This window comes from Kitasatospora sp. GP30, assembly GCF_029892145.1.
Taxonomy (GTDB): Bacteria; Actinomycetota; Actinomycetes; order Streptomycetales; family Streptomycetaceae; genus Kitasatospora; species Kitasatospora acidiphila.
Window position 1 is genome coordinate 285,952 of the sequence record NZ_JARZAH010000005.1, and the last position, 57,671, is coordinate 343,622.

37 protein-coding genes and 1 pseudogene (1 of these 38 running past the window's edge) are annotated in these 57,671 nt (G+C 72.4%); 17 read left to right on the forward strand and 21 right to left on the reverse strand.

Annotated elements, in window-relative coordinates; translation table 11 throughout:
* Positions 1-316 precede the first annotated feature (316 nt).
* The 4 genes from P3T35_RS11130 (at position 317) to P3T35_RS11145 (ending at position 6,786) form a co-directional block, all read left to right on the forward strand.
* Complete coding sequence (locus P3T35_RS11130; RefSeq protein ID WP_180356822.1) at positions 317-496, forward strand: hypothetical protein; 180 nt, start codon at positions 317-319, stop codon at positions 494-496.
* 115 nt (positions 497-611) lie between these two features.
* Positions 612-3,884, forward strand: a complete 3,273-nt coding sequence (locus P3T35_RS11135) for a type 2 lanthipeptide synthetase LanM family protein (protein WP_180356823.1) — start codon at positions 612-614, stop codon at positions 3,882-3,884.
* A gap of 102 nt (positions 3,885-3,986) precedes the next feature.
* Positions 3,987-5,294 (forward strand): cytochrome P450, encoded by a 1,308-nt coding sequence (locus P3T35_RS11140; RefSeq protein WP_280705628.1) that lies wholly within the window; start codon positions 3,987-3,989, stop codon positions 5,292-5,294.
* 385 nt (positions 5,295-5,679) lie between these two features.
* Positions 5,680-6,786, forward strand: coding sequence for a hypothetical protein (locus P3T35_RS11145; RefSeq protein ID WP_180356824.1), 1,107 nt, complete (start codon positions 5,680-5,682; stop codon positions 6,784-6,786).
* Positions 6,787-6,880: 94 nt separating this feature from the next.
* On the opposite strand, the gene cynR is transcribed toward P3T35_RS11145, so the two are convergent.
* Positions 6,881-7,789, reverse strand: a complete 909-nt coding sequence (cynR, locus tag P3T35_RS11150) for a transcriptional regulator CynR (RefSeq protein WP_101384557.1) — start codon at positions 7,787-7,789, stop codon at positions 6,881-6,883.
* A gap of 125 nt (positions 7,790-7,914) precedes the next feature.
* On the opposite strand from cynR, the gene P3T35_RS11155 reads away from it, so the two are divergent.
* The 3 genes from P3T35_RS11155 (at position 7,915) to P3T35_RS11165 (ending at position 9,712) form a co-directional block, all read left to right on the forward strand.
* Complete coding sequence (locus P3T35_RS11155) at positions 7,915-8,562, forward strand: carbonic anhydrase (RefSeq protein WP_101384558.1); 648 nt, start codon at positions 7,915-7,917, stop codon at positions 8,560-8,562.
* Between the two features lie 113 nt (positions 8,563-8,675).
* Positions 8,676-9,143, forward strand: a complete 468-nt coding sequence (cynS, locus tag P3T35_RS11160) for a cyanase (protein ID WP_101384559.1) — start codon at positions 8,676-8,678, stop codon at positions 9,141-9,143.
* Positions 9,144-9,211: 68 nt separating this feature from the next.
* Positions 9,212-9,712 (forward strand): nucleoside deaminase, encoded by a 501-nt coding sequence (locus tag P3T35_RS11165; RefSeq protein ID WP_101384560.1) that lies wholly within the window; start codon positions 9,212-9,214, stop codon positions 9,710-9,712.
* A gap of 18 nt (positions 9,713-9,730) precedes the next feature.
* Here P3T35_RS11165 and P3T35_RS11170 read toward each other — a convergent pair whose 3' ends face one another.
* The 3 genes from P3T35_RS11170 to P3T35_RS11180 all read right to left on the reverse strand — a co-directional run bounded on the left by P3T35_RS11170 (position 9,731) and on the right by P3T35_RS11180 (position 12,375).
* Complete coding sequence (locus P3T35_RS11170) at positions 9,731-10,864, reverse strand: site-2 protease family protein (protein WP_101385578.1); 1,134 nt, start codon at positions 10,862-10,864, stop codon at positions 9,731-9,733.
* A gap of 98 nt (positions 10,865-10,962) precedes the next feature.
* Positions 10,963-11,805, reverse strand: coding sequence for an SAM-dependent methyltransferase (locus P3T35_RS11175; protein ID WP_101384561.1), 843 nt, complete (start codon positions 11,803-11,805; stop codon positions 10,963-10,965).
* Positions 11,806-11,907: 102 nt separating this feature from the next.
* Complete coding sequence (locus P3T35_RS11180) at positions 11,908-12,375, reverse strand: helix-turn-helix domain-containing protein (protein ID WP_101384562.1); 468 nt, start codon at positions 12,373-12,375, stop codon at positions 11,908-11,910.
* 86 nt (positions 12,376-12,461) lie between these two features.
* On the opposite strand from P3T35_RS11180, the gene P3T35_RS11185 reads away from it, so the two are divergent.
* Positions 12,462-12,956: a PaaI family thioesterase gene (locus tag P3T35_RS11185; protein ID WP_101384563.1), complete on the forward strand. Its 495-nt coding sequence runs from the start codon at positions 12,462-12,464 to the stop codon at positions 12,954-12,956.
* A gap of 129 nt (positions 12,957-13,085) precedes the next feature.
* Positions 13,086-15,155: an NB-ARC domain-containing protein gene (locus P3T35_RS11190; RefSeq protein ID WP_180356825.1), complete on the forward strand. Its 2,070-nt coding sequence runs from the start codon at positions 13,086-13,088 to the stop codon at positions 15,153-15,155.
* A gap of 69 nt (positions 15,156-15,224) precedes the next feature.
* On the opposite strand, the gene P3T35_RS11195 is transcribed toward P3T35_RS11190, so the two are convergent.
* The 5 genes from P3T35_RS11195 to P3T35_RS11215 all read right to left on the reverse strand — a co-directional run bounded on the left by P3T35_RS11195 (position 15,225) and on the right by P3T35_RS11215 (position 25,515).
* Complete coding sequence (locus tag P3T35_RS11195) at positions 15,225-16,859, reverse strand: translation initiation factor 2 (protein WP_280705638.1); 1,635 nt, start codon at positions 16,857-16,859, stop codon at positions 15,225-15,227.
* A gap of 252 nt (positions 16,860-17,111) precedes the next feature.
* Positions 17,112-18,758: a S53 family peptidase gene (locus P3T35_RS11200; RefSeq protein ID WP_280705640.1), complete on the reverse strand. Its 1,647-nt coding sequence runs from the start codon at positions 18,756-18,758 to the stop codon at positions 17,112-17,114.
* A gap of 205 nt (positions 18,759-18,963) precedes the next feature.
* Positions 18,964-21,828: a LuxR family transcriptional regulator gene (locus tag P3T35_RS11205; RefSeq protein ID WP_180356826.1), complete on the reverse strand. Its 2,865-nt coding sequence runs from the start codon at positions 21,826-21,828 to the stop codon at positions 18,964-18,966.
* A 251-nt stretch (positions 21,829-22,079) separates the two neighbouring features.
* Positions 22,080-23,159: an aminopeptidase P family protein gene (locus tag P3T35_RS11210; RefSeq protein WP_101385580.1), complete on the reverse strand. Its 1,080-nt coding sequence runs from the start codon at positions 23,157-23,159 to the stop codon at positions 22,080-22,082.
* A 166-nt stretch (positions 23,160-23,325) separates the two neighbouring features.
* Complete coding sequence (locus P3T35_RS11215) at positions 23,326-25,515, reverse strand: MMPL family transporter (protein WP_101384567.1); 2,190 nt, start codon at positions 25,513-25,515, stop codon at positions 23,326-23,328.
* A 177-nt stretch (positions 25,516-25,692) separates the two neighbouring features.
* On the opposite strand from P3T35_RS11215, the gene P3T35_RS11220 reads away from it, so the two are divergent.
* Positions 25,693-26,319 (forward strand): TetR/AcrR family transcriptional regulator, encoded by a 627-nt coding sequence (locus P3T35_RS11220; protein WP_101384568.1) that lies wholly within the window; start codon positions 25,693-25,695, stop codon positions 26,317-26,319.
* 63 nt (positions 26,320-26,382) lie between these two features.
* Here the strand turns inward: P3T35_RS11220 and P3T35_RS11225 are convergent, their stop codons facing one another.
* Both P3T35_RS11225 and P3T35_RS11230 read right to left on the reverse strand, forming a co-directional pair.
* The gene (locus P3T35_RS11225) at positions 26,383-27,534 is read right to left on the reverse strand and encodes a DUF5954 family protein (RefSeq protein WP_101384569.1); all 1,152 of its coding nucleotides are present in this window, start codon (positions 27,532-27,534) and stop codon (positions 26,383-26,385) included.
* 93 nt (positions 27,535-27,627) lie between these two features.
* A complete protein-coding gene (locus tag P3T35_RS11230) occupies positions 27,628-28,533 on the reverse strand; it encodes a DedA family protein (protein ID WP_101384570.1) in 906 nt (301 codons plus the stop codon).
* A 302-nt stretch (positions 28,534-28,835) separates the two neighbouring features.
* Between P3T35_RS11230 and P3T35_RS11235 the strand changes: the two genes are divergently transcribed.
* Together P3T35_RS11235 and P3T35_RS11240 are read left to right on the forward strand one after the other, a co-directional pair.
* Positions 28,836-30,338, forward strand: coding sequence for an MFS transporter (locus tag P3T35_RS11235; protein WP_101384571.1), 1,503 nt, complete (start codon positions 28,836-28,838; stop codon positions 30,336-30,338).
* Positions 30,335-30,958 carry a TetR/AcrR family transcriptional regulator gene (locus P3T35_RS11240; protein ID WP_280705647.1) on the forward strand — a complete coding sequence of 208 codons (624 nt, stop codon included), beginning with the start codon at positions 30,335-30,337 and terminating at the stop codon, positions 30,956-30,958. The genes P3T35_RS11235 and P3T35_RS11240 overlap by 4 nt, the downstream gene beginning before the upstream one ends.
* Positions 30,959-31,053: 95 nt before the next feature.
* Here P3T35_RS11240 and P3T35_RS11245 read toward each other — a convergent pair whose 3' ends face one another.
* The 4 genes and pseudogenes from P3T35_RS11245 to P3T35_RS11260 all read right to left on the reverse strand — a co-directional run.
* Positions 31,054-31,635: a DUF308 domain-containing protein gene (locus P3T35_RS11245; protein WP_101384572.1), complete on the reverse strand. Its 582-nt coding sequence runs from the start codon at positions 31,633-31,635 to the stop codon at positions 31,054-31,056.
* 159 nt (positions 31,636-31,794) lie between these two features.
* On the reverse strand, positions 31,795-32,079 hold the full coding sequence (locus tag P3T35_RS11250; RefSeq protein WP_101384573.1) for a hypothetical protein: 285 nt from the start codon (positions 32,077-32,079) through the stop codon (positions 31,795-31,797).
* A gap of 519 nt (positions 32,080-32,598) precedes the next feature.
* The gene (locus tag P3T35_RS11255; RefSeq protein ID WP_280705725.1) at positions 32,599-32,991 is read right to left on the reverse strand and encodes an alpha/beta hydrolase; all 393 of its coding nucleotides are present in this window, start codon (positions 32,989-32,991) and stop codon (positions 32,599-32,601) included.
* An 88-nt stretch (positions 32,992-33,079) separates the two neighbouring features.
* Positions 33,080-33,559: pseudogene (locus P3T35_RS11260) on the reverse strand (alpha/beta fold hydrolase); the annotation flags it as partial.
* Here P3T35_RS11260 and P3T35_RS11265 point away from each other — a divergent pair.
* On the forward strand, positions 33,549-34,400 hold the full coding sequence (locus tag P3T35_RS11265; RefSeq protein ID WP_218976845.1) for a helix-turn-helix transcriptional regulator: 852 nt from the start codon (positions 33,549-33,551) through the stop codon (positions 34,398-34,400). The pseudogene P3T35_RS11260 and the gene P3T35_RS11265 overlap by 11 nt on opposite strands.
* Here the strand turns inward: P3T35_RS11265 and P3T35_RS11270 are convergent.
* Both P3T35_RS11270 and P3T35_RS11275 read right to left on the reverse strand, forming a co-directional pair.
* Positions 34,381-34,821, reverse strand: a complete 441-nt coding sequence (locus tag P3T35_RS11270) for a GNAT family N-acetyltransferase (protein WP_101384574.1) — start codon at positions 34,819-34,821, stop codon at positions 34,381-34,383. The two genes, P3T35_RS11265 and P3T35_RS11270, sit on opposite strands and share 20 nt — an antisense overlap.
* A gap of 32 nt (positions 34,822-34,853) precedes the next feature.
* Positions 34,854-35,408, reverse strand: coding sequence for a helix-turn-helix domain-containing protein (locus tag P3T35_RS11275; RefSeq protein ID WP_101384575.1), 555 nt, complete (start codon positions 35,406-35,408; stop codon positions 34,854-34,856).
* Positions 35,409-35,444: 36 nt separating this feature from the next.
* On the opposite strand from P3T35_RS11275, the gene P3T35_RS11280 reads away from it, so the two are divergent.
* Positions 35,445-36,707 carry an alpha/beta hydrolase gene (locus tag P3T35_RS11280; RefSeq protein WP_101384576.1) on the forward strand — a complete coding sequence of 421 codons (1,263 nt, stop codon included), beginning with the start codon at positions 35,445-35,447 and terminating at the stop codon, positions 36,705-36,707.
* Here the strand turns inward: P3T35_RS11280 and P3T35_RS11285 are convergent.
* The 3 genes from P3T35_RS11285 to P3T35_RS11295 all read right to left on the reverse strand — a co-directional run bounded on the left by P3T35_RS11285 (position 36,704) and on the right by P3T35_RS11295 (position 53,708).
* Entirely contained in the window at positions 36,704-37,243 is a 540-nt protein-coding gene (locus P3T35_RS11285) for a hypothetical protein (RefSeq protein WP_101384577.1), read from the reverse strand. The genes P3T35_RS11280 and P3T35_RS11285 overlap by 4 nt on opposite strands.
* Before the next feature lie 12 nt (positions 37,244-37,255).
* Positions 37,256-37,795, reverse strand: coding sequence for an AAA family ATPase (locus P3T35_RS11290; RefSeq protein ID WP_101385583.1), 540 nt, complete (start codon positions 37,793-37,795; stop codon positions 37,256-37,258).
* A gap of 61 nt (positions 37,796-37,856) precedes the next feature.
* Positions 37,857-53,708 (reverse strand): non-ribosomal peptide synthetase, encoded by a 15,852-nt coding sequence (locus P3T35_RS11295; protein WP_101384578.1) that lies wholly within the window; start codon positions 53,706-53,708, stop codon positions 37,857-37,859.
* Positions 53,709-54,283: 575 nt separating this feature from the next.
* Here P3T35_RS11295 and P3T35_RS11300 point away from each other — a divergent pair.
* Positions 54,284-55,081: a HEAT repeat domain-containing protein gene (locus tag P3T35_RS11300; protein ID WP_180356827.1), complete on the forward strand. Its 798-nt coding sequence runs from the start codon at positions 54,284-54,286 to the stop codon at positions 55,079-55,081.
* Positions 55,082-55,114: 33 nt separating this feature from the next.
* On the opposite strand, the gene P3T35_RS11305 is transcribed toward P3T35_RS11300, so the two are convergent.
* On the reverse strand, positions 55,115-56,059 hold the full coding sequence (locus P3T35_RS11305) for a beta-ketoacyl-ACP synthase III (RefSeq protein WP_101384579.1): 945 nt from the start codon (positions 56,057-56,059) through the stop codon (positions 55,115-55,117).
* A 193-nt stretch (positions 56,060-56,252) separates the two neighbouring features.
* On the opposite strand from P3T35_RS11305, the gene P3T35_RS11310 reads away from it, so the two are divergent.
* Positions 56,253-56,861 carry a TetR/AcrR family transcriptional regulator gene (locus tag P3T35_RS11310; protein WP_101385585.1) on the forward strand — a complete coding sequence of 203 codons (609 nt, stop codon included), beginning with the start codon at positions 56,253-56,255 and terminating at the stop codon, positions 56,859-56,861.
* 213 nt (positions 56,862-57,074) lie between these two features.
* Positions 57,075-57,671, forward strand: partial view of a class I SAM-dependent methyltransferase gene (locus P3T35_RS11315; protein ID WP_280705655.1) — the 5' portion only. Its footprint extends 321 nt past the window's final position; only the first 597 of its 918 coding nucleotides appear in the window; the start codon lies at positions 57,075-57,077; the stop codon falls past the right edge of the window.

Consider the following 57,671-nt stretch of genomic DNA (forward strand, 5'->3'; position numbering starts at 1 on the left):
CTGGCCCGGCACGAAGCGGGCCACCATTCCCCCGGACCGGGTCGCTCAAGCGCACCCTGCTGTTCAACCGGTCGGCACCGACGGTTTCTGGTCACGATGTGCGGCGGTCCGGTTGGTGGGCATGCGACCGTCCGGGGGCTCCCAGCAGCGCGGCGGCCCCGCACGCGGCGTCGGCCGAGCAGCCGGCCAGTCCGGCCGAATCCGGTCCGGCCCGGTTGCACGGGGCTGGTGTGACTGGTGGGTCGCTGCGAGGATCCCGGGTCAGCACAGTAGTGCCGCAAGTCCGTACTGAGTTCGAACCCAACTTGGAGGCAACATGCTGCCCACCGCCGAGCAGGTCCGCGCGCTCAAGGACGAGGACTTCCGTCTGGGCCTCGGCCAGGGGTACACGCTCCACCCGGCCGGCAACCCGGCGGACGAGGTGTACGTCTCGGCCGCGCTCACCAACAGCACCTGTGACGGGTACTCCAGCTGCGGCCGCGTCTGCAGCTACTGATCGAACCGGCGGGCACGACGCCCGCCGACCGGTGGCTTCACCGCCGCCGTGTGCCCCCGGGACCGGTCCGTACGGTCCCGGGGGCACGTCCGGGCACACCGAAGGGGAGACGGGCGTGGTGGACGCATCCGAACTGCGGCGGGCCGCGGCCCGCGCCGTGCCGCTGGACCGGCGAGGGCAGGGCTCCGAGCCGCACGCCGCCGGCACCCATGGCGAAGGCGCCGGGGCGGCCGAACGCCTGGCACGCGCCGAGCGCCGGCTGGCGCGCTGGCAGGCCCAGCCGCCGTTCGACCACGACGACTGGTTCGACCGGCGGCTGGCCGCCGACCAGTTGGACACCGACCGGCTGCGCGCCCTGCTCGCCGAGAGCCCCGAGGCGCTCGCCGACCGCCTCGCCGACCGCCTGGACGATTCCGAGCCGTGGCTCCGCGACCTGATCGCCGCCTTCGAGGGCGCGCCCGCCGCACACCTCGCCGACCGGAGCGCACCGATCGACGACGAGTACCCCTTCGCCGCGCTGGTCGCCCCACTGCTGACCGCAGCACACGAACAACTGCGTTCCGGTGTCGCCGAGTTGGGACCGATGCCGATCGGCACCCCGGAGCAGTTGAGCGAGCTGCTCGCCCCCGCCCTCACCGCAACCGCGCACGCGATGGCCGCCCGCACGGTCATCGTGGAGCTGCACGTCGCCAAGCTCACCGGCGGGCTGACCGGCGACACCCCGCAGGAGCGCTACCGGGAGTTCGTCCAGCGGCTCACCGAACCCGCGCGGGCCGTCGAACTGCTGGCGGAGTACCCGGTGCTGGCCCGCCGCCTGACCACCTCCGCCAGGCAGTGGGTCGCGACCGGCCTCGCCCTGCTGCGCCGCCTCGCCGCCGACCTGCCGGCCCTGTCGCAGACCTTCGCCGACGGCCGACCGCTCGGCCGGCTCACCGAAGTGACCACCGGCCTGGGCGACTTCCATCGCGGCGGCGCCAGCGTCTGCGGCCTGCGGTTCGAGAACGGTCTGCGACTGGTCTACAAGCCGCGCCCGCTGGACGCCGAGACGCACTTCCAGCAGCTGCTGCGCTGGATCAATCCGCGCCTGCGCCTGCCGCTGCTCGACGTGCCCCACCTGCCCCGCGACGGCTACGGCTGGATGGCCCACGTCACCGCGGAACCGGCCTGCGGTGAAACCGAGTTGCGCGACTTCCACCACCGCGCCGGCAGTCTGGCCGCACTGCTCTACCTGCTGGACGCGGTCGACTGCCACGCCCAGAACCTGCTCGCCGTGCGCGACCAACCGGTGCTGATCGACCTTGAGGCGCTGCTCCACCCCGACCTGCGCGAGCCCGGCAAGGACCTCTCCGAGTCCGAACGCCTCGCCCGGCACGACGCGTTGCACTCGGTGCTCCGCTCCGGCCTGCTGCCCGAGCGACTGTGGGACGAGGACGGAAACGGCGGCGCCGACCTCTCCGCACTCGGCTGGGACCCGGCCAAGCTGCCGCCGCGCCCGATGCCCGAACTCGTCGGCCTGGGCACCGACGAGCTGCGCATCGAGTACCGCCGCGTGCCCCTGGAAGCCACCGGAAGCCGGCCGGTGCCGCCGGGCGTCCCGCTGCGACTGGCTGACTACGCCGCCGAGGTGGAGGCCGGTTTCACCGAGGCGTACCAGGTGCTGGCCGCCGACAAACCGCGGGTGCGCGAGCTCGTGAAGGCGTTCGCCGCGGACGAGACCAGGCTGCTGCGCCGCGACACACTGGAGTACCGCAGCCTGCTCGCCACCGCGTGCCACCCCGACCTGCTGCGCGACGCACTCGACCAGGACCGCCACCTGGACCGACTGTGGGCCATCGCCGCCTGGGAGGAGAGCGCGCTCGCCTTCGTCGCCCACGAGCGGGCGGACTTGTGGCGCGGCGACGTACCGGTGTTCACCGTACGCCCGGACGGTGTCGACGCCCGCGCAGCGAGCGGCGCCGTCATCCCCGCGGTCACCGACCGGCCCGCACTGGAACTGGCGCTGGAGAAACTGGACCGGCTCGGCCCCGCCGACCTGGCACGGCAGTGCCGGCTGCTACGGCTGTCGATCACCACGGCGGACGGTGCCGGCGAGCCGCACACCACCACTGCCACTGCCCGCGTCAACGCGCCCGACTCCCTCGCGTCGCCCGCGCTGCCCGACCCGGCGTCGCCCGCGCTGCCCGACCCCGCGGCGCTGCGTACCCGCGCGCTCGCCAAAGCCACCGCAGCCGCCGACCAGCTGCTGCGCGAGGCGTACCGCGGCACCTCCGACCTCGCCTGGATCGGCCCCAACTGGGCCCCGCCCGGGCGCTGGGCGGCTGCCGAGCTCGGCCCCGACCTGTACAGCGGCACCGCCGGCGTCACCCTCTTCCTGCACCAGCTCGCCGGGCTGACGGGCGACGCCGAGCACCTGTGGGCCGCCGGCGCCGCCGAACGCACGCTGCGCCACCAGATCCGCCGACGCGCCGACCGCCTCACCGGCGGCCTGACCGGCACCGGTGGCCTGCTCTACACCCTCGCGCAGCTCGCCGCCCACCACCGCGACCCGAAGCTCGACGCCCTCGCCGAGCTGCTGGTCTCCCGGGCCACCGCCGCCGAGGACGACGCCCACGACCTGATCGCCGGTGACGCGGGCACGATCGCCGGCCTCAGCGCCTGGGGAACGGTGCGCCCCGGCCCAACGGTGACCGACGCCCTGGCCCGCTGCGCCGAACGGCTCGCCGCCGCGGCGCGCCCGCATCCGCAGGGCGGCGTCGGCTGGCTGCCGGCCACGCTGGCCGCGACGGTCGAGCGCCCGTTGGCCGGGCTCTCGCACGGCGCGTCCGGCATCGCCTGGGCGCTGGCCACGGCCGGCCGGCTGCTCGGTGACGACAAGCTGCCCGCCCTGGCCCTGGACGCGCTGGAGTACGAACGCACGCTCTTCGACCCGCAGGCCGCCAACTGGCGCGACGTGCGTGAGGACGGCTCGCCCGACGGCCCGTCCTACCCGGTCCTGTGGTGCCACGGCGCGGCCGGGATCGGCCTGGCCCGGATCGAGCTGGCCGGGCTGCTCGCGGACCACGACCTGCTGGCCAAGGAGCGGGAGGTGGCGCTGGACACCGTCGTGCGCCATGGCTTCGGCCACAACTTCTCGCTCTGCCACGGCGATCTGGGCAATCTGGAGCCATTGATGCTGGCCGGCGGCCGGTGGCGGGAGGCCGGCCTGCGACAAGCCGCCGCCACCCTGGACGAGCTGGACCGGCGCGGCTGGGTCTGCGGTCTGCCCCACGGCGTGCACAGCCCCTCGCTGATGGTCGGCATCGCCGGCATCGGCCACGGCCTGCTGCGGCTGGCGGCACCGGACCGGGTCCCGTCGGTCCTCGCCCTGCGGGGGCCGCTGCCCGACTGACAGTCAGGATGGTGATGCGGAACGCAGGTCACCGAGGGCTGGGCCACTCGGATCGCTCGGCCTCCTGGTGCGCCGGGTGGGGCTGCCGTACTGTCGGCTGGCATGGGGCTTGGCCAGGACATGGTGAACCGGATCTTCCAGCCCGCGACCTACGCCGACGGGGTGCCGTACGAGCTCTTCCGCGAACTGCGGGCAGCGGCGCCGGTGAGCTGGGTGGCGGAGCCGGCGGTGGGGGAGTGGCCGGCCGGGCCCGGATACTGGGCGGTGCTGCGGCACGCTGACGTCAAACACGTGCTGCGCACACCGGAGTTGTTCTCCTCGCACCTCGGCGCTACGCAGATCCGGGATCCGGACACCGACGCGGACCTGGAGTTCGCGCGCACCATGATGCTCAATCAGGATCCGCCGGAGCACTCGCGGTTGCGCCGGATCGTGGCGGCGGCCTTCACCCCGCGGGCGCTGGGGGAGTTGTCGGCGGCGATCGAGGGGTGCGCGCGGGAGTTGGTGGACTCGGTGCGGGCGGATGGCGAGGTGGACTTCGTGCGCCTGGCGGCCGACCTCCCGGTGCGCACACTGGCATGGGTGATGGGTGTGCCGGAGCAGGACCGCCAGTTGCTGGTGGACTGGTCGAACCGGGTGATCGGCTACCAGGACGCCGACTACGCCGCCTCCAGTACCGCCGACCCGGCCCACCTCACCCAGCTGGGCCGCACCGCCCTCGCCCAACGCCCCGCCACCCGCACCGGACCCGACGGCCGCCCCGTCAACCCGCGCTCCCGGGCCGCCCTGGCCGACATGTTCGCCTACGCCCACGGCCTGGCCGCGCGCCCCCGCCCCGGCAGCCTGCTGGCGCGGATGCGCGACGGCGGCCTGAGCACCGACGAGTTCGAGACCGCGTTCTTCCTGTTCGGGGTCGCCGGTAACGAGACGGTCCGCAATGGTCTGCCGGGCGGTCTGTACACGCTGCTCAGCCACCCGGAGCAGTACCGGCTGCTGATGCGGCGGCCCGAGCTGCTCGCGTCGGCGGTCGAGGAGATGCTGCGTTTCTGGCCACCCGTGGTGGATTTCCGCCGAACCGCCGTCCGGGACCTGGAGTTGGCCGGTGTGCGGATCCGGCGCGGGCAGAAGGTGGTGGTCTACCACGCCTCCGCCAACCGCGACGAGGCCGTGTTCCCGGAGGCTGACCGCTTCGACATCACCCGCACCCCGAACGACCATGTGAGCTTCGGCTACGGCCCGCACTTCTGCCTGGGTGCCCAACTGGCGCGGACGCAGCTGAAAGCGATGATCCGTCAGGTCCTGGAACTGCCAGGGCTGGAGCCGGCGGTGGCCGGCCCGCCCGCCCGGCTGGTGTCCAACTTCCAGAACGGGTTGAAGAGCCTGCCGGTGCGGTGGCGGTCCGGCAGCTGACGGCGGCGGCCGCGGGACGGCCTGTCGGGCCGTCCCGATTTCCGTGAAAACAGTTGGGACAACAGCTTTTACTGTTATTGGGAATCGCGCTACGCGCATTGACCGGTGGCAGCCTGCGGATCCGCTATCTGTTGCGCTGACCTGCAATCTTTTTTCTCGCAGCCCTCATTGACGATCATTCAACGCCTCTGCTTTGCTACCGCATGCCAGGTGATCGGCAGGGGTTGTGAACTCCCCACGTCAGCCCGTCAGTTCGACAGGACTTTCGGGCAGCTGAACCCCATGCCGCGGTGCGGAGGTCCGCACGGCCGCCTGGTTCCCCATCCCCACATGCTGCCGCCGTGCTCCCATCCCGGCGCGGACGGCAGGAGAGAGGCTCCCCCACATGGGCATGTCCCCCACCAACCGTTCGGCGCGCGCCAAGGCGCTGACCGCGCTCAGCACGCTGGCGCTCGCCGGTGCCGCCTTCGCCGCCACCCCGGCCCAGGCGAACCAGCCGGGCAACGAGCTGGCCGGCCCGAGCCACCCCTACCGGCACGGTGTCATCTCCGCGAAGGGTGCCCCCGCCGGCAGCACCGCGGGCAAGCGCACCTCCAACCTGAAGTACGGCGGCGGCGTCGACGGCATCGGCGTCACCACCGGCCCCGCCAAGATCTACCTGGTCTTCGAGGGCTCTCAGTGGGGCACCCAGGGCACCGACGCCAACGGCTACACCACCCTCTCCGGTGACCCGATGGGCATCGCGGTCCGCGCCCAGCAGCTATTCAAGGGCCTCGGCACCAACGGTGAGACCTGGTCCGGCGTCATGACCCAGTACTGCGAGGGCATCGCCAGCGGTGCCACCAGCTGCCCGTCGACCGCCGCCCACGTCGCCTACCCGACCGGCGGCGCACTGGCCGGCATCTGGGTCGACGGGTCGGCCGCCGCGCCGAACCAGGCCACCGGCAACCAGCTCGCCAACGAGGCCATCAACGCCGCCGGCCACTTCGGCAACACCACGGCCGCCTCGAACCGCGACGTGCAGTACGTGATCCTGTCGCCGACCGGCACCCACCCGGACGGCTTCAACACCACCACCGGCCAGTTCTGCGCCTGGCACGACTGGAACGGCGACACCACCCTGTCCGGTGGCGCGGCCTCCTCCCCGTACGGTGACGTCGCGTTCACCAACGACCCGTACGTGACCGACATGGGCTCCTCCTGCGGCCAGAACTACGTCAACACGGGCAACGCGGGCCTGCTGGACGGCGTGACCATGGTCTACGGCCACGAGTACGCCGAGACCATCACCGACCAGAACCCGGCCGGCGGTTGGACCGACTCGACCGGCCAGGAGAACGCCGACAAGTGCGCCTGGAAGGGCACCGGCGGCGTCGGCGGCGCCCAGAACGTCACCCTCGCGACCGGCTCCTTCGCCATGCAGGGCACCTGGGCGAACGACTACAACGGCGGCGCGGGCGGCTGCGAGATCTCGCACCCGATCGTCCCCTGATCACCGGGTGAACCCCGTCGGATCCTGAGCACCCTGGGTGAGCCGCTCGGCTCGCCCAGGGTGCTCGGCGTTTGCCGGCCTGTCAGGGGTGCGCTCAGGAGGCCGGTGCGTAGCCGCGGGTGCGGACGAGGTCGTGGGTGAGGCGGGTGAAGGCGCGGGTGGCGGCGCTCTGGTAGGCGTCGGCGCGGTGCAGCAGGGTGACGGTGCGGGCGGGAAGGGAGGGTTCGAGGGGGAGGGGGGTGAGGCGGGGGTGGTCGTGCGTGACGGCTTCGGGCAGTACGGTGGCGAGCGGGGTGCGCTGGACGACCTCGATGAGGGCCTGGACGGAGTTGGCCTCGACGGCGATGCGCGGGCTGACGCGCTGCTGCTCGAAATACCCGTCGATGTGGCCGCGGGTGGCGAAGTCGCCACTGAGCAGGGCGAGTTGGCGATCGGCGAGCTCGCGGGCCGGTAGCGGGCCCGGCCGGTCGGCAGTGGGCTGGTGGGTGCCGGTGACCAGGGTGAGCGTCTCGGTGAACAGCGCGGTGGCGGTGATGCCGGCCGGATGGGGGCCCTGGAAGGCGATGCCGAGGTCGAACTCGTCGGCCAGCAGGCCGGCTTCGATGCGGTCCTGGCTGGTCTCCCGCACGGTCAGGGCGATGCCGGGGTGGCGGGTGTGCAGCTCCGCGGTGAGCGGGCCGACCAGATAGGCGGTGAACGTGGGGGTGACCGCCAGCCGCAGCCGCCCGCGGGAGAGGTCCCGCACGTCGTGGACGGCCCGCTCGGCGGCGGCCAGGTCCAGCAGCGCGCCGCGGGCGTGGTGGGCGTACGCCTCGCCCGCGTCGGTGAGGCGCACGGTGCGGCCTGAGCGGTCCAGCAGCTGCGTGCCCAGGGTCCGTTCGAGCTGCCTGACCTGCTGGGACAGCGTGGGCTGGGAGACGTGGAGCTCCTCGGCGGCGCGGGTGAAGCTGCCGTGCTCGGCCACGGCGAGCAGATAGCGCAGGTGACGCAGTTCCAGGGCCATGGCAAAACTATAGATGACAGCTATGGCTGCCATGGTTGGAACGTCTTGGACGCTATAGGTACAGGTCATGCAGGGTGGATGTCACCAGGCCCCACGGGGCGGACCGCCATCAAAGGGAGTGACCCATGCATGACCTCGCCAAGGGCATCGCGCGTTTCCAGCGGGAGGTCTTCCCGGCCAAACAGGAGCTCTTCGCCCACCTGGCCGCCCACCACGCCCCCCGCACGCTGTTCATCGGCTGCTCCGACGCCCGCGTCGTCCCCGAGCTGATCACCGGCTGCGAACCCGGCGAGCTGTTCGTCATCCGCACCGCCGGCAACCTCGTCCCCGCCTTCACGCTGGGCGCCGACGGCATCGCGGCGAGCATCGAGTACGCGGTCGCCCAGCTGGGCGTCAGGGACATCGTCGTCTGCGGGCACTCCGCGTGCGGCGCGATGACCGCCCTCGCCGATGGGCACGACCTGAGCGGCGCCCCGGCGGTCGCCCACTGGCTGCGGCTCGCCGACGCCTCGGTGGCCCGCACCGGCACGGCCGGCGATGTGCCGGCCCTGGTGCGGCAGAACGTGCTCGCGCAGCTGGCGAACCTGGCCACCCACCCGTCGGTCGCCCGCGCCCTGGCCGAGCGGACGGTCACGCTGCACGGCTGGGTCTTCGACATCGCCACCGGCCGTGTCGAGGAACTCACCGCCACCGGTGACGCCGGGGCACCCACCGCCACCACCCACGGCGAGAAGCTCGCCGCCGTCGGCGACGCCGCACCGCTCGCGGCCTGACCCCGCCTTCCCGGTCCGGACTGGACCGTCCCGTCAGCCCGGACCGGGACCCCCTGCACTCGCCCGCCGCGCGCCCGACGCGCGAAGCGGCACACCCCGAAAGGACCCCACCCATGCACGCCCAGTTCGACCCCACCGCCCGCCAGCTGCTGGCCGCCGAGGCCGTGGCGGCCAAGACCCGCAAGAACCTCTCCTGGCAGCAGCTCGCCGACGCCTCCGGCCTGTCGGCCGCCTTCACCACCGCCGCCGTCCTCGGCCAGCACCCCCTGCCCGAGAAGTCTGCCAAGGCGGTCACCGAACTGCTGGACCTGGACGACGACGCGGCGCTGCTCCTGCAGACCATCCCCACCCGCGGCTCGATCCCCGGCGGCATTCCCACCGACCCGACCATCTACCGCTTCTACGAGATGCTCCAGGTCTACGGCACTACCCTCAAGGCCCTGGTCCACGAGCAGTTCGGCGACGGCATCATCTCCGCGATCAACTTCAAGCTCGACGTGAAGAAGGTCGCCGACCCCGAGGGCGGCGAACGCGCCGTCATCACCCTGGACGGCAAGTACCTCCCCACCAAGCCCTTCTGACACATACTCCGACGGGGCGGGCCGCCACCCGGCCCGCCCCGGCCGCCCGACACCGTACGGAGACCACCATGGACTTCATCCAGCGCACCATCGACCTCGCCCGCCAGAACGTCGCCGAGGGCGGCCGCCCGTTCGCGACCGTCATCGCCAAGGACGGCGAGATCCTGGCCGAGAGCGCGAACAAGGTCGCCCAGACCAACGACCCCACCGCGCACGCGGAGATCCTCGCCATCCGCGACGCCTGCGTGAAGCTCGGCACCGAGCACCTGACCGGTACCACCATCTACGTCCTGGCCCACCCCTGCCCGATGTGCCTGGGCTCGCTGTACTACTGCTCGCCGGACGAGGTCGTCTTCCTCACCACCCGCGACGCCTACGAGCCGCACTACGTCGACGACCGCAAGTACTTCGAACTGGGCACCTTCTACGAGGAGTTCGCCAAGAACTGGGACCAGCGCCGACTGCCGATGCGCTACCGGCCGCGCGAGGACGCGGTGGACGTCTACCGGTTCTGGCAGCAGTGCAACGGCGGCGAGCGGCGGGTCGCCGGCACCCCGACCGCCGGCTGAGGCCGGGCGCGGTTCGGGTCAGCTCTCGCTGGTCGCACCCGGGCTGGCGGGAGTGCGCAGCTGAGCCGCCCTGGCGATGTCCTCCGTGGTGACGATGCCGACCAGCCGGCCGTCGTCCAGGACCAGGATCGGCGGCTGGGCGGTCGCATGGTCGAGGACGTCGAGGAGATCGTCGCCGGGCCCGGCGACCGTGCACTCGCGCAGCGGGCGGGCCACATCGCGAACCCGGATCTCCGCCCGCCGGGCGGACGGCACCGTCAGCAGCCGGGTCAGGTCGACCAGGCCGCTCGGGCGGCCGTCGAAGTCGAGTACGGCGACCACCCGCTGGTGCGTGCGGGTGGCGAGGTCGGCGAGGAAGCGGTCCACGGTGAGCCAGTCGGGCCCGGCGGCCGCGGGCGCGGTCATGACCTGGGCGACGCGCACGCCCCGCAGCGCGGCGACCATGGTGGCGCGGCGGACCTCGGCCAGCGCCGAGGACCAGACGAACAGGCCGACCAGCACGAACCAGAAGCCGGCCGCATCACCACGGAGGACGGCGACGAAGCCGCCCGCCGACATCAGCAGGCCGGCGGCCTGGCCGGCGCGGCCGGCGACGCGCTCGGCGCGCTCCCGATCGCCGCCGCGCCGCCAGACCGCCGCCTGCAGCAGCCGGCCGCCGTCCAGGGGTGCGGCGGGCAGCAGGTTGAACACGCCGAGCAGCAGGTTGGCCCAGCCGTCCCACAGCAGGACGGCGGCCGGCAGCCGCCAGTGCGGCCCGTCCCACACCCCCAGCCCGGCTCCGACGAACAGCCCGCCCAGCAGCAGGCTGGTCAGCGGCCCGCTGCCGGCCACGGTGAACTGGACGCGCGGGGTCGGTGCCCGGCCCATCCGGGTGACGCCGCCGAGGGCGAAGACGGTCATGTCGTCCACCCGGACGCCGGCGCGCCGGGCGGTCACCGCGTGGGCGGTCTCGTGCAGCAGCAGGCTCCCGGCCAGCAGCGCGGCGCCCACCACCCCGGCGACGCCGTAGGCGGTGGCGGAGCGGCCCGGCACCCAGGCCGGAAGGGTCTGGGCGGCCAGGCCGTAGCCGAAGAACAGGAGCAGAGCGGGCGCGCTCCAGTGGATCCGCAGCGGTATGCCGAGGATCCTGCCCAGCAACGCGGTACCGCGCATCTCCACACCTGGTCCCGTCGTGGCGAGCGGTGGGCGCACGCCACGCTTCCAGTGTTCACCCGCCCGCTCCGCGGTGCCTCGACGGCTGCGCGACGCGCCTACCGCTTGATGCCGACCCCGGCGTAGAACGACACGTCCGCGTCGGTGGCCCCGGCGGGCAGGCGGTGGGCGTCGCCCTCGGCGTCGGGGCGCCAGCGGTGGGCGGGGACGATGCCCGGCTCCAGCAGCTCCAGGCCCTCGAAGAAGGTCGCGAACTCGGCTGCGGGTCGCAGCTTGAGCGTGGTGCCGACCTGGTTGTAGATCTGCTGCACCTGGCACGCGCCGTGCGGGTCCAGCTCCGCCGTGGCGTGCGAGAGCACCAGGGCCGAGCCGGTCGGCAGCGGCTTCAGCAGCCGGTCCACGATGCCGCGCGCCTCGTCGAGGTCGGGGACGAAGTGCAGCAGTGCGACCAGCGACAGCACCACGGGCTGCCCCAGGTCGAGGGTCCGGGTCAGCTGCGGGGCGTGCAGGATGGTGTCGGGGTCGCGCACGTCACCGTGGATGTAGGCGGTCCGGCCCTGGGGCGTACTGGTCATCAGCGCCCGGGAGTGCGCCAGCACGATCGGGTCGTTGTCCGCGTAGACGACCCGTGCTCGGGGGACCACCGACTGCGCGACCTCGTGCAGGTTCGGCGAGGTGGGGATGCCGGTGCCGACGTCGAGCCACTGCGACAGGCCGCGCTCCGCCAGGGCCCGGGTGGCCCGCTGCATGAACCCCCGATTCGCCCAGACCGCGGTCTTCATGGTCGGGAACACCGTGAGCACTCGTTCGGCGGCCTCCCGGTCCACCGCGAAGTGGTCCTTGCCGCCCAGGAAGTAGTCGTACATGCGGGCGCTGTGCGGTATGTCCTGCCGGATCTGTGTGCTGAGCGGTATGTCCTGCCCCAGATCGTCCGCGTTCATCCCCGACCCTCCCCTTGTGCCTGCAGCCATCTGGTCGAAGTGTAGCCAAGCTGATGATCATGCAGGTGACACCCCATCACCCGGCTGCTCCGGCCCACCCGGCTACTCCGGCCGCCTAGCGGATGCTCCCACCCGGCCCTCGGCCTGAAACGGCGTCAATGGACGGTGGCCGGCCGCGCAGCCGACGACGGTCTGCAGTCGGGCGCCGCAGTCGCGGTGGCCGACCTCCCAGGGCGGGCCGCCTGGGTCGGCGGTGTAGCGGTCGCCCCACTGCTTCAGGGCGATCATCGCCGGCCACAGGTCCCAGCCCTTCGGCGTGAGCTTGTACTCGTGCCGGGTCCGCAGGCCGGGCTGGCGGTAGGGGACGGTCTCCATGATCCCGGCGGCGACCAGCTTGCGCAGCCGGTCCGCCAGCACGGCCTCGGACAGGCCCACATGCCGGCGGAAGTCGTCGAATCGGCGGACGCCGTTCATGGCATCGCGCAGCACCAGCAGCGTCCACTTCTCGCCGATCAGGGCGAGTGCGCGCTGCACGGTGCAGTTGTCCGTGCTCAACTCCAGCCACTCCATGGGCCAATCCTAAGGCTGACTTCATGATTGACACCCAGTCATGGCGATGGCTAGCTTCGAGAAACGAAGCCAGCGGAGGGGTGGTCATGAAGAGGTCGCGCACGTTCGTATGGGAGGACCCCCGGGAGACCGCGGGCGCCGCCGGCCGGCTGAGCGGCCTGGCGTTCCTCGAGGAGATGCTCGCCGGTCGCGTTCCCCATCCGCCGATCATGGCGATGCTCGGATTCGGCCTGGAGGAGGTGGCGGCCGGGCACGCGGTGTTCGCCCTGGAGCCGGGGGAGGAGCACTACAACCCGATCGGCAGCGTGCACGGCGGTGTCTACGCCACGCTGCTCGACTCGGCCGCGGGCTGCGCGGTGCACTCGATCGTGCCCGCGGGCATGGGCTACACCTCGCTCGACCTGACGGTGAAGTTCCTGCGCCCGATGACCGTGGACACCGGCAAGGTCCGCGCCGTCGGCAAGGTGCTCAGCCACGGGCGGCGCACCGCCCTCGCGCAGGCCGAACTCCTCGACGGCGACGACCGCCTGCTGGCGCACGCCACCAGCAGCTGCATGCTCTTCCCGATCCCGCCGCGCTGAGCGGGTCCGGAAATCGCCTGTTGCCACGTCAGGAGCCCTGCCGAGGCGTAGGGTTGGGGCGTGGCCGACGATTCACACGAGGGCGGAACCGTTCCCAACGGAACGCATTCCGGCGGGACGCACAACACCGTGAGCGGGCAGGCACGGGTGGGATCGGTGGTGCAGGCCCAGCGGATCGGCGAACTGCACCAGCACATCCAGGCGGCGCCGCCGCCGGAGGCCGAACCGCCCTACCAACTGCCGCCCGCGATCCGGCTCTTCGTCGCCCGCCAGACGGAACAGGAGCGCATCCGGGGCGCGGCCGAGAGCCGACCAGGGGAGCGCGGTCCGCGGGTCGTGACGCTGGTCGGGATGGCCGGGATCGGCAAGACGGCGCTGAGCTTCGAGGTCGGTCGCGCGCTCAGCGACCGGTTCCCCGACGGTGTGCTGTACGTGGACCTCGACGACTACCGCCGTGACGGCGCGGTGGAGCTCGCCGATGTGCACGCGGAGCTGCTCACCAGCCTCGGTGTCGCGCCCGAGTGGCTCAAGCGGTCACCGGCGGGCCGCCAGAAGCAGTACTGGAGCCGCACCAACGGCAAGCGCCTGCTGGTGGTGATCGACAACGCCGGCTCCGACACCGAGGTCGAGCTGCTGATCCCGGCATCGGCGGGGAGCATGGCGATCGTGGCCAGCCACGGGGCGCTCCAGGAGCCGCCCGGCGCCGACTCGGTGGAGGTGCCCGTGCAGCCGCTCGCCGAGGAGGACGCGGTGCGGCTGCTCCGCCAACTCGTCGACGACGAGCGGTTGGCCGCCGAGCCGGAAGCGGTGCTGGAGCTGGCGCGCGGCTGCGGCGGCCTGCCCGCCGCCCTGCACGTCGCCGGGCGGTGGGCCCACAAGTACCGGCGGCGCAGCCTGAGCAGGCTGGTCGCGGAGCTCACCGCTGACCTGCGGGAGCGGGGGATCCCGATCGTGGAGGCCGTCTGGGACGCCGCCTACGACGGCCTCGGGCCGGAGGCGGCCCGGCTCTACCGGGTGCTGCCGCAGTTCCCGGCACCGGCGGTCACCGCTGCGGCCGCCGCCGCGTTGCTCGGGGCCGGCCCGCTCGCCGCCGAGGAGGCGCTGGAGGAGCTGGAGCGGGCCGGGCTGCTGGAATACCGGCCCGAGGGATACCGGATGCACGACCTGCTCCGGGGCCACGCCGAACGCCGCTCCCGCCAGGCGGACCCGGAGGGGACGGAACGCACCGCGGCCCGCCGGCAGCTGGTCCGCTGGTACCGGCGCCAGGCGGCCCGGGCGGACCTGCTGGCGGCCGGCCGGCGGATGACGTTCGCGGAGCTCGAAGCCGCCCTCCCCGACGTGCCCGACGTCGAGTTCGCCGGCACCAACGGCAAGACCGCCGCGCTCCGCTGGCTGGAGGCGCACCGCCTGGCCCTGTACGGCTGCGTTCGCTCGGCGTACGACTCCGGCTGGTTCGTGGATGCGGCGGCGCTGTGCGAGCCGCTGTGGACGCACTTCCTCGACCACCCGCACTACGCTGATGTCATCGAGGCCTTCGGTACCGGTATCGCCGCCGCGGACCGTCTTGAGGACCGCCGGCTGATGGTACGCATGCGCTGCCAACTGGCGCGCCCGCTCTGGGAGCAGGAGCTGTTCGGCGACGCGGCCGAGCAGCTGCGGCAGGCCATGGGCACCGCTGACGGCCTGGGCGACGACCCGCAGGATCGCAAACTGAAGGCCTCCGCCGTGGAGTTCCGCGGCCTGCTGAAACTCGCCCAGCACGACTGGGCCGGTGCCGCGGTCGACTTCGGGCTGTCCAGGAGCGAACACCAGGCGATCGAGAACGCCTACGGTGTGCTGCTGCAGACGTACCAGCTCGGCAAGGCCGCCTTCGGTGCCGGGGATCACGCACGAGCCGCCGAGCTGTACGAGGAGGCTCACCAGGCGGCCCGTCACCAGGAGCGGGAGCGCATGATCGCCCGCACCGGCTTCGAACTGGGGCGGGCGCTGCGCCGGTTGGGTCGTACGGACGAGGCGTCGGCCCTGATGCAGGCGGCCTTGGTCGCGGCTCGCGAGCGCGGCTCCGGCACCGAGGAGGTGCGCGTTCTGGAGGAACTCGCCCGTCTCGCGGACGACTTGGGTGACCCGGCGGCGGCCCGGCGGCAGCGTGCTGAGGCTCGCCTGCTGACCGAGCGCTCCGGAGGCCTGACGGATTCCTGAACCGACTGACCGACTGACCGACTGACCGACTGACCGACTGACCGGGACTGACCGACTGGCTGACGCTCGTCAGAGCTCGTGATCGAGGTCGGCGGCGCCCGGGGCGGTCAGCTCCACCCGGACGGTGAGCCGGCCGACCCGGCAGTCGAGTGAAGTAGGCGCTGTCCATTCGGAGTTGGCGTTGAGCCAGGCGTGAACGGCCGAGACCACGGCCGTCGGGTCCGCGCGCCGCACTCGGCCGCCCGCCCGGCTCGGTTCGATGCGGACGGCCACGAGTCCGGCTCGGTGGTGCCGGATCAGGCAGCGGTCCGCGCCGAGGATCGCGGCAGCGGTGCGGCGCCCGGGCAGCTCCGCCAGGACGTGAGCGGTCCAACCGGCCGCCGTCCAGGCGCTGGTGGGAGCGAGGGCGCCGGCGTCCTGCCGCTGCGCGTGGCGCCACAGCACCGCCGCACTCTGCACCTGCCGCAGGCCGGCGTCCGGATGGGCGGCCGCCCGATGGTGGACAGGAGAGGAACGGAAGGAGGGGTAGCGCTCGACGGTGATGTGATGCTCCGTCAGCCGGGGGATCTGCACCGCAAAGGCCGACGGCGGTTTGGGTGCGGCACTCGGCTGGGGCAGCTGACGGATCGCCGGGGCAGCAGCGGGCGGCTCCAACTGCAGGAGCCGGTATAGCTCGTGGCGCAGTCGCGGGAGCGACTCGCCCGGCAGTGCGAAGGCGGCGTCGGCGACCGGGCGGGTGTCCTGGGCGGCAGCCTGGCGCAGGGCTTCGGGCAACTCGGCGGGGTCGCCCAGGCGGGGCGCCTTGGCCAGGAGGTCGGCCATCGGGCTGCCGGGTATCAACTCGTCGCCGCCGTCGTAGGCGCCGATCACCGGGCGGCCGAGCGCGGCGGCGTAGAGGGCGGTGGAGCCGTGGTCGGTGATCACGGCATCGGCGGCGATCAGCAGCGCGGCCCACTCCTGGTGGGGCCTGGCCAGGACCAGGCCCGCCGCCAGTGCGGGCGCGAGCTGCCGGGCGAGGTCGAACTCGCCGATCCTGCTGTACTCGTTGGGGTGCAGGACCAGGGCGAAGTGGTAATCGTCGCAGGGGAGGCCGCCGACCAACTCGGCCGGCAGCCCCGGGCGTCGGGACAGCAGGGACTCCGGGCCCCAGCTCGCGGTGAGCACGACGAGCCGGCGGTCACCGGTGCCCAGCGCGGCACGGTAGCCCTCCCGATGGATCACCGAACCCAGGATCCGGTCCAGCGTGGGGTCGCCCACCACGGCCGCCCGGGCCGCCGCCGGCGGGCAGTGCTCGGCGAGCCGGGCGAGCTGGTCGCCGTGGGCCAACGCGTGCAGGCTGGCCCAGGGTTCACCGTCGGCGAGCAGGTAGTGCGGATCGAGCCCGGACGGGATTCCGGGCGAACCGTCGCCGCTGATCGCCTTGTTGAAGCCGGCGCCGTGCGGCAGCAGGACGCGCGGCCCGGACAGTGCCCACACCGCGCCCTTCGGGCTGGCGCTCAGCACCAGGTCGTGCCCGCCGCGTTGGGCCTCGTCCCAGGGGATCAGCCGGGCGCCGGCGTGTTCCAGGGCGGCGAGGGCGTCCACATCGAAGTCCGAGCCGGGGACCAGGGTGAAGCGACTGGCGATCCGCTCGTCACCGTCGAAGACCGGTAGGACGTCGAGCAGCCGGTGCAGCGCGGTCGCCGACCGGACGGCAACCAGCACCGAACGGCACCGCAAGGCGGCACCGGACCGCGGCGCTGCCTGCTGCCTGCTGCCTGCTGCCTGCTGCCTGCTGCCTGCTGCCTGCTGCCTGCTGCCTGCTGCCTGCTGCCTGCTGCCTGCTGCCTGCTGGGAACTGTCAATCTTAGCCGTCCGACGCTGTCTTTAGAAGCTCGAACGGCATCCTACCCAACGGTGCCCCAGGGGAGGCCGGATCCCCTGGGGCACCGTCGGGCACTTGCTACGGCCGATGCGTCAGCCGAGGCTGGACGTGATGAAGTTCTGGCCGTCGTACGAGCCCCAGCCGGTCACCTGGTCGTAGCCGGTGCCCGCGGAGAAGGCGCCGTTGGAGCCGCTGGTGACATCGTGGAAGGCGGAACCGTAGTTGGAGCCGCCGGCCAGGTTGTAGATGGTCGGGTTGGCGAACCCGAACTTCGCCCCGCCCTTGGCAGCCGCGTACTGGTTGTAGATGGCCGTGAAGGCGGCCCAGTTCGGGGCGGCGCCGCTGGTGCCGCCGATCTCCTGCCAGGCACCGCCGGTGTAGACCGCCCAGCCGGTGCTGGGGTCGGCCGCGGCCGCGACGTCCGGCACCTCGCGCTGCGTGATGCCGAGCGAGGACTGGTAGCTCGGAGCCGAGTAGGCCGTGGAGGTGCCGCCGCCGCTGCCGGACCAGGCGGTCTCGCCCGCGTAGCTGCCGTCGGAGTTGGCGGACAGGGTGGTGCCGCCGACGCCGGTGACGTACGGGTCGCTGGCCGGGTAGTCGACCGAGGTGCCGCCGTTGCCCGCATCGTCGGAGCCGCTGTCACCGGAGGCCGCGTAGTACGACTGCCCCTGGGCCGAGGCCTCCTGGTAGGTGTTGTCGTCCGCGTTGCGCTGCGAGTCGGTGGTGCCGGACTCGGCCTGGCCCCAGCTGATCGAGACGATCGGCACGTTGTCGCTGACCAGCTGCGAGTAGAGGGCCTCGTCGCCGGCGGTGCTGTTGGGCGCCTCGTAGACCTTGATGTTGGCGCCGGGGGCGAGCGCCTGGATCACCTGGATGTCGAGGTCGACCTCGCCCGCGCCCGAGGTGTCGGTGGTGCCGCCGGCGACGGGGACCACGGTCGGGGCGCTGACGTTCAGGCCGTAGTTGGAGTCGTAGGCGTTGACGTCCGACTGGTCGTACGAGGAGAACTCGACCAGGCCGATGGTCTGGCCGCTGCCGGTGTAGCCGTTGCCGTTGAGCCCGGTGAGGTCGTAGGCGGCCTTGCCGCTGGTCGGGTCGAGGCCGGCCGAGGCGTCGGCGGTGGCGCTCGGCTTGACGGCCGGGTTGGCGTGGCTGAAGTGCGAGTGGACGGTGTAGTTGTTCAGACCGGCGACGTCGACCACCTGGGACGCGAAGGTGGCCGGCAGCGTCGGCGCGCTGGTGTTGGCGAAGTAGTCGCGCGCGGCGTGGTTGTCGTGGAACGTGGCCAGGTGGGTGTTGAAGGCCTTCTCCAGCTGCTGCGCGCTACCGGAGGCGGTCACCGTGAGGTGGTTGGCCGACAGCTTGCCGACCGCCAGGCCCTGGCTCTTGAGGTAGTCGGTGACCTGGGAGATGGTCTTGTCGCTGGCGCCGAACCGGTCGGCGAACTGCTTGACCGTCAAGTAGTGCTTGTACTGCGGGGACTTGGGGTCCGAGACCTGCTTGAGGAAGCTCTGCAGACCGGCCTGGTCGCGCACGGCGAGGCTGACCGTGACGTCCTTCTTGTCGGTCGGCGCGACGTCGCCGGTGCGCACGGACTGGGCAAGCGCCTTGACCACGTCGCCGTGGACGGCGAGCTGCGGCTGGGGGGCCGCGTGGGCGGGGGTGGTCAGCGCGAGGGCGGCGATGACCGACATCGGCGCGGCGAGCGCGCCGAGGACCTTGAGACGGTGGGGAGTCACAAGGAGATCCTTCCTTGTCATGGATGCATCAATGGATCGCCGCTGAAAGATTGGGGACCGATCGGCGGGGACTGAGCAACCGTAAGATCCCCGCCGGTCACCCGGCAGCCGTGAAAACCCTCGGTCGTCCCTGTACTGACCCGCCCTCAGGAAACGTCCAGGAAACGTAGGGTGCCCTATCAGGAACGGGGGTTACGCCCTCGCGTCAGTCCGTCGGCGCCTTGGCGAGCTCGGTGCGCGACCGCACGCCGAGCTTGCGGTAGACCCGCGACAGCGACGCCTCCACCGTCTTCACACTGATGAAACAGGCCGCTGCGATCTCCCGGTTGGTCGCCCCATCCGCGGCCAGGGCCGCGATCCGCTGCTCCGAGGGCGTGAGCAGCACCGCACCGGACGCGTCGGCCGACTGCCGCGCCGCACCGGCGCGCCCGCCACCGCCACCCTGGATCCGCCGCTTGATCGGGCCCAGCCAAGCGGCCGCCCCGGTGTCCTGACAGATCCGCAGGGCCTCGTCCGCCGCCGACCGGGCCGCCCCCTGACGCCGCCGGCGGCGCTCCAACTGCGCCTGGGCGGCCAGCGCCCGGGCCAGCTCCAGCGGCACCCCCTCGGACCGCAGCCGTGCGACGGCGCGCTCCAGCAGCGCGGCGGCCTCGGCGTGCTCATCGCGCGCCAGATGCCACAGCGCCTCGGCCCGTTCCAGGCACCCGAGCACCGCCTCGCGGTCCAGCCGCCGGGCCGCCTCGGTCACCTGGTCCAGCAGCGCCCTGGCCTCGTCCAGCGCTGCCCTGCCGCCCTGGCACACCAGGGCCTCCACCAGGTCGGCGTGCCAGCGGCCGACCCCGGGATCGACGATGCCCATGGCGCGCTCGATCTCCAGCGCCTTGCGCAACGCCCGCACGGCCGCCTCGGGTTCGTCGCCCATCAGATGCACCCGGCCGAGCACCGTGAGGTTCCACAGCAGCCAGAAGCGATCACCCTCGCGCTCGGCCGTGCGGGCCCCGCGCTGGGCCAGCCGGCGGGCCAACTCCAGCGAGCCGCCCACCGATTCGGCCGCCGCCGTGACGTAGGCGACCGGGCCCGCCTCCTCGAAGGCCGCACCGTAGCCGTCCTCGCCGCTCTGCTCGACTCCCAGGCGCCGCGCGTGCAGGGCGGCCACCTGCCGGGCGGCCCGCAGCGCCCCGGCGCAGTCCGCGGCCCGGATCCGCACACCGGCCAACTGGATCGTCACGTCGATCAGTTCCTCCATCCCGAGCTGGCCGGTGAACCTCCTGAGCAGCTCCAGGAGTGAACTCTCTGCCGCAGCAAGCCGGTTGGCATGCAGATGGAAGACGGCCTCGGTCATCAGGGCCTCGCGCAGCCGCACGTCGTCGATGCCGTTCGCGCGGGCCGTCTCCAGGGCCAGGGCGAGGGTGGACTCGGCACGCGGGTCACCGCCCAGTCGCCGCAGGTAGGCCAGTGTGGTCAGCGCCTCCAGCTGGGTCTCGGGCCGGTTCGCCGCCGCCGCCAGGTCAGCGGCTCGCCCCGCCGCCGCCTCGGCCTGGTCGAGCCGGCCCGCGAGGAGATCCCGGTTGGCCTGCCAGCAGCGCAGTCGGGCCTCCAGGCCGGGCGAGCCGGCGGCCGCGGCCTCCGCCAGCCCGTCCTGGATCAGACCGCCCTCGTGCTCCAGGGACTGCCCGGCGCAGCGCAGCAGCACCAGGCGAGCCCGCACCCGCACCTCGGGGTCGGGCTCCTCCAGCAGGGCCTGCGCCTCGGCGCGCGCGGCGTCCCGGTGGCCGGCGTCCACCGCGTAGTCGGCGGCGGTCAGGCGGCGTTCGGTGCGCAACTCGGGCTGCTCGACCGGGGTGCGGGCCACGGCGAGGGCGGCGAGTTCGGCGGCCGTGCCGGGGGCGCTGCGTCGGCGGGCGGTGGCGGCGGCGGTCATCAGGCTCCGCGCGACCTCCTCGTCCCGCGCCGGGTTGGCGAGCGCCCGGTGTCTGGCCCGCTCCACCGGCTCGGTCTCCGCCGCGGCCAGCCGGGTGTGCGCAGCTCGCCGGGACCGGCCGCCGGCCTCGGCGTAGACGGCGCGACCGAGTGCCGGGCTGTCGAAGGCGACCTGGCCGTCAGGGGCGATCCGCAGTATGCCCAGCCGTTCGGCGGTCTCCAACTCGACGGTGACGGACGGCCCGCCGGCGGTGGCCAGCAGGGTGAGGTCGGGGCGCGCGGCGGCACTGACCAGCAGCAGCGCCTCGCGTGCCGGCTCCGGGAGCGTGCGCAGCAGTTCGGCGTGGTGCCCGCCCGGCGGCTCGCCCGTAGCCGCCCGGTTCGGGCCGCCGGGCGGGTCGCCGTGGACCCAACCGCTCAGGCCACCGCTCGGCCCTCCGTTCGTCGGTGGGGCGTTGAACGGTGCGCCGTCGGGCGGCAGCGTGCGCAGCAGCTCCAGCGCATCACCGGGATTGCCGCGCGCCGCCCGGGTGATCTCCCGCACCGTGGCGGACGGCAGCGACTGTCCGGCGTGCTCGGCCAGCAGCACCGCCAACTCGGCGGGCGTCAGCGGCGGAACCGTCAGCCGCGCGGTCCCGGGCGGGCAGAGCGGGGCGAACGCCGGACCTCGCCCGGCGGCGACGGGTTCACTGGCCACCAAGCGCAGCAGCGTCCCGCCGATCCGGCGGGCCACGAACCCCAGCACCCGCGCGGTCGGTTCGTCCACCCAGTGCAGGTCGTCCACCACCAGCCAGACCGGCCCCTGGTCGGCGAGTCGCCGCAGCAGCGTCAGTACGGCCAACGGCACCCGGGCGTCGCCCAGTTGACCCGCGTCGGGTTGGCCACCGCGTAGCAGGGCGGCCCGCAACGCGTCGCCCTGCCCGGCCGGCAGCCGGTCCAGCACCTCGTCGTCGACGTCTTCCAGCAGGTCGATCAGCCCCATGAACGGCAGCGCCTGCTCCGCCGCCACCGGCGAGCAGCGCAGCACCCGCACGCCGATCGCCTGGCCGTGCGCCACCAGCTGCTCCAGCAGCCGGGAGCGCCCGATCCTCGGCGGACCGAGCAGCAGCACGCCGGGAGCCTCCCGCATCGCCTCGACTGCCCTGTTCATGACATTCTCATGGGCGGACACGGGTCCGGCAGCCATCTCCATCACCCGGAGCAGTCCCTTCGGCGGTTCTCGTGTTCACGTCATCCTTGGGGAGACAGACGTGGGCCGCAGGCATCCCGTTCCGGTCAAAAAGAGCAGGCTCGGCGACCGTTCTGCGGGCATTCGGTGCCGATGCCGGAACCGATCACCGTCAGTGGACCGGCGGCGACCAGGGCGTGCCGGTCGGCGACGCCCCGGTCGGCCGGACGCTGCTATTCGACGATGGCCAGCTCGCGCGAGGTGTCGTTGAAGCGACGGCCCCCGGTCTCGGTGACGGTGACGATGTCCTCGATCCGGACCCCGAAGCGGCCGGGCAGGTAGATGCCGGGCTCGATCGAGAAGCACATGCCGGGGACCAGCGGCTGCTCCTCACCCTCGATCATGTACGGCGGCTCGTGGGTGGTGATGCCGATGCCGTGACCGGTCCGGTGGATGAAGTACTCGCCATAGCCGGCCTCGGTGATCACGGCACGGGCCACCCGGTCGATCTCCTGGCACGCCACCCCGGGGCGAACGGCCTCGAACGCGGTCTGCTGGGCCCGGCGCACCACCTCGTGCACCTCGCGCACCTGGTCGGGCACGTCCGCGCCGACGTGCACGGTCCGCGTGGTGTCGGAGCCGTAGCCGTCCTTGAGGCCGCCGAAGTCCAGCACCACGGTGTCGCCGGGCCGGATGACCCGGTCGCCCGCCTCGTGGTGCGGGTTGGCGCCGTTGGGGCCCGAGCCGACCACGGTGAAGTCGACCTGGCTGTGGCCGAATTCGAGCAGCCGGGCGGCGAGGTCGGCGGCGATGTCGCACTCCCGGCGACCCGCGAACGGCACGGTCAGGATCGCCCGGTAGGTGGCGTCGGCGGCCGCGCCGGCGGCGGCCAGCCGCTCGAGCTCATCCTCGCCCTTCACCGCGCGCAGCATCGGCAGTGACCTGGTCAGTGAGCTGAACGAGCCACCGGGCAGGGCTTCTTGGAGGCCCAGCAGGTGCATCGCCCAGGCGGAGTCGCTGATGCCGTACCGGCCGGCCGAATCCAGCAGCGGGCGGAGCACCAGGTACGGGTCCATGCCGTCGGTCCAGTCGGCCAGTTGGAGCGCCGGGGCGCCGATGGCGTGCTCGGCGTCCGGCCGCTCCAGCTTGGGCACCAGCAGGGTGGGGGCACCGTCGGCCGGCAGCACCAGGGCGGTCAGCCGCTCGGTGATGGCGGTGGGCTGGTAGCCCGTCAGATGGACCAGGTCGGGCCCGGGGGTGATGACCAGCCCGGCCAGCCCGGCGCGGGCGGCTTCCTGGGCGGCCCGGGTCATCCGGTCGGCGAAGTCCTGGGTGGTGAAGGGGATCGGCACTGCGGCCTGCCTTTCCGGGTGAGGGGGCGCCTGGCTGGCCGCAGCGTAACAGCGCAGGCGGCCGCCTGCTCGGGGATTCGTCAGGCGACGGATCTTCAGCAGGCGGCCACTTCACGGGAACCCGCCGTCAGACCCGCGCGACCGTCCGCGCGGCGTCCGCCTCGGGCTGCTCCAGCCGCGCCAGCAGCTGCTCGCCCTCCATGTCGACCCGCGGCAGCAGCCTCTCCAACCACCCGGGGAGCCACCAGGCCGCCCGCCCGAACAGCGCCATCGCGGCCGGCACCAACGCCATCCGCACCACGAAGGCGTCCACCAACACGCCCACCGCCAGCGCGAATCCGATCGGCTGGACGATCGGGTCGTCGCCGAAGACGAAGCTGCCGAAGACCGAGATCATGATCAGGGCCGCCGCGGTGACCACCCGGGCACCGTTCTTCACACCGGCGACCACCGCCTCGCGCGGTGCCATGCCGTGCACGTGCTGCTCCTTCATGCCGGAGACCAGGAACAGCTCGTAGTCCATCGCCAGCCCGAACAGCACCCCGATCAGCAGGATCGGCACGAAGCTCACCACCGGACCGACCTTGGGCACGTCGATCACGCCGTCCAGCCACCCCCACTGGTAGACCGCCACCACGGCGCCGAGCGAGGCAGTGATGCTGAGCAGGAAACCGGCCACCGCCTTCAACGGCACCAGGATCGACCGGAAGGCCAGCGCCAGCAGCACCAGCGCGATACCGACGATCACCGCGACGAACGGCGGCAGCGCGGCGCCGAGCTTGTTGGAGACGTCGATGTTGGCGGCCGTGGTCCCGGTGACCGCGATCCGCGCGCCGGTCTCGGCCTGCAGCGCACCGCGCTGGTCGCGGATCTGGTTCACCAGCTGCCGGGTGTCGGCGTCGTCCGGGCCGCTGCGCGGGATCACGGTCAGCAGCGCTGTGCGGCTCGGCTGGTCGACGATCGGCGGCAGTAGCGCCTGCACGCCCTTCAGACCGGACAGTTCATGCGCCACGGTCTGCACCGCCTGCTCGGGCGCGGCGGCCTGCCCGGCGTCCACGACCACCACCAGCGGGGCGTTGAAACCGGGGCCGAAGCTGCGGCTGACCTGGTCGTAGGCGGTCCGGGCGCCGGTGCCGACGGCCTGCGAACCGCCGCCCGGCAGGCCCAGGTCGAGGCTCGCCGCCGGCACCGCAAGGGTGGCCAGCGCGGCCAGGCCGGCCACCAGCACGGCGAGCGGGCGGCGCACCACGAAGCCCGCCCAGCGCTCGCCCATGGTGCGCCGCCCGGGGGAGCGCAGCGCACGCCGCCACACCGGCAGCCGGTCGATGGCGCGGCCCGCGAAGCCCAGCAGCGCGGGCAGCAGGGTGATCGCGACCAGGACGGCCACCACCACCGCGCCGGAGGCGGCCAGGCCCATCACGGTGAGGAACGGCACGCCCGCGACCGCCAGGCCGGCCAGCGCCACCACCACCGTCAGCCCGGCGAAGACCACCGCGCTGCCGGCCGTGGCCGTGGCCCGCGCGGTGGCCTCCTCCGGCTCCAGCCCCTCGGCGAGATGGCGGCGGTGCCGCGACACGATGAAGAGGGCGTAGTCGATGCCGACCGCCAGGCCGACCATCAGCGCCAGCACCGGCGCGGTGGAGATGATCTCGAACGAGCCGGCCAGGGTGAGCAGCCCGGCCATCGCGATGCCGACCCCGACCAGCGCGGTGGCCAGCGGCAGTCCGGCGGCGACCAGCGAACCCAGGGTGATCACCAGCACCGCCCCGGCCACCAGCAGACCGACCGACTCCCCGCCGCCGACCTGCGCCATCTTGTTGTAGGCGTCACCGCCGAAGGCGACCGTCAGCCCCGCGGCGTGCGCCGGTTCGGCGGCCGCCTTCACCGCGTCACGCTGGTGGTCCGTGATGTCGGCGAGCTTGCTGTCGAAGGAGACCGGCACCAGCACGGTCTTGCCGTCCGGTGCGACGGCTCCGCTGGTGTACGGGTCGGGGGCGGCCGCGACGCCCGGCACCGACTTGATCGCGGTGACCGCCTCGCTGACCGCCGCCGCGGTCTGCGGTGCCTTGATGCCGCCGGGCTGCTCGGTCGAGAAGACCACCAGCGCGGAGCCGTGGCCCTGCGCCGGGAAGGTGCCCTTGATGTGGTCGAGGGTGGTCTGCGCCTCGGTGCCCGGGACCTTGAACTCATCGCTGGTCTTGCCGGCGAACGCCCCCGCCGCGCCGCCGATCGCGATCAGCACGGCCAGCCAGACGGCGAGCACGGTCCGGCGCCGACGGAAACACCATCGGGCTAGTCGGTACAGGTAGGTGGCCATGCGGAACCCCCGCTCAGGTATCGCGGCCGACAGCGTCATGTCCTCGGGGCAACGGCGTGCTCGGCCAGGTCGGTCCTCACCGTACGCGCAACTTGGTCAGCTGACAAAGTCGGACGACATGAACGTCTGACACGGTCGAACAACTCAGTCATCGGAACATGGCGATACTCTGGCCTGATGGCACACGTCCCCGCCTCCGAACGACGCCCGCAGCTGATCCGGGCCGCCATCGACCTGATGACCCGCGAGGGGGTGTCGGCCGGGAGCACCCGGGCGATCGCTGCCGAACTGGGCGTGGCGCAGGCGACGGTGCACTACACCTTCGGCACCAAGAAGGACCTCTACCGCGCCGTGGTCGAGCAGCTGACCGCCGACGTCATGGAGCAGGTGCACAGCTCGGCCCCCGCCGAGGGGCCGTTCGAGGAGCAGGTCCGGGCGATGGTGGACGGGCTCTGGGAAAGCTCCGTCGGAGCGGAGGGACGGTGTGTGCTGCTGGAGGAGTTCGCGGCACTGGCCCTGCGCGACCCGGATCTGCAGGAGATCATGAGCGGCCTCCAGAAGCGGACCGAGGAGACGGCGACGGCCATCATCAGCGGCGTCGCCGAGGCCCACGGCCTGGAACTGGCCCTGCCCGCGCACGAGCTCGCCATCCAGTTCCTGGCCGGCTTCGACGGGCTGGTCACCCGTTACCTGGTGCTGCGCCGTGCCGGTGAGCAGGCCGACGAGCAGGCCGCGCGGCAGCTCGACCTGCTGGTGGCCACCATGATCGGCCTCTGCCTGGGCCGGCCCGCCCGGACATCCTGACGGACCGTCAACAGCCTTGCCGCCCGCACCCGGTGGCGCCTGGGGTGCGGGCGGGTTCTCCGTTCAGTGCCGGCGTCTGCGGCGCCCGTCATGCCGGCCGTGCTTGGCATCGCGCTCGGCCCGCAAGGCCAGTGCCTCCTCGAAGAGCCGGGCCAGTTCCTTGGCGGCGGGGCTGATCGGGAGCGGCGGCTCGGTCGGGTAGCCGTCGGCATCGACCAGGCCCCGCTCCCGCAACTGGTGATCGTGCACCTTCAGCGGCGGCTCCTGGCTGCGGTCCGACGGGCGCGGCCCCTCCGGGCCGTCCGGCCCCATCCGCAGCAGCCGCTCCACCCGGATCACCCGCAGCAGCCGCCCGGCCACCTCGACCTCGTCGCACCTGGTGTCGTCGAGCAGGTCCGCTGCCTCGGCGTAGACCGCGCGCTCGGCCGCATCCAACCCGCGCATCACCGGGGACATCACCCGCAGGTCCATGGACAGGAAATCCCGGGCCGCCTGCGGGGTGCGGCAGAGCACCGCCGGCTCGGGGCGCCAGCCGAAGGTCGACTGCTCGGCGATCGAGAAGGCGGTCGGCAGCAGCACGCCGTCGGGGTGGCCGCGCCGGGCCACGTCGGCGTCCCGCACCGCGCCGGGCGCCAGCGAGCCGGCGGGGCGGACCAGCCGGAGCAGCTGCAGCTTGAGGACGCCCTCGCACAGCTCGGTCGGCGCACTCGGGTCGATCGGCAGCCCGTCCAGCCCGTCGTCGTCCCCGAAGGCGTGCCCGACAGGATGCGGGTCGGGGTCGGTGGGGCGCGGCGGCTCCGGGCCGTCCGCACCGCTACGGATGAACAACTCGGCGCGCACCACGCGGTAGCGCCTGCCGAGCACCGCCAGCTCGTCGACGACCTCCCAGTCCAGCCGCTTGGCGGCGGCCAGGAACTCCCGCTGCGCCGATGCCTCGCTGGCCGCTTCGGCCGACGCGGCCAGTTGGCGGAACACCAGCGCCATGCTGTCCCGGCTGCTCTGCGGGTCGGGGTGGCCGAGGTGGCGGCAGAGCTGCCAGCCGCCCTCCTCCCGCTCGGTGGCGATGCCGAACACCGGCCCGCTGAAGCCGCGCAGCTCGGGGTAGCGGTCGCGGGCCTGCCAGGCCTCGATGTCCTTGAGGGCCGCGACCGGCTCATCGGGTGTGGTTGCCCGAGTGTTTCGCTGGCCCGGGATGTTCGGTGAGTCATCCGTCATGGCGACAGCATGCGGTCGTCCGGTCACTTGGCGCAGTCGGTTGGCAGGGATTCAGCCATCCGGGGGAGCGCGCGGCTGCGGGGACGGCGAGGGTCAGGTGCGCCGGTGGGGGGAGCCGTGGCCGGCGAGCGGGCGGGTGGGGCCGGGGGCGTCCTGCGGCTCGCGCGGTGCGCGGGGCTTGGCCGGGGCGGCGGGGCCCGCCAAAGGCTCCGTCGGTGCGGTGGGCTCCTTCGAGGGCTCGGCCGGCGCGGCAGGCGCCTCGGCCGGCTCGGTGGCGGGCTCGGCACCCGCTGCGGTCGGGGTGATGGGCTCGTCGCGCGGTGCGCTCGAGGTGGCGGGCTCGTCGCGCGGTGCAGTCGAGGTGGCGGGCTCGGTCGGCGGCTCGGGGGCAGCCCTCGCCCGCCTGCGGCGCTGCCGCCATGCGAGCGCGCCCGCCAGCACCAGCGCCGCCACGCCGACCGCGATCAGCCCGGCGAGGCCCACCGTGCGCAGCAGCCCGGCGGCGGAGGCGCCGAGGAAGTACCCGGCGGCGACGTTCAGCGGCCCCCAGGTGAGCGAGGCGGCCGCGCTGTAGCCGAGGAACGAGCGGTACGGCATCCGAGCGGCGCCCGCCGTGAACGGCACGAAGGACCGCACGAACCCGATGAACCGCCCGGTGAACACGGCCGGTCCGCCGCGTCGGCGCAGGTAGCCGGCGGCCCGGTCGATCCGACCGCCGGGCTTGATCCGCCGGCGCCGGCACGGAGCGTCGACCCGCTTGCCGAACAGCCGGCCGAGCCAGTAGCCCGTGTTGTCGCCGACGATGCCACCCGCGATCACCACCAGGGCGAGCAGGAACGGGTTCAGTACCCCGCGGCTGGAGAGCGCGGCGGCGAACAGCACCACCGTCTCGCTGGGGAGCACCAGGCCGACGAAAGCGCTGGTCTCGCCCGCCGTCAACAGGAAGATCAGCGCATAGGCCCACATTCCGGCGCCCGCCACCAGTGCGGTGAGGTTCACGGCGGCCCCCAGGAGCAGTTGCGGTCAGGCGGCGACGGGTGATCGGGCAGGCACGAACGGGCCACTCCGGCAGAGCGACCTGCGAAAAGACAACACGCCGAACGAGTGATTGATTCCACCGTCCCCCGGCGCTCGCCCCTCGGCGAAAGTATGTCATCATCTGAAGACATCAAGTGAAGACATCGAACGATGACAAACATCGGACGATGACGGTCCGCCGCGCCCACCCGGCCCGGCCGGCGGCCCGGTTCACCTCAGCCCGACGCACGCCACGGCCGGCTCACCTCAGGAGGGGACGACCCATGACGACGGTGCTACCCGAACCCCGACCCGCCACGGCACGCGAACGCGCCCTGGTGCCCGTGCTGGTCTTCCTCGGCACCGTGGTGGCGGTGATCAGCAGCCTCGGCGCGCCGCTGATCCCGACCATCGCGTCCGTCGACCACGTCTCGCTGGCCAACGCCCAGTGGTCGCTGACCGTGACCATGCTGGTGGGCGCCGTCGCCACCCCCGTGATGGGCCGCCTCGGGGACGGGCCGCGCCGCCGCCCGGTGGTGCTCACGGCCGCGGCCGTCGTGGTGGTCGGCAGCGTGCTGGCCGCGCTGCCGCTGGGCTTCGGCTTCCTGCTCGCCGGCCGCGCGCTGCAGGGCGTCGGCCTCGGCCTCACCCCGCTGGCCATCGCGATCGCGCGGGACAACCTGCCGGAGTCCCGCTCCCGCTCCGCCGTCGCCCTGCTCTCCATCACCACGGTGGCCGGCGTCGGCCTCGGCTACCCGCTCACCGGCCTGATCGCCCAGTCCTTCGGCATCCACGCGGGCTTCTGGTTCGGCGCGATGATCAGCGCCCTCGGCCTGCTGCTCGCCATCCTGGTGCTGCCCGCCAACCCCCACCGCGAGAGCCACCCGCTGGACGCCCTCGGCGCGGCGCTGCTCGGCCTCGCGGTCACCGGTCTGCTGCTGGTGCTCACCGAGGGCGAGACCTGGGGATGGACGGCCCCGCGCCTGCTCGTCCTCGCCGCCGTCTCGCTGCTGCTGCTCGCCTGGTGGGCCCGGCACGAGCTGCGCACCGCCCACCCGCTGGTCGACCTGCGCGCCCTGCGCAACCCGGTGGTGCTCACCGCCAACGTCACCGGCGTCGTCGCGGGCGTGGCGATGTACCTGCTGATGTCGCTGGTCACCCGGTTCGTCCAGACGCCCAGCGCGTCCGGCTACGGCTTCGGCGGCTCGGTGGTGGTGGCAGGCCTGGCGCTGCTGCCGTTCTCGGTGATGAGCGTGCTCGCCAGCAAGGTCGTCCCGGTGCTCGCCCGGCGCACCTCCACCGCCGCCGTGCTGCCGGTCGGCTGCGCGGTCTCGCTGCTCTCGATGCTGGTCTTCCTGACGGCCCACCAGCACCTGTGGCAGATCCTGGTGGTGATGGGGATCGCCGGACTGGGCGTCGGCTGCACCTTCGCGGTGATGCCCGGACTGATCGTCAGCTCGGTGCCGGCCCGGGAGATCGGCAGCGCCGTCAGCTTCAACCAGGTGCTTCGCTACATCGGGTACTCCACCGGCAGCGCGCTCTGCGGCGCGATCCTGCAGGCGCACACCGCCGCAGGTCACCGGCTGCCGAGCGAGTCCGGATACCGCGCGGCCCTGCTGTTCGGGTGCGTGGTCTGGGTGGTGATCGGACTCGCTACCATCGTGCTGCCGAGGCGCGCCGCCGCGGTGGCCCGGCGGGCGAGCGTGGACGAGGAGCTGATGGTGGAGGAGAGCTTGGCGGACATCGCGCCCGGCGAGGACGAAGTGCCGCTGCGGGTGACCAGTTGACCGAGCCCGCCGCGGCCCCGCAGCACCGCGATGCCGAGGCCCAGGCCGCGCCCGGTGCGAGCGGTGCCGCCGCCCCGCGACGCCGCGACGCCGCACGCAGCCGTGAACTGCTGCTCCAGGCGGCCATGGAGCTCTTCGCAGACCGCGGCTTCGACCGCACCACCATCCGGGAGATCGGTGAGCGCGCCGGGGTCGATCCGGCGCTGATCGCCCGCTACTTCGGCAGCAAGGTGCAGCTCTACCTCGCGGCGGTCCGCGCCGAGCAGGGCGATCAACCGCCCGCGGACCTGCTGGCCGAGGACCGGCTGCACTGGCTGCTGAACCGCTTCGACCGGCGCGGCCTCAGCCCGTCCTTCCCGGCCATGATGCTTCCTGGCGACAACAGTGAGGTCCAGCGGGCGGCCCGGGCCCATATTCAGGAGCGGCTGGTGGACCCGCTGCGCGAGCGGCTCGCCACCGACGGGGTGGAGCGGGCCGAGCTCCGGGCCGAGGTGGCCACCGCCGCCCTCGCGGGCGTGCTGATGGCCCGCTCCAGCGGCGCGTTCGCGGAGCTGTCCGCTGTCGACGCGGCGGAGCTGGAGCCGCTGCTGCGCGACCTGCTGCAGAGCCTGCGGGCCTGACCAGGGGCCGGAGCAGGGCCGCCGCCCGGCCCGGGTCGGCTGCCCGGGCCAGGCCGGTTGGGTCGGCCCGGGTCAGGCCGGATGAGCGGCCCGGGTCAGGCCAGGCGCTTGGCCTGGGAACGCAGCGCGATCGCGTGGCCGATCTCGATCACCCCGAGCGCCAGCAGCCAGATCCCGGCCATCACCGCCAGCGCCAGGATCGACCTGAACGGGTCGATCAGCAGGATCGCCCCGGCGACCGCGGTGATCACACCGAGGAAGATCTGCCAGCCCCGTCCGGGCGTGCCGTTCGGCACGTCCAGCGCCGCGACCGTGGCCGTGATCCCCCGGAACAGCCAGCCGATCCCGATCCACAGCGACAGGAGCAGCACCGACTGGTAGGGACCGCGGAAGCAGAGCAGTCCCACCAGCACCGACAGCGCCCCGCTGATGAAGCCGAGCACCCGCAGGCCCGTGGCCGTGTGCACCGTCGCGGCCAGCACCAGCTGCAGGACGCCGCTGATCAGCAGATAGACGCCGAAGAGCACGCCGACCACGGCCAGCGTCCGGTCGGGCCAGGCCAGCACCACCACACCAAGCAGGACACCGAGTAGTCCGATGGTCAGAGCACTGTGCCAACCGAACCGGGCGAGCGCGCCGAGCGGGCTGGTCGGGGAGCCGTTCTGTGGAAGCGTCATACCAGCCACCCTCGTCGCCGACCTGCTGATACGCACCCGCGGTAGGCCGAACGAGTGCGGGCGGTGGTCGCCGGGTTTGGATGCGGAACGGGCCCGCCGCCAAAGCGACGGGCCCGCCCCCCAGAGCGCGGAGGGCGGGCCCGTCGGTGCGGCAAGTCGTCAGGTCAGCGCGCCGCCGTTGCCGGCCCGCACCGCCTCGACCGCGTTCTGGTGCCAGGCGCGGGCGGCCTGCTCCTCGTCGACCTCGATCGGGCTGCCCTGCAGCGTGAACCAGTCCTGCGCATCGGTGTACTGCACGGTCAGGATCGCCTCGGTGCCCGTCCAGGTCGTGTGCACACTCAGGTCGCCGTTGAGTTGCGCCCCTTCGACGGTGCGGACCCCGCCGGGCCCGGCCCATACGTTCTTGGTCGTCCAGGTCGCCCAGGTCGCCGGTTCGTCTGCCATGCGCTGTCTCCACTTCGGGGGATCGCCTGCGATGGAGTGTGTGGCGGCGCGGTGTACCGCTACACGGTGTGACAACCCGTCACATGCTAGCTGGCTTGTTCGGCGATCGCGCAGTCGGGGGCCCGCCGGATCCAGGCGGCCGCGGCCGATTTCGGGGTGTTTCGGGGTGCCAGGCCCGGCCTGGACCCGATCCGGCCGACCCCAGCCGGACCGGGCCCAGGGGGCGTCTTGGGTGTGGCAGGCCAGGGAAACCTGCCCACCCGGAGCCGGCGGCCGATCTCTGCACAGTCGACGCCGCCGGCGATCCGGTCGGCTGGCGTGCCCGGGGAAGCCACCAGTCGTCCGGAGCCCTTGGGTGCTCCATTCACCTCTTCAGCGCCGGGGACCGGGGAAGTGTCACACCCTTTCGAAAATTTTTTTCGGACGTTTCCTCCTCGTCCTGGACTCCGTCCTGAACTCCGTCCTGAATGCCGCCGTCGACGCCGTCATCGATGCTCCGGAACCCGGTGGTCCGGCCGGTCAGTCGGCTGAGGTGAAGCCGTCCACCAGCGCGACGAACTCCTCCGGCCGCTCGAAGGACGCCACGTGCCCGGTGTCCAGCTCCGCGTAGCTGCTGCCGGCGATGGCCGCGTGCAGGGCCCGGCTGTGCTCCACCGGAATGGTGGCGTCCTGGGCGCAGCCGATCACCAGGGTCGGCGCGGTGATCTTCGGCAGCAGGTGCCGGATGTCCAGCGCCAGGTCCAGCGTTACATGGCGCATGGTGCCCGGGGTGGGCGGCATGTTGGGGATGAGCAACTCCACCTGCTCCCGGCCGATCGTGTTGAGGAAGCCGCGGCTGAACCCGGTGACGGTGACGATCCGGCCGAACGCCGCCGGGTCGCTCGCCCCGAGCTGCTGCCAGAGCGTGAACATGTTGCGTAGGTACACATCGCCCTCGGTGTGCCCAACCGGCCACCAGGACCAGCCGGCGCACCAGGTCCGGGCGGAGCGCGGCGGCGGTCGCGGCCACCGTGGCGCCCATCGAGAAGCCGAGCAGGTCGACCGGGCCGGTGCCGGCGTCCTCGATCACCGCGATCAGCTGGGCGGCCAGGCCCTCGACGGTCAGCGGCCCGCCGTCGTCGGTGGTGCGCTCGGTGCCCGAGAGGTCAGGGGTGATCACGGTGCGCCGGTCACTGAACCGCGGTACCAGCTGGCCCCAGTTCAGCTCCGCGCCGGCCGAGCCGGTGCCGTGCACCAAGGCGAGGGCCGGACCGGAGCCGTACCGGTCGTAGTGGACCAGGGCGTCGTCGACCTGGACGGTGTGCACGGCACGGGTGGTGGTGGTCATCGCTGGTGCTCCTTCAGGAGGTTCGGTCGCCGGGGCCGTTCGCCTGGCACCGATGACCCTGCCGGGGGCGCAGCCCGGCCGACAGAGCACCGCGAACCCTGGGATCGCCGATCCCTGGTTCGCCGCGACCGGATCCGGCAAGATGATGATCATGACGATCAACCGGGACGAGCTTGCCGACTTCCTGCGCCGGGCCCGGGACCGGGTGACGCCGCAGGACGTGGGCCTGCCGTCCGGTCCCCGGCGCCGCACCCCCGGGCTGCGCCGCGAGGAGGTCGCGCAGCTCGCGGCGATGTCGGCCGACTACTACATCCGGCTGGAGCAGGCGCGCGGCCCGCAGCCCTCCCCGCCGATGCTGGCCGCGCTGGCCCGGGCGCTGCGGCTGAGCGATGACGAGCGCGACCACCTCCACCTGCTGGCCGGCCACCGTCCGCCGGCGGTCCGCAGCAGCGGCGACGGGGTGAGCCCCGGCCTGCTCCACCTGCTCGGGCAACTCCCCACCACCCCGGCCCAGGTGCTCAGCGAGCTCGGTGACGTGCTCGCTCAGAACGACGCGGCCAGGGCGCTGCTCGGCGGCGTCTGCACGGTCTCCGAGCACGGTCGCAACGTGGCCTGGCGCTGGTTCACCGCGCCGCCGATCCGGGCCCCGTACCCGCCCGAGGAACACGACTACCTCAGCCGGCTGCACGTCGCCGACCTGCGCGCCGCGACCGCCCGCCGTGCCGACGACCCCGCGGCCGCCCGCCTGGTGGCGCGGTTGACCGAGGCCAGCGCGGAGTTCCGCACCCTGTGGGAGCTGCACGAGGTGGCGGTGCGCCGCCGCAGCCGGATGCGGCTGCGGCACGAGCTGATCGGCCCGATCGAGCTCGACTGCCAACTGCTGCTCGACCCGGAGAGCGACCAGCGGCTGGAGCTCTACACCCCGCCGCCCGGCACCGACACGGCCGAACGGCTGGCGCTGCTGCGGGAGTCGGTCAGCCCAGCCGGAGTGTGACGAACGGGATGGTGTCCCCGTCCAGCAGGTAGCGCTCCACCTCGACGAAGCCCCGCGCCTCGGCGAACCGCAGCCCCTCGGTGTTGCCGGCCAGCACGATGGTCTCGACGGCCGGAGCGCCCAACTCCCTGGCCCGGGCCAGCCCACTCTCGTACAGCAGGGTGCCGAAGCCCCGGCGCCGGTACTCGGGCAGGATCCGGGCGATCACGGTGGCGGCCGGCTTCTCCGCGCCGGGTGGGCGCACCGTGCTGCAACCCACCACGACCCCGTCCAGCACGGCGAGTTCGAGGTGGTAGCGCCCGGACCGCTCGCGCACCTGGTCGAGGGAGAGCGGATCGGTCGGGATGATGGTGTTGTGGACGTGCCGCCAGTCGGCGAGCATGGCGTCGCCGACCGCCTGCTGGATCATCAGGGTTTGCATGGCGGCAGCCAACCGGTGCGGGCCGCACGGCGTCAACGGGATTGCGGCTCCTGCCCGGGTGCGGCCTCCACGGGGAAGTGGATCGGACTCAGCAGGTACTGCGCCCGCTCGGGGCTGGGCCGGTTGGCCAGCCTGGGAGCGATGGCCGCCCGCAACTCGCCGATCAGCTCGTCGAGTTCCGCAGGGCTGAGCCAGAGGGCGTGCTGCCGGTAGCCCACCTGGTCGGCCACCGGGTCGGCGTCCGGGCGGTCGAGGTAGGTGCTGAACTCGGCCAGCAGCGCGGTCATCGCGGTGGCGAAGGCCTGCCGATGGCGGTCGGGGGTGAGTGCGCGCAGTGCCTCGGGGCCGACCACGGTCCGGTCCTGGCGCAGCCGGTAGTGCCGCTCCACCGCGCCGCGCACCCGTCGCTCCTCGGCCACCTCCAGGATCCCGCCGCCGACCAGCAGGTCGATGTGCCGGTAGACGCTGGCTTTCGACGCCTCGGGGATCCGCGCGCAGAGCTGAGCGGTGGTCAGCAGCCGCCCGCCGCCCATCGCGTGCACGATCCGCAGCCGGATGGGGTGGGCGAGGAGTTCCAGGGAGTCCATGCGCGAATGCTCTCACAGCTGCTACCGTTCTCAAGTATGAGAATAAATGAGAGGGACGCACGCGCGGTGGCCGGCGACTTCGCCGCGCTGCTGCGCGCGGAGCGCTTCGCCGAGACCATGGAGCTGTTCGCTCCGCCGCTGCGTGCCGCGGTGTCCGAGGAGGTGCTCCGGATCGCCTGGACGGGCGCGATCGCCGGATCGGGCGAAGTCGCGACGGTCGGGGAGCCGGTGAGCGAGCCGGGCGCGGGCGGCCTGGTGCGGGTCCGGATCCCGGTGCGCTGCGCGGGCGGCGGCTTCACGGTGGTCGTCTCGGTGGGCGGCGACGGCCTGCTGCACGGACTGCGGCTGGCCCCGGAGGGCGACGCCGAGTGGCAGCCACCGCACTACGCGCAGCCCGATCGTCGCACCGAGCGCGAGGTGGTGCTCGGCAGCGGCCCGCTCGCCGTGCCCGGCACCCTCACGCTGCCCGACGGCCCAGGCCCTTGGCCCGCCGTGGTCCTGCTCAGCGGCGGCGGCGCCTTCGACCGGGACGGGACCAGCGGCCCCAACAAGCCCCTCAAGGACCTCGCCTGGGGCCTGGCCGCCCGCCAGGTCGCCTCGCTGCGCTTCGACAAGGTGACGTTCGCCCACCCGGACCGGCTGCCGGCGGACCACACCATGGCGGACGAGTACCTGCCGCACGCGCTGGCCGCCGTCCGACTGCTCGGGCAGCAGCCCGAGGTGGCCGCCGACCGGATCCACCTGCTCGGCCACAGCATGGGCGGCAAGGCGGCGCCCCGGATCGCCGCCGCCGACCCGTCGATCGCGGGCCTGGTGCTGCTGGCCGCGGACGCCCAGCCGATGCACCAGGCCGCCGTCCGGGTCGCCCGCCACCTGGCCGCGCTCACCCCCGGCCCGGGCGCCGACGCGGCCGTGGCGGCGCTGGCCCGGCAGGCCGAGCTGGCGGGCGGGCCCGACCTCGCACCGGACACCCCGTCAGAGCTGCTGCCGCTCGGCTACTCCGCCGCCTACTGGCTGGACCTGCGTGCCTACGACGCGGTCGCCACCGCCGCCGCACTGGCCCGCCCCATGCTGATCCTGCAGGGCGGGCGGGACTACCAGGTCACCGTCGCCGACGACCTGACCCGCTGGCAGGCCGCCCTCGCGGACCGGACCGATGTGACGATCCGGATCCACCCGGACGTCAACCACCTCTTCTTCGCCGGCAGCGGACCCGCCACCCCGGCCGAGTACGCACACCCGGGACACGTCGACCGGGCGGTGCTGGACGATGTCGCGGCCTGGCTGGCACGGCACTAGCGGGGTGGGAAGGCGGCGGGCTCTGGCAGGTTGGGAGGTGGCAAGCCCTGTGCCGGGAAGGCGGCCAGCTCGGCGCTCCAGGCATCGGCGGCCGCCGTCAACGCCGCCGCGTCACAGGGGATTTCGATGGCGAACTGGTGGATCTCGTCGCCGTCGTCGTCCGGCTGCCAGGGCGGCGCGGCCTCCAGCGAGAGGTGCACGCGCAGGACCAGCCGGTCGCCGGCCCGGTCGGCCAGGCTGAACGCCACGAGCGGCTCCAGGAAGTGCAGGTCGGGGGAGAGCTCGCCGTCGGCGGCCGGCTCGCTCACGGGCACCCAGCCACCGGCCGCCCGGCGCAGCCAGCGGGCCAGCTTGCGGGCCTCGTCCACCAGCAGCGCGGGCTCGGTGAACGACCAGCGACCCGCCTCGGTGGCCACCGCGCCCGTGATGATCAGCCAGTTGTCGTCGTAGTAGTCACCGCGGACCGACCCGAACTGGTAGCGGACCGGCTGCAGCTCGATCCGGTCGACCCGGGGTTCGTGACTCGTCAGCAGCATCGCGCCAGCATGTCACGGCAGTGTGCCGATCGCCGCCTCCACCAGGGCCACCCGCTCCGCCACCGGCGCGGCCGGCACCTCGACGAGGGTGAAACCGAAGGCCCGGTAGCTCTCCTCGTGCCGCCGCTCGAACTCCAGCGACTCCGCGAAGCTGATCCGGCGCGCGGCCGTGGGCTCGCAGAAGCCGAGGTTGCGGATGAAGAACACGGTCGGCTGGTACACCTCCGCCGCGACGATCCGGTCCAACTCCGCGCGCAGGCCGGGCGGCACCGGGTGGCCGAGGTAGTCGGCCAGCGCGTGGGTGCAGACGGGCGAGCGGTCGAAGAACTGCACCGGCCGCTCGCAGGAGGCCAGTTGACGCTCCCGCTGGAGCGCCGCGATCTCGTCGACGAACGACGGGCGGGTCCACGGCTCGGCCACCCCGACCGCCTGCGCCCCGGCGATCACCTCGGTGGCCGCCTCCTCGACCACCGCATGACCGCGCTCGGCGAGCGCGTGCAGCAGCGTGGTCTTGCCCGCGCCGGGAGTCCCGGTGAGGACGAAGCGACGCACCACGATGGTCCCCTCTCGATTCGGGAGTCGGGCCGCCTGCCTGCGCAGGCGGCCCGACGCATCATGCGGTCCCGGCCAGCGCCGCCGCCAGCTCCGACCCCACTTCCGCCAGTCCGGCCTCGGTCGTCATGCCGTTGTGGTCGGTGTGCACCGGGATGTCGACGATCCGGCCCGTGCAGTGCGCGCGCCAGCTGCCCGCCGTGTGGGCGTCGGCGGCGCGGTCGGTCATGGCGGTGAAGAACAGCAGATCACCGTCGAACCGCTCCGGCGTGAACTCCGCCAGCAGGCGCGAACTGCGCAGGTAGGTCTCGACCGTGGCGGCCGCCTCGGCGTCGGTGAGCTCCGGCAGGGCGGCGGCCACCTCCCGGCGCACCACCTCGGGGTCCGGCTGCGGCAGCTCCACACCCGCGAAGCTGTCCATCAGGGCCAGCAGGGCCACCTCCTCGCCCGCGGCCTGCAGTTGGGCGGCCATCGCCTGGGCGACCGCCCCGCCGAACGACCAGCCCAGCAGGTGGTAGGGACCGCTCGGCTGCACCGTCCGGATCTGCTCGACGTACTCGGCGGCCATCGCCTCGACGGTCGGCGGCAGCCCGTCCCGTTCGCGCAGGCTGCGGGCCTGTAGCGCATACAGCGGGCGGTCCTGCGGCAGGTGGTCGGCCAGTCCGCGGAACGACCAGCCGATCCCGGCACCCGGGTGCACGCAGAACAGCGGCGGCAACTCGCCCCCGGTGCGCAGCGGCAGCAGGGTGGCGAACGGGTCGAGCGTCTCCGCCCCCCGGTCGCCCGCGAGCCGCTCGGCCAGCGCGGCGACGTTCGACGCCTCGAACAGGACGCGCAGCGGCACCTCGACGTCGAGTGCGGTGCGGATCCGGCCGATCAGCCGGGTGGCCAGCAGCGAGTGGCCGCCCAGCGCGAAGAAGTCGCCGTCGATGTCCGCCTCCGGCAGGTCGAGCACCTCCGCGAACAGCGCGCAGAGCACCTCCTCCTGCTCGCTGCGCGGCGCCCGGCCGGTGCCGGTGGCGGTGGCCGCCGGGGCGGGCAGCACGCGGCGGTCCAGCTTGCCATTGCCGGTCAGCGGCAGCGCGTCCAGCACCACCAGGGCGGCCGGCACCATGTGGCCCGGCAGTTCGGCGGCCAACTGCCCGCGCAGCTCGGCGGTGTCGAGGCCGGCACCCACGACATAGCCGACCAGTCGCTGGTCGCCGGGCTGGTCCTCGCGCACCAGCACCGCTGCCTGCCGCACCCCGGGCTGCCGCAGCAACGCCGCCTCGATCTCGCCGAGTTCGATCCGGAAGCCGCGGACCTTCACCTGGTCGTCGGCCCGGCCGAGATACTCCAACTCACCATCGGCGAGCCGGCGGGCCAGGTCGCCGGTGCGGTACATCCGGTCACCGGGCGCGCCGAACGGGTCGGCGACGAACCGGCCCGCCGTCAGTCCCGGTCGGCCCGAGTAGCCGCGGGCCAGGCCGGCGCCCGCCACATAGAGCTCACCAGGGACGCCGATCGGCACCGGGCGCAGCGCCTCGTCCAGCACCCGCAGCGCCAGGTCGGGGATCGGCTCGCCGATCAGGCTGCCGGGCGCGTCCGCCACCGTCGCGACGTCCAGCGGGCGGTGGGTGACGTGGACGGTGGTCTCGGTGATGCCGTACATGTTCACCAGGCGCGGGCCGTCCTGCGGGTGCGCGCGGTACCAGTCGGCGAGCCGGCCCAGATCGAGGGCCTCACCGCCGAACACCACGGTGCGCAGCCCGCTCAGCACGTCCGTCGAGTGCTCCTGCTCGGCCTGGAGCAACTGGTAGAAGGCAGACGGGGTCTGGTTGAGCACCGTGACCTGCTCCCGCTTGAGCAGGTCCAGGGTGTCGGCCGGGGAACGGCTGACCAGGTACGGCACCACCACCAGGCGGCCGCCGTGCAGCAGCGGCCCCCAGAACTCCCAGACCGAGAAGTCGAAGGCATAGGAGTGGAAGAGCGTCCAGACGTCGTCCGGACCGAAGTCGAACCAGTCCCGCGTGGCGGTGAACAGACGTACCACATTGCGGTGCGGGATCACCACGCCCTTGGGCATGCCGGTGGAGCCGGAGGTGTAGATGATGTACGCCGGGTGGTCGGCCCCGGGGCCGGCGAGCGGCTCGGCCGATGCAAGGTCCACGGCGGCGAGTTCCGCCACCACTGCCGGGGCGTCGAGCAGCAGCGCCGGGCCGTCGACCACCCGCGCGGTCGCCTCGGTGGCGAGCACCAGCGCTGGTGCGCTGTCCTCGACCAGGTAGGCGATCCGGTCGGCCGGGTACGCCGGGTCGATCGGCAGGTACGCCGCACCCGACTTGGCGACCGCGAGGATGCTCACCGCCAGCTCGAGAGTGCGGTCCAGCACCAGCGCCACGGTGCGCTCCGGGCCCGCGCCGCGGTTCACCAGCAGACGGGCCAACCGCTCGGCGCGCTCGTCGAGTTCGGCGTAGGTCAGCTCGTCACCGTCCAGTGAGACGGCGATCGCCGACGGGGTACGGGCCGCCTGGGCGGCGAACAGCTGGGGCAGGGTGGCTTCCGACGGCCGGTCGGCCACCGGAAGCCGCCAGCCCGCGGTGAGCTGCCGGTGCTCCTCGGGGGTGAAAAGGTCGATGCGGGCGGTGAGTTGGTCGGGGTTGTCGGTGATGGCCTGGAGGATGTGCTTGAGCAGGGCGGGGATGCGTTCAGCGGTGCCGGGCCGGACCGCCTGCGGGCGGTAGTCGACGCGCAGCACGAGCTGGTCGCCGGGCAGCGCCGCGACGGTCACCGGGTAGTGGGTGCCGTCGGCCGCGTCCGCACCCGTGATCCGCAGGCCCTCACCCCTGGTCAGGGCCTCGGCATCCAGCGGGTAGTTCTCGAAGACATAGGCGGTGTCGAAGAGTTCACCCAGACCAGTGGCTTGCTGCAGGGCGGGCAGGGAGACGTGCTGGTGCGCGAGCAGCACGGACTGCTCGTCGCGCAGGCGAGTGAGCAGCCCGGCGGTGCTCTCGGCCGACCGGAGGCGGACCCGGACGGGCAGGGTGTTGATGAGCAGACCCGCCATGCGTTCGACACCGGGCAGTTCGGCCGGGCGGCCGGAGACCACGGAACCGAAGACCACATCCTGACGACCCGTCAGATGGGCCAGGGTGATGCCGAGTGCGGCCTGAACCAAGGTGTTGACGGTGACACCGAGGTCGCGGGCGGTGCCGGAGAGGCGCTCGGTCAGCTCGGTCGACAGTTCCTCGCTGACCCGCACCAGCGGGCCGGTGGCCTGGCCGTCGGGCAGTGCGACCCGGGTGGCCTCGTCCAGGCCGTCCAGTGCCTGCGCCCAGGCAGCATCGGCGGCATCGGCGTCCTGGGCGGCCAGCCAACCGAGGTAGTCGTGCATCGCGGCGGCCCGGGGCAGGGCGGCGCCGCTGCCGGCTCGGTAGAGCTCGAACAGCTCGCCGACCAGTATGCCGAGCGACCAGCCGTCCCAAAGGATGTGGTGATTCGTCAGGATCAACACATGGCGTTGCTCGGCCAGTCGGACCAAGGTCAGCCGGAGCAGCGGCGGCGCGGCCAGATCGAACCGGCGGGTGCGGTCGGCGACCTTGAGCAGCTCCAGTTCCGCCTGCTGCTCCGCGTCGGTCAGCGCCCTCAGATCCGACCCGTACCACGGCAACCGCACCGTGCGCGGGATCAGCTGCAACAGCTTCCCGGTCTCGGACTGCTCGAATCCGGCGCGGAGATGGGGGTGCCGGTCGAGCAGGGTCTCGAACGCACCGCGCAGCGCGGTCGGGTCGAGTGTGCCGGTCAACTCCAGTGCCAGCTGCGTGGTGTAGACGTCCGGTCCGTCGTCGGCATAGCGGGCGTGGAAGTAGAGGCCTTCCTGGAGCGGGGTGGGCGGCAGGATCTCGGTGAGAGTAGTGGTGGGCAGCTGGTCGAGCTCGGCCTGGGTGAGGGATGTGAGCGGGAGGTCGGAGGGGGTGAGTCCGCCGGTGTCAGGCTCGTTGAGTTGGTCGACCAGCGAACGGAGCGCCTGGAACCAGAGTTCGGCGAGCTCGGCGGTCCGATCGTGGCTGAGGTGGTTGGTCGCCCAGATCCAGGTGGCGGTGAGATGGGGGCCGTCGGGGCGCTCCTCGGTGACGGCATTGACGTAGAGGAGTTGAGCGAGCGGGGTGGTGGGCGCGAGGCCGCCGTACGGAGCGCTGACCCCGGCCGCCCCGGTGTCGGTCGTGTCGAACCGGCCGAGGTAGTTGAAGCCGAGCTGCGGAGTGGGGAGTTCTGCGAGCCCGGGCGCGGTGCCGGGGTTGAGGTGGCGTAGCAGGCCGTAGCCGAGCCCGCGGTCGGGGATGCTGCGGAGTTGCTCCTTGACGGCCTTGAGAGCCCGGTCGGGGTTGTGAGTGGCGGGGTGCAGACGCACCGGGTACGCGGTGGTGAACCAGCCGACGGTGCGGGTCAGGTCGGTGGGTTGGCCGATCTCCTCACGGCCGTGCCCTTCGAGTTCGACGAGCACGGGCTCGTTGCTGTCGCGCCAGCGGTTCACGGCGAGTGCGAGCGCCGTGAGCAGCACGTCGTTGATCTCGGCGCGGTAGTGCGCCGGCAGGGCGGTGAGCAGCGGCTCGGTGACCTCGGGAGGCAGAGTCAAGGTCAACTCGGCGGTGGTGGCCGCGGTGTCGTGGACCGGATCCAGTCGGTGCCCGGGCAGCAGTGTTCCGCCAGTTGCCAGGAGCCGCTGCCAGTAGGGGAGTTCGTCCTCTCTGCGAGTGGCTTCGGCCTGCAGGGCATGGGTCCAGGTGCGCAGTGACGTGCCGGTGGGCTGGAGGGTGCCGCCCTGGGCGGCGGTGAGCAGGTCGGGGAGCAGGATGCGCCATGAGACGCCGTCGACGACCAGGTGGTGGATCATCAGCAGGGCCTGGTCCTGGGCTCCTCCGCTGAAGTGGACCAGCTGCAACATCCGACCGTCGCGGGGCGCCAGCCGGTGCTGGGCCGCTGTGGTTTCGTGCTCGATGACGGTGCCGGTGCCGTGGCCGGGCAGTTCGATACGGGTGATCAGGTCGGCGGCGCTGAGGGATCCGCGCGGAGGAATGTGCAGGGACCACTGGCCGTCGGGCGCGATGTCCAGGTGGGCGCGCAGGGCGTCGTGGTGGTCCAGGAGGGTCTGGAGGCCGGTGGCGAGCTGCTCGTGGCCGATGCCGCTGGGCAGGGTGATGAGCATGGCCTGGTGGAAGCCGTCGAAGCCGCCGCGCTCGCGCAGCTGGTGCATGATCGGCGTGGCGGGCAGGTCGCCGAAGGCAGTTCCGGCGTCCTCCACGACTGTGCTGTCCTGAGCTTGGGCGATCTCAGCCAGGCGGGCGACGGTCTGGTGGGCGAAGACGTCGCGAACGGTGAAGGCCAAGCCCGCTTCGCGAGCGCGGGAGACGAGTTGGATGGAGGTGATGGAGTCGCCGCCGAGTTCGAAGAAGCCGTCGTCGGCACCGACTTCGGGCAGCTTCAGAAGGTCGGCGAAGAGTCGGGCGAGCAGCTGTTCCCGTTCGGTCTGCGGGCGGCGGCCGGTGCTGGTGGCGGCGAAGTCGGGGGTGGGCAGGGCACCGCGGTTGAGCTTGCCGTTGACGGTGGTGGGAAGCGTGTCGAGGGTGATGAGGGCGGTGGGGGCCATGTAGGCGGGCAGGCGCTTCGCCAGGTGGGTGCGGATGTCGGCGAGGTCCAGGTCGGTGGCGGGGACCAGGTAGCCGACCAGCTGCTTGGTGCCCGGCACGTCCTCACGGACCACGACGGCGGCCTGCGCCACCGCGGGGTGTGCGAGCAACGCGGCCTCGATCTCGCCGAGTTCGATGCGGAAGCCGCGGATCTTCACCTGGTCGTCGGTGCGTCCGAGGTATTCCAGGGCGCCGTCCGCGCGCCAGCGTGCGAGGTCGCCGGTGCGGTACATGCGCTCGCCGGCAGCGAACGGGTTCGCCACGAACCGCTCGGCACTCAGACCCGGCCGGCTCAGGTAGCCGCGCGCCAACTGGACGCCCGCCAGGTACAGCTCACCCGGCACTCCGGCTGGCACCGGCTGAAGCGCCGCGTCCAGCACGTACAGCCGCGTGTTCCACACCGGCCGCCCGATCGGCACCGAGACGCCTGCGGAATCCTGCGCACACGCCCAGGAGGTGACGTCAACGGAGGCCTCGGTGGGCCCGTACAGGTTGTGCAGTGGCACCGAGGGCAGAGCACGCCCGAAGGCGTCGCGCAGGTCAGCGGACAGGACCTCGCCGCTGCACAGCACCGCCCGCAGCCCCGTGCACTCGCCGGCGCTCGGTTCGCTCAGGAAGGCCTGCAGCATCGACGGTACGAAGTGCGTCACCGTGACCCGTTCGCGGCGGATCAGCTCGGTCAGGTACGTCGGGTCCCGGTGCCCGCCCGGGCGGGCCACGACCAGCGTGGCGCCCTCCAGCAGCGTCCAGAAGAACTCCCACACCGACACGTCGAACCCGAACGGCGTCTTCTGCAGCACTCGGTCCGTGCTCGTGAGGCCGTACTCCGCCTGCATCCAGGCCAGTCGGTTCACGATGCCGGCATGCGGAACCAGCACGCCCTTCGGCCGCCCGGTCGACCCGGACGTGAAGATCACATACGCCGGATGGTCGACCCTCAGCTGACGGTCAGTCAGATTTTCCGGGCCATGGCCGGCGGACTCGGCGACCAGCTCAGGGGTGACACAGACCGCGGAGCCGGCCGCGGAGAGCAGGTACTCGATCCGCTCCGCCGGCAGCTCCGGATCCACCGGCAGATACGCACCGCCAGCCTTCACGACACCCAGCAGCGCCACCACCATCTCCACCGACCGCTCCAGCACGACCGGCACCACCGACTCCGGCCGCACCCCTCGCTCGACCAACAGGCGCGCCAGCCGGTTCGCCCGGGCGTTCATCTCGGCGTAGGTCAGTTCGGCGCCCTCGAAGGACACCGCCACCGCATCCGGCGCGGCCGCCACCCGGGCCTCGAACAGCTCCGGCAGCGTTGCGGTCGGCACCGCCACGGGCGCCGGCTGCCACTGATCCAACAGCCTTTGCCGCTCGGCCTCGTCGAGGACATCGACCCGGCCGACTTCCCGCTCCGGCGAGGCCACCACGGCAGCCAGGACCCGCACGAACCGCGCGGCCAAGCGCTCGGCCGACCCGTTGTCGAAGAGATCGCGGGCGAAGACCAACTCGCCGCGCAGGCCGCCGGTCTCGACGTCCTCGTCCAGCTCGAAGTCAAGGTCGAAGCGGGCCGCGCGCTGGACGGGCGGCAGGACGGCGGTCTCCAGGCCCGGCAGGTCCAGCACGGCCTGCTTGTTGTTCTGGAGGGTGAGAAGCACCTGGAACAGGGGGTGGCGAGCCATCGAGCGGGCCGGGGCCAGCTCCTCCACCAGTCGCTCGAACGGCGTGTCCTGGTGCGCGAACGCCCCGAGGCTCGCCTCACGGGTCCGGCTCAGGAGTTCGATGAAGGTGGGCGCACCGGACAGATCGGTGCGCAGCACCAGGGTGTTGACGAAGAAGCCGACCAGGCTGTCGAGGGCTTCGTCGGTGCGGCCGGCGACGGGGGTGCCGATCGGGATGTCGGTGCCGGCACCGAGGCGGCAGAGCAGCACCGCTAGGGCGGCCTGGAGCACCATGTACACCGTGACGCCCTCGGCACGTGCCAACTCCCGTACCCGCTCGTACAGGTCGGCCGGGATGGCCATGTCGACCGTGCCGCCGAGGTGGCTGGCGACGGTTGGACGGGGACGGTCAGTGGGCAGCGCCAGCTCCTCCGGCAGGTTCGCCAACGCCTCCCGCCAGTAGTCGAGTTGCCCGCTGATGAAGCTGTCGTTGTCGGTTTCGTCGCCGAGGAGATCGCGCTGCCAGAGGGCGTAGTCGGCGTACTGCACCGGCAACGGCGCCCAGGCAGGGGCCGCACCGTCCAGGCGAGCGGCGTAGGCGGTGGATAGGTCGGCGGCGAGCGGGGCGAGCGACCAGCCGTCACCGGCGATGTGGTGCAGCACGAGCAGCAGGACGTGCCGGTCCTCGCTTTCCCGGCAGAGCAGGGCGCGCAGCGGGAGCTCGTCGCCGAGGGCGAAGGGGCGCGTGGCGGTCTCGGCGAGAGCCTGATCATCGCCTCGAGCCAGGGTCAGGAGCCGGTCGATGGACCCGGCGTCCAGCACCCGCTGGCAGGGCTCGCCGTCCACCGCGGCGAAGACCGTCCGCAGGGCCTCGTGCCGGACCACCACATCGCGCAGCGCCGCCTTCAGGGCGGCCGTGTCCAATGGGCCGTCGAGCTGAACGGTCATCGGCAGGTTGTAGGTGGCGTTGGGGCCCTCCAGCTCGTTCAGGACCCAGAGTCGCCGCTGAGCGAAGGAGACCGGCAGCACCTCCGGGCGCGGGCCGGCTGTGAGCGCGGGTCGGCCTGCCCCGGCGCCGCTCAGCCGCTCCGCCAGCGCCGTGACCGTCGGCGCGTCGAACAGTGCTCGGATCGGCAGCTCGACATCGAACAGCGTGCGGATCCGGCTCACCAGGCGGGTCGCCAGCAGCGAATGCCCGCCCAGCTCGAAGAAGTTGTCGTCCACCCCGACCTGCGGTATGCCGAGCACGTCGGCGAACGCCTGGCAGAGCAACTGCTCACGCGGTGTCGAGGCGGCCCGGCGCGAGGTGTTCGCCGCGTAACTGGGGGTGGGCAGGGCGCGGCGGTCGAGCTTGCCATTGACGGTGGTGGGAAGCGTGTCGAGGGTGATGAGGGCGGTGGGGACCATGTAGGCGGGCAGGCGGTCCGCCAGGTGGGTGCGGATGTCGGCGAGGTCCAGGTCGGTGGCGGGGACCAGGTAGCCGACCAGTTGCTTGTTCCCGGGGGTGTCTTCGCGGACGATGACGGCGGCGTGGGTAACTGCCGGGTGTGTGGTCAGCGCGGCTTCGATTTCGGCGAGTTCGATGCGGAAGCCGCGGATCTTGACTTGGTCGTCGGTGCGTCCGAGGTATTCCAGGGCGCCGTTGGTGTTCCAGCGGGCGAGGTCGCCGGTGCGGTACATCCGCGTGCCTGCTGGGCCGAAGGGTGAGGCGATGAAGCGTTCGGCGGTCAGTCCGGGTCGGTTCAGGTATCCGCGTGCGAGCTGGATGCCGGCGAGGTAGAGCTCGCCGGGCACGCCCGCCGGTACGGGCTGGAGGTTGGCGTCCAGGACGTAGAGCTGGGTGTTCCAGACCGGGCGTCCGATCGGCACGGAGATGCTGTCGCTGTCTTGTGCGCAGGGCCAGGAGGTGACGTCGATGGAGGCTTCGGTGGGGCCGTACAGGTTGTGCAGGGGTACCGAAGGCAGCGTCCGCATGAAGCTGTCGCGCAGCTCGGCCGGCAGGGCTTCGCCGCTGCACAGGACGGCTCGCAGGCCGGTGCACTCGCGGGCGCTGGGTTCGGTGAGGAAGGCCTGGAGCATGGACGGCACGAAGTGCGTGACGGTGATCCGCTCACGGCGGATCAGCTCCGCCAGGTACGCGGGGTCGCGGTGTCCGCCCGGACGCGCCACCACCAGGGTGGCGCCCTCCAGCAGCGGCCAGAAGAACTCCCACACCGACACGTCGAACCCGAACGGCGTCTTCTGCAACACCCGGTCAGCACCGGTGAGTCCGTATTCGGCCTGCATCCACGCCAACCGGTTCACAATGCCCGCGTGCGGAATCACCACACCCTTGGGATGGCCCGTCGAACCCGACGTGAAGATCACATACGCCGGATTCCCCGAACTCAAATGACGGTCCGCCAAATCGGCGTCGTCGTACCCGCTGGACTGGGCGATCAGCTCGGGCGTGACACACACCGCCGTGCCGGCGGCCGACAGCAGGTACTCGATTCGTTCGGCCGGGAGTTCGGGGTCGATCGGTAGGTAGGCGCCGCCGGCCTTGAGGATGGCCAGTAGCGCGACCACCATCTCGACCGATCGCTCCGGCACGACCGGCACGACCGACTCGGGTGCGACACCGCACTCGATCAGCATGCGCGCCAGCTGGTTCGCCCGCGCGTTCAGCTCCGCATACGACACCTCGACGTCCTCGAATACCACCGCCACCGCATCCGGCGTGGCAGCCACCCGCGCGTCGAACAGTTCCGGCAGCGTCGCCGCCGGCACGGCGACGGCCGGGGCCTGCCAGGCCGCGGTGACCTGCTGATGCTCTTCAGGGGTGAGGAGGTCGATGCGAGCGAGGGGCTGCTCGGGGTTGTCAGTGATGGCGTGCAGGATGTACTTGAGCAGGGCGGGGATGCGCTCGGCGGTGCCGGGTCGCACGGCGTGCGGGCGGTAGTCGGCGCGCAGTTCGAGTCGGTCACCGGGCAGCCCGGTGACGGTGACGGCGTAGTGGGTGCTCTCGGCAGCCTCGCCGCCTGTGATCCGCAGCTCGCTGCCCTGGCTGAGGGCGGCGGTGTCGAGCGGGTAGTTCTCGAAGACGTATGCGGTGTCGAAGAGTTCGCCCAGGCCGGCCGCGCGCTGCAGCTCGGCGAGGGAGAGGTGCTGATGGGGGAGGAGTACGGACTGCTCGTCGCGCAGTCGGGTGAGGAGGGAGGCCGCGGTGTCACCCGGGAGGAGGCGGACGCGGACCGGGATGGTGTTGATGAGCAGGCCGGCGAGTCGTTCGACACCCGGCAGTTCGGCGGGGCGCCCGGAGACCACGGAGCCGAAGACGATGTCCTGGCGGCCGGTCAAATGGGCGAGGGCGACGCCGAGGGCGGCCTGGACCAGGGTGTTGGCGGTCACGCCGAGGTCGCGGGCGGTGGCGGTCAGCCGCTCGGTCAGCTCGGTGGAGAGCAACTCGGATGCCCGCGCCAGCGGTTCGGCCACGTCGGCGTGGCGGTTTTCGGTCGGGCTGAGCCGGGTGGCCCCGTCCAGGCCGTCCAGCGCCTGGGCCCAGGCCGCGCGGGCGGCCTCGTCGTCCTGACCGGCCAGCCAGCCGAGGTAGTCGGGCATTGTGGCCGGGCGGGCCAGCGCGGCGTCGGACCCGGCTCGGTAGAGCTCCATCAAGTCCCCAAGTAGGACTCCCAACGACCAGCCGTCCCAAAGAATGTGGTGGTTGGTCAGCAACAGCGCATGACGGTCGCTTGCGAGCCGAACCAGTGCGACGCGCAGCAGGGGCGATGTGGCGAAGTCGAACCGCCGGGCACGGTCGGCGGAGCGGAGCCGGTCCAGCTCGACGGCCTGGTCCGCTTCGGCGAGCGCGCTGAGATCGTGCTCCGCCCAAGGCAGCTCAACCGTGCGGGGGATGAGCTGCAGGAGCTGCCCGCCGGCGGCCAGGTGAAAGGCGGCCTGGAGGTGCGGGTGCCGGGCGAGCAGGGCACTGACGGCTTGGCGGAGCCGCGCGGGGTTGAGGTGGCCGGCGAGTTCCAGGGCGAGTTGAGAGGTGTAGACCTCGGAGCCCTCGCTGTCGTAGCTTGTGTGGAAGTAGAGGCCTTCCTGGAGCGGCGTGGCCGGCAGGATCTGGGCCGGCGCGAGGGCGGTGTGGAGCCGGTCGAGCTCAGCCTGGGTGAGCGTGGCATGCGGAATGTCGGAGGGGGTGAAGCCGCCGGCGTCGGGCTGGCGGGCGTGTTCGACCAGTTCGCCGAGGGCTTGGAACCACAGCTCGGCGAGCTTGTGCGCCTCGGCGGAGCTGATCAGGTGGGTGGCCCAGGTCCAGGTGGCGGTGAGGTGGGGGCCGTCGGCGCGGTCCTCGGTGATGGCGTCGAGAGTGAGCGGCCGGTTGAGGGGGGTGGCAGGCGAGAGACCGCCGTGCGGCTCGCTGACGGGGGTGGCCTGGGTGTTGGCGGTGTCGAGGCGACCCAGGTAGTTGAAGGTGAGCTGTGGGGTGGGCAGGTTGCCGAGCCGCTCGCGGCCGGCGGAGTTGAGGTGGCGGAGCAGGCCGTAGCCGAGGCCGTGGTCGGGGACGGCGCGGAGTTGCTCCTTGACGGCCTTGAGCGCCTGGCCCGGGTGGCCGGTGCCGGGGGCGAGGCGGACGGGGTAGGCGGTCGTGAACCAGCCGACCGTACGGGAGAGGTCGGTGGCCCGCGTGCTGAGTTCTTCGCGGCCGTGGCCCTCTAGTTCGAGCAGCACGGGGCCGCTAGTGCCGCGCCAGCGGTTGACGGCCAGCGCAAGCGCGGCGAGCAGGACGTCGTTGACCTCGGCGTGGAAAAGCGCCGGCAGGGTGGTGAGGAGCGGCACGGTGGTCTCCGGCGGCAGTGCCAGCGTGAGGTGCTCGGTGGTGGCCACGGTGTCGCGGCTCGGGTCGAGTGCACCGTCGCTGAGCGAGGCTGCCGGTTCGGCCAGGAGCTGCTGCCAGTAGGGGAGTTCCTCGGTCCGGCGGTCGGCTTCGTCGTGGAGGGCGTGGGTCCAGGTGCGCAGCGAGGTGCCGGTGGGCTGGAGCGTGCCGCCCCGGGCGGCGGTGAGCAGGTCGGGGAGCAGGATGCGCCAGGAGACGCCGTCGACGACCAGGTGATGGATTATCAGCAGCGCTTGTTCCTGGGCCGCCCCGGTGAAGTTGACCAGCTGGAGCATGGTGCCCTCGCGCGGGGCCAGCCGCCGCTGGGCGGCCCGGGCCTCCTGGCGGACCAGCGCGGCGAGTTCTTCCTCGGACCGGTCACGGGCATCGACTTGGGTGACCAACCGGGTGGCGGCGACCGTTCCGCGCGGGGGCACGGTCAGCGACCAGTCGCCGTCCGGCCCGACCAGCAGGCGAGCACGCAGGGCGTCATGGCAGTCCACGAGCTGCTGGAGGCCGCCGGTGAGCTGCGGGAGGCCGATGCCGCTGGGCAGGGTGATGAGCATGGCCTGGTGGAACGAGTCGTATGAGCCGCCGCGTTCGCGCAGCTGGTGCATGATCGGCGTGGCGGGCAGGTCGCCGAGGGCGGCCTCGGTGTCCTCCACGACTGCGCTGTCCTGAGCCCGGGCAACCTCGGCCAGGCGGGCAACGGTCCGGTGGATGAAGACGTCGCGGGGGCTCAGGATCAGGCCGACCTGGCGGGCTCGGGATATCAGCTGAATGGCGCTGATGGAGTCGCCGCCGAGTTCGAAGAAGCCGTCGTCGACGCCGACGCGCGGCACCGCGAGTACGTCGGCGAACGCTTCACAGAGGAGCTGTTCGCGTGGGGAGGCGGCGGGGCGATGGGTGGCGCGGGTGGTGTAGTCGGGGGCGGGCAGGGCGAGGCGGTCGAGTTTGCCGTTGACGGTGGTGGGCAGCGTGTCGAGGGTGATGAGCGCGGCGGGGACCATGTACGCGGGCAGCCGGTCTGCCAATTGGGCGCGGACCTCGGTGAGGTCCAGGTTGGTGGCGGGGACGAGGTAGCCGACGAGCTGCTTGGTGCCGGGGGTGTCTTCGCGGACGATGACGGCGGCGTGGGCGACTGCCGGGTGTGTGGTCAGCGCGGCTTCGATTTCGGCGAGTTCGATGCGGAAGCCGCGGATCTTGACTTGGTCGTCGGTGCGTCCCAGGTATTCCAGGGCACCGTCCGCCCGCCAGCGGGCGAGGTCGCCCGTGCGGTACATCCGTGAGCCCGCCGGGCCGAACGGCGCCGCGACGAAGCGCTCGGCCGTCAGATCGGGTCGGCCCAGGTAGCCGCGTGCCAGCTGGACACCGGCGAGGTAGAGCTCGCCAGGCACGCCTGCGGGTACGGGTTGGAGGTTGGCGTCCAGGACGTAGAGCTGGGTGTTCCAGACCGGGCGTCCGATCGGCACCGAGGCGCTGTCGCTGTCTTGTGCGCAGGGCCAGGAGGTGACGTCGATGGAGGCTTCGGTGGGGCCGTACAGGTTGTGCAGCGGAACGGAGGGCAGGGTGCGTGCGAAGGTGTCGCGCAGGTCGGCCGACAGGGCTTCGCCGCTGCACAGCACCGCTCGCAGTCCGGTGCACTCGCGGGCGCTGGGTTCGGTGAGGAAGGCCTGCAGCATGGACGGCACGAAGTGTGTCACCGTGACCCGCCCGTGGCGGATCAGCTCTGCCAGGTATGTCGGGTCCCGGTGTCCGCCCGGCCGCGCCACTACAAGGGTGGCGCCTTCCAGCAGGGGCCAGAAGAACTCCCACACCGACACGTCGAACCCGAACGGCGTCTTCTGCAGCACCCGGTCCGCGCTGGTGAGGCCGTATTCGGCCTGCATCCACGCCAACCGGTTCACGATGCCGGCGTGGGGAATCACCACGCCCTTCGGCCGACCCGTCGACCCGGACGTGAAGATCACATAAGCAGGATGGTCGGCGTCCAGCTGCCGGCCCGTCAGATCGCCCGGATCGTAGTCAGCGGACTCGCCAACCACCTCGGCAGTGACGGGTACCGCGGAGCCGGCGGCCGACAGTAGGTATTCGATTCGCTCCGCTGGTAGCTCCGGGTCGATCGGCAGATACGCACCGCCAGCCTTCAATACTGCCAGCAGCGCCACTACCATCTCGACCGACCGCTGCATCACGACCGGGACCACCGACTCCGGTGCGACACCACGCTCAACCAGCAACCGCGCCAACCGGTTCGCCCGCGCGTTCAGCTCCGCGTAGGTCAGCTCGCTTCCCTCGAAGGACACCGCCACCGCATCCGGCGCGGCAGTCACCCGGGCCTCGAACAGCTCCGGCAGCGTCGCCCTCGGTACCGCCACCGGCTTCGGCTGCCACTCCACCAACAGCCGCTGCCGCTCGCCGGCGGTCGCCACCTCAACCTGAGAAAGCAAAGCCGATGGATCGTCAATATTCGCCAGCGTGTCCAACAAGGCGGTGAACCGCTCGGCGTGGCCGGAGAGTTCGGCGGGGTCGTAGACCGCCGGGTTGGCGTCGACCGACAGTCGGACACCATCGCCCGACTGTCGGTCATAGAGCACGAAGGAGAGATCCTCGACCGGCCCGTTGCTCAGGTTGTGGAAGAGGGTGCGGCAGCCGCCGATGGTGAGGTCGTAGTCGAAGGCCATCAGGTTGACCAAGGCACCGAACAGCGGCGCGTCGACTGAGCGCAGCTCGCGGCGCATCTCGTCGTAGCGGTACCGCTGATGTCGCAGGGCGGCGCGGGCGGTGGCGCTGGTCTGCTTGATCAGTTCGACGAGGGTGAGCCCGGGCTGCACCTTGATGCGCAGCGGCAGCACATTGGTCTGCATGCCGAGCACGGCTCTGGAGGCCTTGCCGACGCGAGCGGTGACCGGCAGACCGACGACCACCTCCGGGGCCCCGGTCAGTCGGCTCGTGTAGAACGCGGCCGCCGCTATGAGCAGTACCGAGCGGCTGACGCCCAGGCGGCGTGCAGCCGTGTGCAACCTCAGGGCCTGGGTGGCGGGGAGGGTGACCTCATGTCGCAGGTGGTGGTGCGAGGCCTCGGCGAAGCGACCGGCCAGTGAGACCGGCTCAGGGCGGTCGGCCAGTTGACTGAGCCAGTAGTCACGGTCGATCTGGTACTGCTCACTGGACCGGTAGGTCGACTCCTGCTCCAGCAGCCTGGCGAGCCCACCCGGTCGAGTCTCCGGATCGGGCTCGCGCCCGTGGACCATCGCCGTGTAGATCTCCGCCATCCGGGTCGCGCTCTGCAGCCCGGAGTACCCGTCGAATAGCGCGTGATGACCGGCCTGGAACCAGAACCACCGGTCGGTGGCAGCACGGAACAGAATCGATCGGTACCCCTGGCCGGCCATCGGCTCGCGCAGCACCGCCACTTCGGCGCGCATCTGGGCCATCGCGGCCTCGTACGGGTCGGGAGTACCGCTGACGTCCACGATCCGCAGCGGGGATTCGCCGGGCGGCATCAGCCGCTGGCGGGGCTCGCCGTCCTCGCTGGTGAATCGGAGCCGGAAGATGTCGCACTCGTCGAGCAGGCGGCGCATCGCCGCGGCGAACAGCGCGGGCCGGATCGGTCCGCAGATCTCCATGCACTCCGCCACCTGGTAGGCGGGGTTGGCCGGGGCGAGCTGCTGCGCCCGCCAGACGCCGGACTGGCCGGCGGTCAGCGGCCAGCTCGACGGGTTGGAGATCGACATCTTCTGGACTCCGGTTCGTGCGCGTCGGGGGAGGCCGCGCGGTAGCGGTAGGGGCTTTGCCTGGGCTCGACGGCCCGATGACGGTCCATGATGTTGATCAACATGGTCCGGAGACCAGACTCCGGACGTTCCGCGACCCGACACACCAGTGAAGATCAGCCAAAAGTTCGCTCGAAGTGCGTCGTTCCGGTGCGCACTTATCGCCTACGGGAACCAGCCAGCTGGCTGGATTTGAGCGATGCCGCTGGGCGCTATGGGCGCATCTGCGGCATCTGCAAGGGACGAGCACCGCTGACCAGGGTTCAAGGTGTGTGGCAAATGTGGCAAACGACACCGTGAAGAACTCGGGGTTCCGCTGTGACCACGCCGTTCGGGCATTGTCCGGAAGTCGACGAGGCAACGTTTCGAGTTGAATCGACTTGGCTACAGGAGTCTGTTTGAACCCGTCGCCCCGTGTTCGAGTGCGAAGCGCCTCCCGTCCGACGGTGCATCAGATCCGTGTCTATAGCGTGGAGAATGAGCGTGAATGGTGAAGTGCGCGGAGAGGCCGTGGCGGGCCCCCGTAGGGTGGCCGCATGGCGATGTTCGTGCACCTCGTGGCCGAGGCGAACGCAGTGCGGATCCGGCGTGCCGGCGTCCGGGCGGCCTCCCGGCGGGCGGACGGCACCCGTGGCTTGTTCTGCTTCCCGGTGCTGCCGTCCTACACGCTCACCCACGGCTGGCTGCGTGAACTGGCCCGGAGCGAGGCCCGGCGCAACCTGGTGGCCGTCCAAGTGCGCCTGCCCGACGGCGAACCGGTCACCGTGGGTCGCTACGGGCGTCCCCCCGAGGCCTTGACTGCCGCCGAGGCCGTCCGGCGCATCGCCGAGCTGCCGGACCCGCGCGGCTGGGAGGTCTTCGTGCCCAGGGCGGTCACCCCGGCCGAGGTGCATCGCATCCGTCCGGTGCGGCAGTCGGTGGGCTGGCGCTACTGGCCGGACGCGCACGGCGTCCGCCCGTGCCTCTGCGAGCGCTGCCAGGTGCGCGGTGAGTACGGTTCGCGCCGGCTGCGGGAGCGCCGCCCGTACTATGACGGCGGCCCGCCGCCGCCCTCCCGGGTGCTGCTCGCCCGGATCGAGGCGGCAGGTGACCCGGGCGATCCGGCGGTGCTGCGCGAAGCCCTGGACTGCTACGGCCACTACCGACGCGGCCCGGTGGGCCAGTTGGCCCGGCTCGCCGACCATCCCGACCCCACCGTCAGGGAGGCACTGGTCTGGGCGGTGGCGCGCTGGTCCACGCCGGGTGTCGACGCCCTGCTCGACCGGTTGGCGGTCGACCCGGCTCCGGAGGTGCGCGAGGCGGTGGCGGACATCCGGGAGCCTGAAGTGGACTGACTGCCTATCAATTGTCGATTGAGGCAACGATGTTCAGGGACAGCTGATGACCTGCCCGGCCCAGGAGAGGCCGCCGCCGAAGGCCAGCAGCAGAACCGGGCCGCCCGCCGGGAGTTCGCGGCGCTCCACCAGCTTGGCCAGGGCGAGCGGCACCGAGGCGGCGGAGGTGTTGCCGGAGTCGACCACATCCCGGGCGATCACGGTGTCCTCGGCCAACCCCAGTCGCCGGACCACCGCCTCGATGATCCGCAGATTGGCCTGGTGGGTGACCACGCCGGCCAGCTCGCCGGGCGCCACTCCCGCGCGCTCGCAGGCGGCGAGCGCGATCGCGGGGATCTCGGTGGTGGCCCAGCGGTAGACCGTCTGGCCGTCCTGGGCGAAGGTCGGATGCCAGTCGCCCTGCAGCCGGACCGCCTGGCCCAGGCTCGGATCCGATCCCCAGAGCACCGGGCCGACCCCCGCCTCGTCGGCGGCGCTCAGCACCGCCGCGCCCGCGCCGTCCCCGAGCAGCACACAGCTGCTGCGATCGGTCCAGTCCGTCACGTCCGACATCTTCTCCGCCCCGATGACCAGCGCGTGCCGGGCGGCGCCGGCCCGTATCGAGTGGTCGGCGGTGGCCAGCGCGGTGCAGAAGCCGGCGCAGCCGTTGTTCAGGTCGTACGCCACGGCGGCCGGGATGCCCAGCCGGGCGGCCACCCGGGCGGCGGTGGAGGGGCAGCGGTCGATCACGCTGCAGGTGGCGACCGAGATCAGGCCGATGTCGGCGGGCTGCAGCCCGGCCGCCGCGAGCGCCTTGCCGGCCGCCGCCGTCGCGAGGTCGGCGACCGTCTCGTGCTCCGCGGCGATCCGGCGGGTGGCGATCCCGGTGCGCTGCCGGATCCAGGCGTCGTTGGTGTCGACCATCTGAGCCAGTTCGTCATTGGTGAGCACCCGGGACGGCTGGTAGTGGCCCAGGCCAGTGATGCGGGATCCGGTCACAGGTTCTTCTCCTTGGCTTGCGGGGCAGTGCGTTGGAGTACATGGGGTGTCGCTGCGTGCGCGGGGGTACCACTGCGGACCCCGGCGTGCGCGGGGTGCCGCTGTGGGCTCCGGCGTGCGCGGGGTACTGCTGCGGAATATAGCAACCGATCGGTCGGAAGCTAAAGGAGTGCGGCCCGGCTACGATGTCGCCATGAGCCCACGCAAGTCCGTCGCCGACACCCGCAGAACCCGGGAGCGGATCATCGACCGCAGCGTCGCGATCGCCTCGGTGGACGGGCTGGAGGGGCTGACCATCGGGCGGCTGGCCACCGACCTGGGCATGAGCAAGGCGGGAGTGCTCGGGCACTTCGGCACCAAGGAGGCGCTCCAGCTGGCCGCCCTCGACGGCGCCTCGGCGATCTTCATGCGCCTGGTCTGGGAGCCGGCCGCCGACGCCGCACCGGGGCTCACCCGGCTGACCGCCGTCCTGGAGGCCTGGAACCGCTACCTGGAGACCGAGCGCGGTGCCTTTCCCGGCGGCTGCCTGTTCACCACGGCAGCAATCGAGTTCGACGCCCGCACCGGCGCGGTCCGGGACGCGGTGGCCCGGCTCTACCGGTTCTGGCGCCGCAGGCTGGTGGCCGATCTCCGCATTGCCGTCGCCAGGGGTGAGCTGCCCGTCACGGCCGATCCCGAGCAACTCGCCTATGAACTGATCGGTGCCTACCTGGCCCTCAACCAGGCGATCCAGCTGGAGCGCGACTCCGCCGCCCCCGACCGCACCCGGCGCGCGGTGGCCCGGCTGCTGGCGACGGGCTGACGGTTCTCCGCAGCTCCGGCGGCATGCGGTCGACGCCACCCGGATGTAACGTCTTCGCGCGGGAACGAACCACCCGCCGACCGAATTTCCACAGCTCAGGCCCTTTCGCCGGGGCAGTACTGGCCCTAGGCTCACGTGCACTCCGGGGCCGGCGCCGTCCCCCGACCGGTGGTATCCGCCGGTGGCGCCGCCCCCGTTCCCTAGGAGGCACCTTTGGTCACCACCGACACCCGCCCACTGGACGAGGCACCGCTGCCACGCACCCTGGACGACGTCCCCGGGTGGTTCTGGCCCATCGACCAGCAGCTGTTCGCCTGGCTGCTGGATCGCCAGAGCGCCGCCGAGACCCGTGGTGACCTGCTTGAACTGGGCAGTTACCTGGGTCGCAGCGCCATCCTGATCGGCCGCCACCTGCGGGCGGGGGAGACCTTCACGGTCTGCGACCTGTTCGACTCGGAGGCACCGGACGGCGAGAACGCGGCCGAGATGACCATGTCCTACCGCCGGACGCTCACCCGGACCGCCTTCGAGCGCAACTACCTGGCGTTCCACTCCGAGCTGCCGGTGATCGTGCAGGCCCCGACCTCGGTCCTCGGGGACGGTCGAATAGCCACCGGCAGCTGCCGCTTCGTCCACATCGACGCCTCCCACCTCTACGAGCATGTCGCGGTCGACATCCGCACCGCGAAGGCGGCACTCGGCCCGGACGGCATCGTGGTGCTGGACGACTTCCGCTCCCCGCACACGCCCGGGGTGGCCGCCGCCACCTGGGAGGCCGTCTTCCAGCAGGACTTGCGCCCGATCTGCGTC

What these genes read in the sequence shown, in the direction of transcription:
- cynS (WP_101384559.1), top strand. Translation starts at nt 8,676, where the DNA reads ATGCACGCCCAGTTCGACCCCACCGCCCGCCAGCTGCTGGCCGCCGAG.
- P3T35_RS11285 (WP_101384577.1), bottom strand. Translation starts at nt 37,243, where the DNA reads ATGCTGCTGACGAGTCACGAACCCCGGGTCGACCGGATCGAGCTGCAG.
- P3T35_RS11140 (WP_280705628.1), top strand. Translation starts at nt 3,987, where the DNA reads ATGGGGCTTGGCCAGGACATGGTGAACCGGATCTTCCAGCCCGCGACC.
- P3T35_RS11295 (WP_101384578.1), bottom strand. Translation starts at nt 53,708, where the DNA reads ATGTCGATCTCCAACCCGTCGAGCTGGCCGCTGACCGCCGGCCAGTCC.
- P3T35_RS11175 (WP_101384561.1), bottom strand. Translation starts at nt 11,805, where the DNA reads ATGAACGCGGACGATCTGGGGCAGGACATACCGCTCAGCACACAGATC.
- P3T35_RS11280 (WP_101384576.1), top strand. Translation starts at nt 35,445, where the DNA reads ATGAGAATAAATGAGAGGGACGCACGCGCGGTGGCCGGCGACTTCGCC.
- P3T35_RS11220 (WP_101384568.1), top strand. Translation starts at nt 25,693, where the DNA reads ATGGCACACGTCCCCGCCTCCGAACGACGCCCGCAGCTGATCCGGGCC.
- P3T35_RS11245 (WP_101384572.1), bottom strand. Translation starts at nt 31,635, where the DNA reads ATGACGCTTCCACAGAACGGCTCCCCGACCAGCCCGCTCGGCGCGCTC.
- P3T35_RS11210 (WP_101385580.1), bottom strand. Translation starts at nt 23,159, where the DNA reads ATGACCCGGGCCGCCCAGGAAGCCGCCCGCGCCGGGCTGGCCGGGCTG.
- P3T35_RS11205 (WP_180356826.1), bottom strand. Translation starts at nt 21,828, where the DNA reads ATGAACAGGGCAGTCGAGGCGATGCGGGAGGCTCCCGGCGTGCTGCTG.
- P3T35_RS11185 (WP_101384563.1), top strand. Translation starts at nt 12,462, where the DNA reads ATGAAGAGGTCGCGCACGTTCGTATGGGAGGACCCCCGGGAGACCGCG.
- P3T35_RS11180 (WP_101384562.1), bottom strand. Translation starts at nt 12,375, where the DNA reads ATGGAGTGGCTGGAGTTGAGCACGGACAACTGCACCGTGCAGCGCGCA.
- P3T35_RS11265 (WP_218976845.1), top strand. Translation starts at nt 33,549, where the DNA reads ATGATGATCATGACGATCAACCGGGACGAGCTTGCCGACTTCCTGCGC.
- P3T35_RS11255 (WP_280705725.1), bottom strand. Translation starts at nt 32,991, where the DNA reads ATGTTCACGCTCTGGCAGCAGCTCGGGGCGAGCGACCCGGCGGCGTTC.
- P3T35_RS11235 (WP_101384571.1), top strand. Translation starts at nt 28,836, where the DNA reads ATGACGACGGTGCTACCCGAACCCCGACCCGCCACGGCACGCGAACGC.
- P3T35_RS11170 (WP_101385578.1), bottom strand. Translation starts at nt 10,864, where the DNA reads ATGCGCGGTACCGCGTTGCTGGGCAGGATCCTCGGCATACCGCTGCGG.
- P3T35_RS11165 (WP_101384560.1), top strand. Translation starts at nt 9,212, where the DNA reads ATGGACTTCATCCAGCGCACCATCGACCTCGCCCGCCAGAACGTCGCC.
- P3T35_RS11310 (WP_101385585.1), top strand. Translation starts at nt 56,253, where the DNA reads ATGAGCCCACGCAAGTCCGTCGCCGACACCCGCAGAACCCGGGAGCGG.
- P3T35_RS11225 (WP_101384569.1), bottom strand. Translation starts at nt 27,534, where the DNA reads ATGACGGATGACTCACCGAACATCCCGGGCCAGCGAAACACTCGGGCA.
- cynR (WP_101384557.1), bottom strand. Translation starts at nt 7,789, where the DNA reads ATGGCCCTGGAACTGCGTCACCTGCGCTATCTGCTCGCCGTGGCCGAG.
- P3T35_RS11275 (WP_101384575.1), bottom strand. Translation starts at nt 35,408, where the DNA reads ATGGACTCCCTGGAACTCCTCGCCCACCCCATCCGGCTGCGGATCGTG.
- P3T35_RS11300 (WP_180356827.1), top strand. Translation starts at nt 54,284, where the DNA reads ATGGCGATGTTCGTGCACCTCGTGGCCGAGGCGAACGCAGTGCGGATC.
- P3T35_RS11270 (WP_101384574.1), bottom strand. Translation starts at nt 34,821, where the DNA reads ATGCAAACCCTGATGATCCAGCAGGCGGTCGGCGACGCCATGCTCGCC.
- P3T35_RS11130 (WP_180356822.1), top strand. Translation starts at nt 317, where the DNA reads ATGCTGCCCACCGCCGAGCAGGTCCGCGCGCTCAAGGACGAGGACTTC.
- P3T35_RS11145 (WP_180356824.1), top strand. Translation starts at nt 5,680, where the DNA reads ATGGGCATGTCCCCCACCAACCGTTCGGCGCGCGCCAAGGCGCTGACC.
- P3T35_RS11250 (WP_101384573.1), bottom strand. Translation starts at nt 32,079, where the DNA reads ATGGCAGACGAACCGGCGACCTGGGCGACCTGGACGACCAAGAACGTA.
- P3T35_RS11215 (WP_101384567.1), bottom strand. Translation starts at nt 25,515, where the DNA reads ATGGCCACCTACCTGTACCGACTAGCCCGATGGTGTTTCCGTCGGCGC.
- P3T35_RS11155 (WP_101384558.1), top strand. Translation starts at nt 7,915, where the DNA reads ATGCATGACCTCGCCAAGGGCATCGCGCGTTTCCAGCGGGAGGTCTTC.